General features: G+C 55.5%; 30 protein-coding genes and 12 pseudogenes (2 of these 42 only partly in view). 19 read left to right on the top strand and 23 right to left on the bottom strand.

The annotated features are described in order from the left end of the window. From C5C07_RS17470 to C5C07_RS22435, 6 genes and pseudogenes are all read right to left on the bottom strand, one after another. Window positions 1-604 carry the 5' portion of an SDR family NAD(P)-dependent oxidoreductase gene (locus C5C07_RS17470; RefSeq protein WP_115805696.1) on the bottom strand. It extends 182 nt beyond the left edge of the window, so 604 of the gene's 786 nt are visible here — the first part of the coding sequence; it begins with the start codon at window positions 602-604; the stop codon falls past the left edge of the window. 105 nt (window positions 605-709) lie between these two features. Beyond that, a complete protein-coding gene (locus C5C07_RS17465; protein WP_158546601.1) occupies window positions 710-1,867 on the bottom strand; it encodes an enolase C-terminal domain-like protein in 1,158 nt (385 codons plus the stop codon). Between the two features lie 117 nt (window positions 1,868-1,984). Then, a pseudogene (locus tag C5C07_RS17460) lies at window positions 1,985-2,801 on the bottom strand (IS5 family transposase). 112 nt (window positions 2,802-2,913) lie between these two features. After that, the gene (locus C5C07_RS17455) at window positions 2,914-4,191 is read right to left on the bottom strand and encodes a hypothetical protein (protein ID WP_147302041.1); all 1,278 of its coding nucleotides are present in this window, start codon (window positions 4,189-4,191) and stop codon (window positions 2,914-2,916) included. Window positions 4,192-4,683: 492 nt separating this feature from the next. Continuing rightward, window positions 4,684-5,139: a universal stress protein gene (locus C5C07_RS17450; protein WP_115805693.1), complete on the bottom strand. Its 456-nt coding sequence runs from the start codon at window positions 5,137-5,139 to the stop codon at window positions 4,684-4,686. Between the two features lie 171 nt (window positions 5,140-5,310). Continuing rightward, window positions 5,311-6,630: pseudogene (locus tag C5C07_RS22435) on the bottom strand (aldehyde dehydrogenase family protein). Between the two features lie 362 nt (window positions 6,631-6,992). Between C5C07_RS22435 and C5C07_RS21945 the strand changes: the two are divergent. Both C5C07_RS21945 and C5C07_RS21940 read left to right on the top strand, forming a co-directional pair. Continuing rightward, a pseudogene (locus tag C5C07_RS21945) lies at window positions 6,993-7,079 on the top strand (Gfo/Idh/MocA family oxidoreductase); the annotation flags it as partial. Window positions 7,080-7,318: 239 nt separating this feature from the next. Then, window positions 7,319-7,699, top strand: a complete 381-nt coding sequence (locus C5C07_RS21940) for a Gfo/Idh/MocA family oxidoreductase (protein ID WP_233510437.1) — start codon at window positions 7,319-7,321, stop codon at window positions 7,697-7,699. A gap of 151 nt (window positions 7,700-7,850) precedes the next feature. Here C5C07_RS21940 and C5C07_RS17435 read toward each other — a convergent pair whose 3' ends face one another. Then, window positions 7,851-8,177 carry a hypothetical protein gene (locus C5C07_RS17435; RefSeq protein WP_233510436.1) on the bottom strand — a complete coding sequence of 109 codons (327 nt, stop codon included), beginning with the start codon at window positions 8,175-8,177 and terminating at the stop codon, window positions 7,851-7,853. A 618-nt stretch (window positions 8,178-8,795) separates the two neighbouring features. Here C5C07_RS17435 and C5C07_RS17430 point away from each other — a divergent pair. Continuing rightward, window positions 8,796-9,308 (top strand): fumarylacetoacetate hydrolase family protein, encoded by a 513-nt coding sequence (locus C5C07_RS17430; protein ID WP_115805691.1) that lies wholly within the window; start codon window positions 8,796-8,798, stop codon window positions 9,306-9,308. A gap of 136 nt (window positions 9,309-9,444) precedes the next feature. Here C5C07_RS17430 and C5C07_RS17425 read toward each other — a convergent pair whose 3' ends face one another. The 3 genes from C5C07_RS17425 to C5C07_RS17415 all read right to left on the bottom strand — a co-directional run bounded on the left by C5C07_RS17425 (window position 9,445) and on the right by C5C07_RS17415 (window position 11,888). Further along, a complete protein-coding gene (locus C5C07_RS17425; RefSeq protein ID WP_199522757.1) occupies window positions 9,445-9,705 on the bottom strand; it encodes a fibronectin type III-like domain-contianing protein in 261 nt (86 codons plus the stop codon). A gap of 297 nt (window positions 9,706-10,002) precedes the next feature. Then, window positions 10,003-11,436 (bottom strand): hypothetical protein, encoded by a 1,434-nt coding sequence (locus C5C07_RS17420; RefSeq protein WP_115805690.1) that lies wholly within the window; start codon window positions 11,434-11,436, stop codon window positions 10,003-10,005. A gap of 257 nt (window positions 11,437-11,693) precedes the next feature. Then, the gene (locus tag C5C07_RS17415) at window positions 11,694-11,888 is read right to left on the bottom strand and encodes a fibronectin type III-like domain-contianing protein (protein ID WP_158546599.1); all 195 of its coding nucleotides are present in this window, start codon (window positions 11,886-11,888) and stop codon (window positions 11,694-11,696) included. 399 nt (window positions 11,889-12,287) lie between these two features. Here C5C07_RS17415 and C5C07_RS17410 point away from each other — a divergent pair, with 399 nt between their 5' ends. From C5C07_RS17410 to gfo6, 3 genes are all read left to right on the top strand, one after another. Next, complete coding sequence (locus C5C07_RS17410) at window positions 12,288-13,349, top strand: Gfo/Idh/MocA family protein (protein WP_115805688.1); 1,062 nt, start codon at window positions 12,288-12,290, stop codon at window positions 13,347-13,349. 114 nt (window positions 13,350-13,463) lie between these two features. After that, window positions 13,464-14,207 (top strand): sugar phosphate isomerase/epimerase, encoded by a 744-nt coding sequence (locus C5C07_RS17405; RefSeq protein WP_115805687.1) that lies wholly within the window; start codon window positions 13,464-13,466, stop codon window positions 14,205-14,207. A gap of 1,261 nt (window positions 14,208-15,468) precedes the next feature. After that, window positions 15,469-16,536, top strand: a complete 1,068-nt coding sequence (gfo6, locus tag C5C07_RS17400) for a D-xylose 1-dehydrogenase Gfo6 (RefSeq protein ID WP_115805686.1) — start codon at window positions 15,469-15,471, stop codon at window positions 16,534-16,536. Between the two features lie 887 nt (window positions 16,537-17,423). Here gfo6 and C5C07_RS17395 read toward each other — a convergent pair. Further along, on the bottom strand, window positions 17,424-19,070 hold the full coding sequence (locus tag C5C07_RS17395; protein ID WP_115805685.1) for a sulfatase-like hydrolase/transferase: 1,647 nt from the start codon (window positions 19,068-19,070) through the stop codon (window positions 17,424-17,426). Between the two features lie 143 nt (window positions 19,071-19,213). Continuing rightward, window positions 19,214-22,504 carry a family 78 glycoside hydrolase catalytic domain gene (locus C5C07_RS17390; RefSeq protein WP_115805684.1) on the bottom strand — a complete coding sequence of 1,097 codons (3,291 nt, stop codon included), beginning with the start codon at window positions 22,502-22,504 and terminating at the stop codon, window positions 19,214-19,216. A gap of 256 nt (window positions 22,505-22,760) precedes the next feature. Between C5C07_RS17390 and C5C07_RS17385 the strand changes: the two are divergent. Further along, window positions 22,761-23,178 (top strand): annotated as a pseudogene (locus C5C07_RS17385) (transposase); the annotation flags it as partial. A 350-nt stretch (window positions 23,179-23,528) separates the two neighbouring features. Then, on the top strand, window positions 23,529-24,677 hold the full coding sequence (locus C5C07_RS17380) for a BNR-4 repeat-containing protein (RefSeq protein ID WP_158546597.1): 1,149 nt from the start codon (window positions 23,529-23,531) through the stop codon (window positions 24,675-24,677). A gap of 241 nt (window positions 24,678-24,918) precedes the next feature. Here the strand turns inward: C5C07_RS17380 and C5C07_RS17375 are convergent, their stop codons facing one another. After that, a complete protein-coding gene (locus C5C07_RS17375) occupies window positions 24,919-26,307 on the bottom strand; it encodes a sulfatase (RefSeq protein WP_115805682.1) in 1,389 nt (462 codons plus the stop codon). 152 nt (window positions 26,308-26,459) lie between these two features. Then, window positions 26,460-28,853, bottom strand: coding sequence for a family 78 glycoside hydrolase catalytic domain (locus C5C07_RS17370; protein WP_115805681.1), 2,394 nt, complete (start codon window positions 28,851-28,853; stop codon window positions 26,460-26,462). 942 nt (window positions 28,854-29,795) lie between these two features. On the opposite strand from C5C07_RS17370, the gene C5C07_RS17365 reads away from it, so the two are divergent. Continuing rightward, complete coding sequence (locus tag C5C07_RS17365) at window positions 29,796-31,352, top strand: sulfatase (protein ID WP_115805680.1); 1,557 nt, start codon at window positions 29,796-29,798, stop codon at window positions 31,350-31,352. A gap of 164 nt (window positions 31,353-31,516) precedes the next feature. Further along, on the top strand, window positions 31,517-34,321 hold the full coding sequence (locus C5C07_RS17360) for an alpha-L-rhamnosidase (RefSeq protein WP_147302040.1): 2,805 nt from the start codon (window positions 31,517-31,519) through the stop codon (window positions 34,319-34,321). Between the two features lie 587 nt (window positions 34,322-34,908). Here C5C07_RS17360 and C5C07_RS17355 read toward each other — a convergent pair. The 6 genes and pseudogenes from C5C07_RS17355 to C5C07_RS17330 all read right to left on the bottom strand — a co-directional run bounded on the left by C5C07_RS17355 (window position 34,909) and on the right by C5C07_RS17330 (window position 39,400). Then, the gene (locus tag C5C07_RS17355; protein WP_115805678.1) at window positions 34,909-36,321 is read right to left on the bottom strand and encodes a sulfatase; all 1,413 of its coding nucleotides are present in this window, start codon (window positions 36,319-36,321) and stop codon (window positions 34,909-34,911) included. A gap of 546 nt (window positions 36,322-36,867) precedes the next feature. After that, window positions 36,868-37,123 (bottom strand): annotated as a pseudogene (locus C5C07_RS22175) (F420-dependent oxidoreductase); the annotation flags it as partial. 8 nt (window positions 37,124-37,131) lie between these two features. Continuing rightward, window positions 37,132-37,983: pseudogene (locus C5C07_RS17345) on the bottom strand (IS5 family transposase); the annotation flags it as partial. Between the two features lie 160 nt (window positions 37,984-38,143). Beyond that, window positions 38,144-38,368: pseudogene (locus C5C07_RS17340) on the bottom strand (LLM class flavin-dependent oxidoreductase); the annotation flags it as partial. Between the two features lie 24 nt (window positions 38,369-38,392). After that, a pseudogene (locus C5C07_RS17335) lies at window positions 38,393-38,728 on the bottom strand (IS5/IS1182 family transposase); the annotation flags it as partial. A gap of 18 nt (window positions 38,729-38,746) precedes the next feature. Continuing rightward, a complete protein-coding gene (locus C5C07_RS17330) occupies window positions 38,747-39,400 on the bottom strand; it encodes a YIP1 family protein (RefSeq protein WP_115805676.1) in 654 nt (217 codons plus the stop codon). An 862-nt stretch (window positions 39,401-40,262) separates the two neighbouring features. On the opposite strand from C5C07_RS17330, the gene C5C07_RS17325 reads away from it, so the two are divergent. Beyond that, on the top strand, window positions 40,263-41,090 hold the full coding sequence (locus C5C07_RS17325) for an IS5 family transposase (RefSeq protein WP_115805675.1): 828 nt from the start codon (window positions 40,263-40,265) through the stop codon (window positions 41,088-41,090). 100 nt (window positions 41,091-41,190) lie between these two features. Here C5C07_RS17325 and C5C07_RS17320 read toward each other — a convergent pair whose 3' ends face one another. Continuing rightward, window positions 41,191-42,501: a BNR repeat-containing protein gene (locus C5C07_RS17320; RefSeq protein WP_115805674.1), complete on the bottom strand. Its 1,311-nt coding sequence runs from the start codon at window positions 42,499-42,501 to the stop codon at window positions 41,191-41,193. A 283-nt stretch (window positions 42,502-42,784) separates the two neighbouring features. Here C5C07_RS17320 and C5C07_RS17315 point away from each other — a divergent pair, with 283 nt between their 5' ends. From C5C07_RS17315 to C5C07_RS17285, 7 genes and pseudogenes are all read left to right on the top strand, one after another. After that, window positions 42,785-43,558 (top strand): IS5 family transposase, encoded by a 774-nt coding sequence (locus C5C07_RS17315; RefSeq protein WP_115805673.1) that lies wholly within the window; start codon window positions 42,785-42,787, stop codon window positions 43,556-43,558. Window positions 43,559-44,519: 961 nt separating this feature from the next. Then, complete coding sequence (locus C5C07_RS17310; RefSeq protein WP_158546596.1) at window positions 44,520-46,088, top strand: ABC transporter substrate-binding protein; 1,569 nt, start codon at window positions 44,520-44,522, stop codon at window positions 46,086-46,088. Window positions 46,089-46,217: 129 nt separating this feature from the next. Continuing rightward, window positions 46,218-47,309 (top strand): ABC transporter permease, encoded by a 1,092-nt coding sequence (locus C5C07_RS17305; RefSeq protein ID WP_115805671.1) that lies wholly within the window; start codon window positions 46,218-46,220, stop codon window positions 47,307-47,309. Further along, complete coding sequence (locus C5C07_RS17300; RefSeq protein WP_115805670.1) at window positions 47,296-48,420, top strand: ABC transporter permease; 1,125 nt, start codon at window positions 47,296-47,298, stop codon at window positions 48,418-48,420. The genes C5C07_RS17305 and C5C07_RS17300 overlap by 14 nt, the downstream gene beginning before the upstream one ends. Before the next feature lie 334 nt (window positions 48,421-48,754). Then, window positions 48,755-49,481, top strand: a pseudogene (locus C5C07_RS17295) (transposase). A gap of 777 nt (window positions 49,482-50,258) precedes the next feature. After that, a pseudogene (locus C5C07_RS17290) lies at window positions 50,259-50,768 on the top strand (IS5/IS1182 family transposase); the annotation flags it as partial. A 166-nt stretch (window positions 50,769-50,934) separates the two neighbouring features. Beyond that, a complete protein-coding gene (locus tag C5C07_RS17285; protein WP_115805669.1) occupies window positions 50,935-53,403 on the top strand; it encodes an ABC transporter ATP-binding protein in 2,469 nt (822 codons plus the stop codon). Window positions 53,404-53,981: 578 nt separating this feature from the next. Here C5C07_RS17285 and C5C07_RS17280 read toward each other — a convergent pair. Further along, a pseudogene (locus C5C07_RS17280) lies at window positions 53,982-54,915 on the bottom strand (ISH3 family transposase). A gap of 536 nt (window positions 54,916-55,451) precedes the next feature. Here C5C07_RS17280 and C5C07_RS17275 point away from each other — a divergent pair. Then, window positions 55,452-56,774, top strand: a complete 1,323-nt coding sequence (locus C5C07_RS17275; protein ID WP_115805668.1) for an endo-1,4-beta-xylanase — start codon at window positions 55,452-55,454, stop codon at window positions 56,772-56,774. 404 nt (window positions 56,775-57,178) lie between these two features. On the opposite strand, the pseudogene C5C07_RS17270 reads toward C5C07_RS17275, so the two are convergent. Continuing rightward, window positions 57,179-57,671, bottom strand: a pseudogene (locus C5C07_RS17270) (IS4 family transposase) (its annotated part continues 19 nt past the right edge of the window); the annotation flags it as partial.

The raw sequence follows: 57,671 nt of genomic DNA, 5'->3' as shown, positions 1-57,671 counted from the left end.
ACTCATCAGCAAAGGCCGCCAGCATTGGGGTGTCGATAGCACCGGGATGGATCACGTTACAACGAATGTCGTGGTCTGCTAGTTCCATCGCCATCACTGTCGTCAGCGAACCGATAGCCCCCTTCGATGCGGCATACGCTGCCTGTCCCCGATTGGGACTCCCAGCACCAGCGAGGGAGCCGATGTTGACAATTGCTCCACCCTCGCCGTTATCAGTCATGTGAGAAGCGATAATCTGTGAACTAATAAATGTACCACCAACGTTGATATCCAAGTGCCGGGTCAATTCGTCTGTCGGCGTCTCGAGAAACGGTCGTTTGGTTTGGACGCCAGCACTATTAACTAATCCAGAAATTGGCCCACGCTTGTCGATAGCGTCTTCGACGGCTTCGGCGAGCGCTGACCGACTTGTGACGTCAACCTCGTAACCCCCCGCCTCAGACCCGGTGTCTTCTATGGCCTCAACCGTTTCATTGGACGGTTCAAGATCGAATACTGTAACGTTGGCACCCGCGATAGCGATGCGTACCGCGACACCGCGGCCGATACCGTTCGCACCACCTGTGACTACGCAGTGTTTCCCAGCTAGTCTGTTGTCATCCATAGACTTTGGTCACACTAAGGAATATTAAATCTTGGAGTTCTGCTTCACAATTACTCTGGCGGCTGTACGCCTTCTGTGTTGGTTGTGTCGATCTGTTATTGGCCTCTACACGGAGTAGGGCAGTAACCGGTCCCGGTCAAGATCAACTCCGAACCCAGGAGCATCATCAAGTTCAACGTATCCGTCAACTGGTTCCGGCTCACCGACGACAGGTGTATCGGGTGCAGTGAGTCTGTCACCTTCGAACACCCCTAGGAACTCCGCGTAGGGTGCGTTTGGATTCGCTATGGCGTAGTGGTAACTGTAGATTGAAGGCGCATGCGGAACGACCGGAACGCCATACGGTTTAGCCATCTCTGCAATCCGTTGCACCTCGGTTAGTCCCCCGGTCCAACGTAGATCTGGTTGCAGTATGTCTGCAGCCCCGTTGTGAAGCAATTGGTGGAATGCCTTATGACCAAACTCCATGTTTCCCGCGGCAAGCTGAATGGGTCCAACCCGTTCGCGAATGTCGGCGTACTGGTCTACACATTCGGGATGAAGTGCATCTTCGAACCACTTGATATCATACCCTCGAAGTCTGTCTGCGGCCCTGACCGTGAATTCCTTGTCCCAAGCCATGTAGCAGTCTAGCATTAGATCACGCTCGTCGCCGATGGCGTCTCGTGCGCTGGCAACCATCGACTCAGTACGGGCAAGCCCCTCGGCGTAGCCGTCTGCGGGTCCATAGGGGGCAGCCAGTTTCAGTCCAAAAAATTGTTCGTCTGAGACGCGATCCAAGATTGACTCGTGGGCAGTAAGGTAACAGGGAACCTCTGATTTGACTTTTCCACCGAGTAGGTTATAGACCGGTTGCCCTGTTAGATTGCCAGCGAGGTCCCACAGCGCGAGGTCAACGGCACTCAACGCGATCATTGATACGCCGCGTTGTCCGTAGGGAAGTTGTGAACGGTACATCTGCTCCCAGATTTTCCGTCTGTCGAAGGCATCCGAGCCTTCGATGAACTGACGGAAATGGCCATTGATTACTTCGCACGCAGGCGGCCCGCCAGCCGAGTTTACTGCGATGCCGGTTGTACCGTCATCCGCCGTGATTTCAATGGCGAAAGGATCGTTGCCGGGACCCATCCATGAGGAGCGTTGTTCCCCATAGGCTTCGAACTCTGACATCGGATTGGCAACGGTCGCTTCCGTTCGCCAGTCGTCTGATTTGCCACCGACCTGGTCATCAATGAGGTAAAGCCGAACATCTTGGATTTTCATGAGTGGCACATTGTTTGGGCCCATAGTTAATGGTTCGCTTGATGAGACGGCCACGTCGGCACCGTCTAGTTAAGGGATGAACGGCTCTGGTGAATCGCCATACAGCGGTTGACTTGTCTATGTTGCGGCACGCTTGATATTATGAACGACACATTTCAAGACGAGTTCACGAAATTCACGATACCAGGTACCACGTTCTCGCGCACGCACGGCGTCGCCGTGCGTGTGCTTAATCGACGAGAAGACGGTCTCACACATCGATCTCTGGCGATATCGAGGCTCATCGATCCGCGCGTTATGCGCGTGGTCGATGGGCCGGAAGATGCGATGTTTAATCAGCGGTCTCACACCTTCTTCGCGTAACTGCATCCAGTCGTAGCCTTTGTCGGCGGTGAGGCTGTGCAGGTCGCCTTCGTTGCGGGAGGCGACCTGCCAGCCGAGTTGTGTGTCTTGGTTTTCTCGGTCGTACAATGAACGTCGAGAACAGTTGGGTTTGCGTATCGACGAGAGCCGTCGCTTTGAGCGTCTGAACGCGATAATTCGTGCGGCGGCAGTAGTGCTTGCTAGCGTTTTCGCGGTCGAAAAACGTGGCATCAATGGCAGCGTGACCTGAGAGGTCGTGCAGTTGCGTCGACAGGCGCAGCACTCGCCAGACCTTCATCTGAAACCTGTCAAATTCCTTAACGAGCGTCGAGTGATCTGGGAGATCGCCCTCTTTGAGGCCGATCTCCCCACAAATATGCGGCATTTCGCTCAGCAGATCGAGGGCGTTGCGGTACGACTCATCGAGGTAAATCCGCAGATAGTGCAGCGAAACGAGAGCGTAGTCGGCGAAGCCGCCACCCTCTTCGGGGGCGGCGACTTCACCTCGGTCACCAACAACATTTTTAGCCAACGTGACCGCTTTTGTCGTGAAGCGGAAGATCTTCGACATAGGCATCGACAGTCTTTCGCTTCAACTCCTTCGAATTAACGACCGAATCCACCGCAGTCTGGTGATTCACCAGAGCCGAAGAATCGGACCACTAGGTGGTAGGACCCCCGATTCAAATCGAGGAGTCGCCGACAAGATCACCGAAGTCAGCGACGAATACCTTTCGGTGCCCGTCGGGACAAGCATTGAAGACAACAAACCTGTAGTCTGGTCCCCAAGCAGGGTGGGGGTCAACGCGCATCCGTTTGTCGCCTTCGCCCGTGTACACCGGTGTCGTCGGGATACGGAGGGCGTTGCGTTCGGTTCCCGCTTCGACGTCGACGAACCGGATTGGCACGGTTCCATCGTCGTACGCCATATCTTCCCAAGGATAGGCATCAGTAATGAGCGACCGGCCGTCCGGGTGGAGCGATGGGTGCCCAGAGCCGACGATGTCGTCAGCAAGTACGCGGAGGTCGCTACCGTCGGGGTTGAATGAGACAAACCGGATTGGTTCGCCCTCGGCAGGGGAGAGGTTCATCGTGACACGCGTTCCGTCTGGCGACCAGCGATGATGGTGGCCACCTCGTTGCCAGGGTTCAGATGGCATCGCAAGTTGGATATCCGACCCGTCCGCTCGCACCGAGATCAGATTTGACACCCAGCGGGTCCAGTCACCAGTTTCTGGCCAGTAACGTAGATGAAACAGGAGGTGATCCGCGCCGGGACACCACATCGTGTGCCAACCGTAGTAGTCGCCTGGCCCGTGATTCGAACAGTCGATATCGAGTTCGTCGACGATTTTCGCAATGGAGACGACCAGCTCTGTCTCACCTGTCTCTGTATCAGTAACAAAGAGGCCGTCGTCGTCTGGCGTCCCGTCATTTCGAGGGATTACCTCATCCGGGACGATTGAGCCGTATCCTGCCTGTGTCGTCCTTGTTTTCAATAAATCGGGGCTTGCTAGGCGGTCGCCGTTAGACGAAACATCGTAAACCGTTCCGCAGAGTTCCCGTCGAGTCCCCGTCGTGAGGTCTAGTTGTACACCGTATGGTTCCCACTTGGCCGTGTCGAGATCGTTGAAATATAGTTCGGCGTCGTCTTTCCCCCAGTGGACGTGCGCACCCATCTGAGTGTCCCATCCGGAAGTCGTCGCAACCGCTTCGCGCTCACCAGTCATCAGGTCTACAACTGCAATTCTGGCGGCTTCACCTGGTTTAGGGAGGCGGTCTTCGACCGGGAGTTTAGTAACTGCGAGATATCGACCGGACGGACTAATCGGCGACGTCTCGAAAAAGCGATGAATGAATCCAGTTTCCTCAGGGGTGACACACCACGCCGGAACTTCGGACCCGAAAGCGTCGTATCTGGGGAAGTTTGCATCTAACGTCGAGCGAGTAATCAACGACATTAACTGCGAATCGACAGAGCACAACAAAACTCTTTTTCTACACTGGCCGAAACGGGCCTCCAATAAACTCGCCTGAGAAACGACGTCCGCTCGACGAGTCTCAAGAAGGCTCGTAATCGATCACTATGACGCATAGGCATCACGGGATGTGCCTGATTCACTTTTCAGGGACCCATAAAATCGACGACTATGCGAAAAAGATTCAAATCCAAGATATGTTGAAAAATAACAAACTAATCAATGGTCTGGCTCGTGGTAAAGTATCAACTCGGCGCTCAGCACTAGAACTTGTGGGAGAGTACGCCACGGGTGCCTCCTCGACTACATCACCCGCACAACACCACTCATCCTCGCCCTAGAATCGGACAACCGTGGTTGAGAAACCAAGCTGTCTGGCAATAGTCCACCGGCAGTCCGACTGTGGTGGCAGCATCAACGTCAAATCCGTACCAGTAGCTTTGGAAAGGGGTGGCAAATAGGTTGAACCGGTGGCTAACCCATCTTCGTCGTCACATAGCCCCAGAAGTTGAGGATGAGCTGCTGAGTCGCATCACCGAAGACGGCCTTTCCCGTGGGTGACCGCGGGCTGCCGAGGGTGAAGACGTGATTACAGTGGTACTCTTCGGCGACGTCGATAATGTGCTCGGCCGAGCGCTCCTCAACTATGTCGGAGACGACGGACCACTCGACGTCGATGTCAGCCAGCGCGTTGTTCGCGAGTTCACGTGCGAACTGGAACGCGACACCAAGCGCTTGGTCGTCGCTGTACTGTCGGTTCTCCACACGCCCAATCTCGTTGAGCGTCTCGGCGGTCTCTTCGTACTGGTCGGTGGTCAACGGCGAATAGAGCACGAGTTTACTGTCTGTGCCTTTCGCGTACATGGCTGCCTCACGGAGCAGGTCGGCACAGCCGTCTCTATCCTCTAATACGACGAGTGCGTCGTCCATGTTCTTGTGTACGGCAGCCCATGTTATAACTACTAGGTTGATTCACACAAGCCGACGTTGCGAAAGGAATCTAGTGTAGAAACCGTGGTGGGGTGACCCCAGGTGCGGTCGGCGAGGGACTGTCACCGACGAGGTGGTACGTCGTTCGTGCTTCGCACACTAAACAGTAGCTCAGTAGTTGTCGTAGACGGTCTCCTCGATCGTGTAGAAGTCGAGGCCGGTGCCCCCTGTTCGCGCCACGTCTCCGAAGAGGAGCGCTTGAAGCCGCCGAACGGGACGTGCAGTTCGAGGCCAGTCGTCTTCTCGTTGACTTTCACCACACCGGCTTCCGCCTCGTCGACGGAGCGGTTGGCCTCGGTGTAATCGTCAGTGACGACGCTGGCCGAGAGACCATAGGGGACGTCGTTGGCGACGGCGAGACCCCCCTCGAAGTCGCTCACGTTCAGCACAGCAACGACCGGCCCGAAGACCACCTCCTGCGCGATGCGCATGTCGCTTTCGACGTCGGTGAAGACGGTCGGTTCGATGAAGTAGCCCTCTTCGACCGCTTCACCCTCGGGCTGGCCACCGCTCGCGACGAGTGTCGCGCCCTCGTCTAGGGAGATTTCGATGTAGTCGAGCGTCCCCTGGGGTTCGCTCTCGCTGGCCCGCGGACCCATCTCGTGGTCGTTACCGGGGCCAACGTCAATGGACGCCGCGCAGTCGACGAGCTCCGCGACGAAGTCATCGTAGATGCCCTCGTGGACGATGGCGCGGAAGCAGCCCGTACATGACTGGCCTGTCATCCCAAAGCCACCGGGGGCGACGATATCGGCCACCTCGTGGGGTCAGCCGAGTTGGTGACGAGCGTTGGGTTCTTCCCGCCGATCTCGGTCTGAACGCGCTTGCCCACGTCTGTGGCATGCTCGTAGACCATCTCGCCGACGTGGCTGCTACCGGTGAAGGAGACGGCGTCAGTACCCTCGTTCTTGATGAGCTCGGAGCCGACTTCGCTGCCGGGGCCGGTCACTGCGTTGAACACGCCGTCAGGAAGACCCGCCTCGTCCAACGCCTCGGCGACATCGAGGACGACACCGGAGGACTGCGACGCCGACTGGCTCTTGGCGGATGTAGGGGTTCTTTTGTCGGCTACTGGGAGACTTCATTGTCCCACCGAGGTCGGCGGCCTTTACGGCGAAGCAGTGGAAGATGTCGATGGCGTGCTGGACTTCACCGGCCGCCTCGGGACGGGCTTTCCCCTCTTCGGCGACCAGTAGGTCGGTCAGCTCGTCTTTCCGCTCTTGGAGGAGGGTACCTGTCTCCCGGAGGATTCGGCCTCGTTCCGGTCGGGGAGTCGTCGCCCAGTCATCGTGCGAAGCGACAGCGGCGTCAACCGCGTCGGCCGCGTCAGCGGCGGTTCTCGACGTCGATGGTGTCGCCGGTCTCCGAGGAAATCCACTCTCCGTTTACGTAGTTGGTTCTCGCTTTACTACCTACCGCTGCGACGCCGATCAAATCTGCGGGCCTCAACGACGAACGTGGTTGTCGGTTTCCGCCCTGTCCACTACACTTTTGCCGGTCACCGAGGACTCTCGATATATGTCATTTGATCACCTACTACAGAGTGTTCGCGCCTGTGGCTGAGAAACACTGGACTTCGGAACGGTCAGGCTCGCCATCGTCGGCCTCGGCTGGTGGTCCCTCCAACAGGTAATTCCAGTCATTCAGGCCTCGGAGTTCTGTGAAGCGACAGTCACCGTCTCGGGCCACGAGAAGGCCGGTAAGACTGTGACGGCTACACCGGCAATCACACCGGGGTCGCCTACGACGAGGTCGTTGAGGCCGAGGCACCCGGCGAGTACGACGCCGTCTACATCTGCACACCCAACGCACTACATCTCCCCTACGCGGCCGCAGCCGCCGAACACGGTAACGCCGTCCTGTGTGAGAAACCCGTTGAGGCGACACTCGAACGTGCCGAGGAATTCGTCGACACGACCGAAGACGTACCGCTGATAGTCATCTATCGGATGCACACCGACCCGCAGGTTCGACTGATGCGGGACCTCATCACCGAGGGTACGATCGGTGATCCGGTGACCGTCCACGGCCACATGAACCAGGAGATGATCGACGTCGTCTCCGCGACACCGACCAGTAGCAGCTGAACCCCGATCTCACGGGCTACAGCGCGACCGTGATGGACCTCAGCATCTACCTGCTCAACACCATGCGGTTTGTCTTCGGGGCTGACCCGGTGAGCGTGACCGTCCAGATGCACTCCGAAGACGAGGCATTCCGGAAGCTCCCTGACCAGCATGCCACCTTCACCATTCAGTTCGACGACGGCACCTACGCCGCCTGTACCGCCAGCCAAGACTCGTATCTCTCGGGCCATCTCCGACTGGTCGGCACCGAGAGTGAGATCCACCTCGAACCGACGTCCCTCGGCGAATCGTCACAGACATTGATTTACCGGACGCTCGACGGGCGTGAGGTCGAACTTGACGATAGCCGTCGCCATGTATCCGCCGATGAGATGACAGAGGAGTTCGACTATTTTGCGGACTACGTGCTGTGAGAAGAGACGCTGACGCCCGACAGCGACCACGCGCTCGTCGATATGTGGGCACTCGCCGCCATCTAGGAGACCGTCGAGACGGGGATCGAAGTGACACTCGACTCGCTGTGATCGGTCGGAGAAACGACGACAGTTCCACGCTGTCGACGCTCTAGGAACTGCCTTGTCGTTCGAGAATGTCGACCAGTTGGTTGGCGAAATTATACGTCCGGGTCGGCAGGCCGTACCTGTCCGTCGACATGTCGTAGTCGATAAGTTCCGCGACCGTCTCTCCGGTGTGTGGCAGGGTCATCATCGCCTCACGTACGTCAATCTCGAGCACGTTGTCGTCCGTCTGGAGCCACGGCTGGGTCCGCTGTTTGTCGTCGTATTCGATGACGTACGTCTCGCCGCCGACGGCGTCGACGATATCGTCGACGGTCCCGACCTCAAGTCGGTCGCCGTCGTCTTCGCTGATGAGAAAGAGTGTATCGTCCACGCGATTTGGGGTGTACCGTGTCATAATGTAAACTATACCAGCGTGGGTAGTAATAGCTTGTCGATGTCTCGGTGGGTAAAGCTATTGCCCAGCAAGCGGACAGCGCAGGCGGGTGTTTGGAGCACGGTCTCAGTGCTGTGGGTGATTCTCGCGTTTGGCGACCGCACCGTCGAGCGGTTCGCTGTTCCGCAACACCGGCGGCTCGTTCGCACGCCGAGCCGGTGCTGTCACACAACGACGACGGGCGTTCAAGCGCGAGAGTGAGGTCTTCCGGAACCCCGGGGCCTCGGAGCGTTACCTGACTAAACATGACGGTCGCGGGCTCGTAACGCCCGACTACTACCGCTACGTTGTCATCGTTGACGGCGCCGGCTTCATCGTCTACGGGGCAGAGATCTTCGGCATCGACGCTTGGCGAGCCAACGACGATTCAGTATACCGTGCGGTCGGACTTCCTTTCATAGGAGAATTGCGCCACCCTCCTCGGCCTCGGGAACCGCGAACAGGTCAATCTGACCGTCACCTGGCCCGGCAGGACTGGCCGTACCTACGAGGACGTCACGGCCAACCAACAGGTGCGAATTACCAAAGACGGTGTGGAGAGCGTCGTTGCCTACGATGAGTAGGCCAGTCTGCTCGTCTTCTGAACGCCGTTTCGCCGTCCGCGGTGACTCTAGCTGGGACGTGCCCGAGCCCGAATTAGGCATCGTTCTCCACCGTGGCGAAGTCGTTGGCTACACTATCGGCAACGACGTGTCCAGTCGCGACATCGAGGGCAAGAACCCGCGGTATCTCCCGCAATCGAAGGTATACGACCGCTGCTGTTCGACTGGTCCCTGCGTCTCTACCCCGAATTCGTCGAAGACCCGAACGACCTCACAATGTCACTCACCATCGAGCGTGACGGGAAAGTCGTCTAACGGGGTCTCGACTTCCACGAGCGAGATGGCGACTTCCTGTGAGAAACTGGTCGATTATCTCTGCCAACACAACAACCTCCCCGAAACGCTCGTGTTGCTCACGGGCACGGCGCTTGTCCCGCCTGAGACCTTCACGCTCAAGGAGGGTGACCGCGTCGCCATCGACATCGACAACATCGGCCAACTCGTCAACGACACGGTTGTCGTCTGAGCGCCGCGACAGCATCGGCGAACGCCGACACGAACCGACGGCACCAAGCCAACCGTACATTGCACCCCATCGTCGTCAAACACAGAAAGACTCGAAAATACGAAACCAGAACCAGCAAAGAACCGGTCACGAGACCCTATCCATGTAGTGACGGCTGTTTCGCTGAAGTAGGTCCGACCGTTCGACGGCACTTCTTTCGTCTCGTGATCGTGAGCGGTGCCGTTGAGGTGATATCGGCCGCCAAGTGGCCGATGCGGAACTCGTAGGGCTCTTCTTCGACCCCGTGGTCCACGTCACGGCCGTGATAGACGAGTTGGTCGGCAGCGACTGCGAAGCTGACCTGTGTCGTCTCGTCCGCCTCAAGGTGGACGCGCTCGAAGCTGACGAGTTCCTGCACCGGGCGTGCCTGGTCAGGGACCGTATCCCGGTATTGCGCCTTTAAGACGATTATTGAGCGACAGTTAGGGCGGATCTTGAATGCGCTGGACGACCTAGGACTGGCCGACGTTCCCGTAACCGGCGTGCGATGAGGGGTGCTCGTCTATCAGTTGGTCCTGTTCGTTCGGATCCGCGTCAAGGTTGAACCACTGTTCTCAACCCCATTCGCGATGCAGATGCATTTCAACTCTTTCTCTCGGACCATCAGGGTAAATTCTCGCCCCTCGACTCTCCGTGTTAACTGAACAAGGTTCGTTCACAGGCCGAGTTTGTCAACACTCCATTCCTCTATTGGCGTGAAGTCACCGAGGTTTGGTTGGATGGGCGTGCCATAGGGAGCATCAAGAACACTCTTGAGCACGAGGTATCCATCGTTGATATCCAGCGAGGGGAACCTCTGTTCGTGACGGTGGTAGAGACCATCGTGACTCGCGATTACCTTGTTCTGCAGGGTTTTGGGCAGCATGTCGAGCCCCCGGAAATAGTGATGACCGTTGCGCTCGACATGGTTGAGTCCGAGGGTGGCCACGAGCGCAAGGTCCTGCTGAAGGGAGACTGGGCCAATAGTGGTCAAGTCCTCAGCGGTAAGTAAGTATCGCCGATCGTCCTGTTCGTTCAAATGGTCGACGAGACAGGCATTGACTATCGCCTCAAAAACGCCCTTACAACTCTTGACGCTCGCACCGCCGTATCCAAGTTCGACTGCTTCGCCGAATGCGCCCATCTTGCCGTCGGATTCGTCGATAATGATGGGTGGGCCCTCCCACGAGTCAAGCATCTCACCTGCCTCTGCCGAGAGCGCAATCTTCCGGTCGAGAGGCTGCTCGATGCAGATCAGATTCTCAACGAACCTGTCGAGGGTTGGTGACGAGTCGAGTTCACGCCAGAGTTCTTCAAGCGATCCGATCGACTCGTACTGTTCATTTGCATCGAGAGTGGCGCCATAGTCGTCGAGTGCGTCGTCAAGGACCTCAGCGATGGCTGCCAGACGCTTGCGGTCCTCGATAACGTCACCGCAGAGCTTACACTTAAAATAACGGACGCCGTCTTCACGGACGTAGTCGGCAAGCGTCTCAGGAAGCCCGTCGTCGATCGAATCGTCGACTTCGTCGGCAGTGAGCGGGTCGTCGTGGCCCACAGTATGCCGGACTGCCACCGACTGGTTCGGCGTTTCTGGGAGCGAGTCTAAAGGGTCCATTCCTTCGGCCGCCTCATACACTGCACCGGGTTTAATGCCGAAAGTCCCATCACGAACTGCCTCACTAAAGGTCGTATTCTCGTATCTGCAGACAGCGTCAATCACAGCGCGCTCGATGAAACTCACACCAAAAGTAGCGACGAGCGATGGGACGACTTGACGTTCAGCCCAGTCCATCTGGGAATCGTGGACACGACGCCAAAATTCGAAAGGCGTCTCGGCTGACACCTCTTGAGAAAGATTACACGCCTGCTGTATAGCGGAGAACAACCTTTCAATATCATCCGCTACCGTAATTTCCGGATCTTTCTCAAACCACTTCGGGACAGCGTGGTCTGCCGACATGCCAACCACCGTTTCTCCGTCCACTTCGACACACAACTTGACGAGAACGTGCGGGAGCGCCTCAATCGTCACCGAACCAAACGAGAAGGGCATGCGGGTCTGGAGATGAGTGACTGCAACCCTCGCTGATTTAACAGAGATTGTCATGCATGGTGAATCGTCGGGAGACCGGGACTTAAATATTGACTTTTTGAGGTGTGAACCGATTCTAACAAGAGGGCTCTGTTGAATCCACAGAACATGTAGGGACCGTCTTTCGGGTGTTCTCCACGGTTGAGTTGGTCAGGCGGTATCGACCGCTTTGGGAGACCTGTCCGATGCTGGAAACCGTCAGTGCCGCAGTCCCCACAATGTCGACCGCAGACCGGTCGATGCAGAGCTGATACGGTCTCCCGTTTCGACCGTTAAATTGCGTCTCTATCGTGGTACGCCAGCTGTGGCCTCGACGGATCGAACGTGATGCGTTCTGATTCGTCGCCATCGATATCGTTGCGCTGGAAGCCTTTCAACCCCTGAACGGGCCGCGCGACGTTCGGCAACTCGGGGCTCGTATAGAACTGGACGACCTCGGTTTCGGGACTATCGGTGGCGTTCGTCACCTTGACCGTCGAATTGCACATCTTAGATTGGGTGGGTTTCACTGACGAGTACAAAGATAGATAGCGTTTCGGTCTCAGAGATGCGCCAAACGAGGCCCTTCTGGACGCCCGCCCCGAGACCGGTGACGTCGCGTCACTACCCTGATTTTCACGGTCGGCTTATTGGCGAGGTTGCCCCCAGCCGGAAGAGTCGACGGTCGACCGCACGTCGACGAACACGGCGGAGGAAGAGTCCGTGACGAACCGCCGCCAAGTCATCCGAGCATTATCGATAGAATAATTAACATAAAGAAGAACCCGTTTTGTCACGGGAACTCACTCGAGGTCCCAGGCTGTGACCCCAGAAAAAAGACTCGAGCGACACAATTTTCAAATGGGGAAAGCCAGACATACATACGTATGAGCCAATATACAGCCGCAGTGATAGGCACGGGTCCGGAACCAGACAATATCGTTTGGGGCGAGAGTGCAGCGATGGCGTACCGCCACGGGAATGGCTATCGAGAACTCGACCGGAGCGACTTGGTCGCCTGCTGTGACATCGTCCGAGAGAACGCCGAGGCGTTCGCTGACGAGTTCGAAATTCCCGACGAGAACGTATTCGAGGACCACGAGGAGATACTGCGAGCGGTCGAACCAGATGTCGTCAGTATCTGCACGCCGGTCCCGACCCATGCGGACCTCGTCGTGTCGACGCTGGAGACCGGTATCCCGCAGGCAGTTCACTGCGAGAAGCCCATGGCCGACACGTGGGCCGACAGCCAGCGCATGGCGGATGTCGCGGATGAAACGGGCATCCAGCTGACGTTTAACCACCAGCGACGACTCGCGCCGGAGTGGCAACGTGCGGGTGACCTGCTCGACGACGGCGAGATCGGCGACCTGACGCGGATCGGCGTCGGCGGAAAGAACCTGTACGACTTCGGCTCCCACCTCATCGATCTGGCGAACGGGTTCAACGGAGAACGGGGTGCCGACTGGGTCCTCGCGCAGCTCCATTACGACGACGAGAACGTCCGCTACGGTGTGCACAACGAGAATCAGGCAGTCGCGCTCTGGGGCTACGACAACGGCGTCCACGCGTTCGCCGGGACCGGGAGCGACACGGGCAGCGACGCGATGGGATGTCAACTCCGGCTGGTCGGCACGAACGGTGTGATTGAGGTGCACCCGGATGACGTGGGGCCACTTCGGTACCGAAGTGACGTGACGAGCGGCTGGGTCGAGGAAGAACCGATGGAGGCGGCCAACGACATCACTCTTGCGCTCGAGCATGTAATGGACTCGCTGACAACGGAGGAGGAGTCGGTACTCTCCGCCGAGCGGGCGCTGCGCGCAACCGAGATCATCTTTGGGGCGTGGGAGTCGGCCCGGCAATCCGAGCGGATTGACTTTCCGCTCGAGAACGGTGGAAACGCTCTCTCCGAGATGGTCAAAAATGGCGACCTCTCCCCAGAGTGACCCGGAACTGATGGCGAGGCCACATAGTTACGTACCCAGTAAAGCTACCGGGAGATCTACTGGAGACCCTTTGGGACCGAAACGCTATTTAGTCGCTCGGAAGAGGCACCGCATATGGCCCAGACAGCTATCAACCTCTACAGTGTGCGCGAGCTCGACGAACCGATGCTCGATATCCTCGACCGAATCGACGACGCCGGGTATGACGGCGTCCAGATCTCTGGCGGGTTCCGGGACGCGATGCCCGAGGAGGCAACCGAGCGGATCCGGGACAAGGGCCTCTCCGTCGCGCCAGCGCATATCAGCATCGAACAGCTCGAAGACGACCTCGAAGCGACGTTGGCCGACTACCGAGAGACGCTCGGAGCGCCTGGTGCGGTCGTTCCGTACCTCGGCGAAGAGCACTTCGAATCGACGGCGGCTGTCGACGAGACTGCCGCGCGACTCACCGAACTCGCCGATGCCATGGGCGAACACGGCTGGGACCTCCACTACCACAACCACGCCCACGAGTTCGTTGATCTGGGCGACGAGGACGCCTTCGAGCGATTCATACGCAAGAGTGGCGACGATGTCCTGATCGAACTTGACGTTGGCTGGGCACTCGTCGGTGGCGCAGACCCCACTGAACTGATCGAGGAGCACGCCGACCGGACCGACGTCCTGCACATGAAAGACATGGTGATCGACGAGGACCGGGGATTCCGCGAGATAGGCGAGGGCGACGTCGACATGGCCACCTGTTTCGAGGCTGGTCGCGACGCAGGGGTCGAGTGGTTCGTCTACGAGCACGACAATCCCGAGAACCCAGCGGCCTCGATTGAGGCCGGTGGGTCCTTCTTGAACGACCTGATATGAGCCGGCGATAGACGCGAGAACTCAGCTTTCAGAAGCCGCGTTCTGTCGGCGTCGCTCTCGGCCTTGGTCGCCCGATTCGTAGCCGCATCGAGGTCACAGTCAGCATTAGGAGACGAAGTATCGCGTCAGATCACCGACTCATGATATTGCTTCATTCTACCGGGGGCACTCCTCGGGCAACCTAGGTTCGTTATCCGTCTTATTCCGGCACTACCGTAAAACTTGATACAACATTTAGACAGGGGAATATAATATTACAACAATACAGTTGTAATATTCATCAAAATAGGTGGCCAGCGATGCCGGTATTACCATAAACAGCTAGAAGTAGGTCGGAGACATAGTTACGGTCTCATAGTGTAATAGACATTGAATAGGGTGAAGAATGGTTCCGGTATTACCGTAAATATTGTGGACAGTTGAAGACGTAGCTTACAGCATTACGCCAATGCGTAGGTTGCCTGCTGATAGGGTCGAATATCACACAGATATCTGCATAGGAATTGACGGACGACTTGCACCAACATACGGCCTAAGGCAAGGTCACTGGGGTAGTTGAGGGCCCGACCTAGTCAGCGTCAAACTGACGAGGCTCGACGTTTATCACAAAGAACCACTCCACGGCCTCAAGAACGTCTTGCTTACCTCGCATATCGGAGGCTCGCAATTCCGCCAGTCGCTCGCGACGGCCGTAGTCGACGATGTCGAACGTTTCGCAGCGAGCGACCCGCTCGAACACCGGATTACGCGGGAACAGTGAGAAACAATGACGCGGTGATGAGGCCACTACCCTCAACGATGCGGTAGCGCCTAGTTACGTTTCGAGAGTTACGAAACATTGATTTTCGAATTTATTATCAGTTGCACTATATTTGTTCAGACGTCCGCCGACTCGTCTCCATCCCCGGGGTATCCCACTCGAGAAGGTAATTTCACGGGGAACTGCCGGCGCTGGTAGAGCACCAATGTCGTTCCAGCGCGTCCCGTCGACTGCTACTTCAGGACGCGAGTCCCCGTCGTCGAATCCGACTTCGGTCCACCCGTCCGGCGTCTGTCTTGCGGTTTGCCAGGTATATACAGTGCACGAATGAAACATCAAACCATACTCTCACTAGTTTAAACAGCGGTTTGTCGCTCTCGGAGAAACTCACAACAAGATATCAACAATCTACTTCCCAGGAACGTTGTACATGAATGTAGAGATGGGTCGGTGCGCTCCGCTACTGCCCACCTTTTTATTGGAGACGCCAATTGTCGTGGTATGGACGTCGAACTATCCAACGAGTTTATCGAGCGTGACTGGGAGAAAGCCGTCAAGGGCGGTCCGGTCCGCTTCGCGGTTATCGGCCTGGGCTGGTTCGGACCTGACGTCGCTATCCCAGCTATCGAGGAGTCGAAGCATTGCGAGACGACCGCAGTCGTCAGCGGCGACCGGGAGAAAGCCGAACGGGTCGCCGATGAAAGCGGCGTTGACCACGCCTTGACATACGGCGACTACGCCGACGGCGAAGCTGTCGACGCCTACGACGCTGTCTACGTTGTGACGCCGAACGCTCTCCACCTCCCCCACGTCGAGACGGCAGCAGAGTTCGGCAAGGACGTCCTCTGTGAGAAACCGCTGGAAGCGACCGTCGAGCGAGCCGAGCGGTGTGTCCGGGTCTGTGAGGAAGCCGGCGTCGAACTGATGACTGCCTATCGGATGCATACGGCTCGGTCGGTCCGGTACGTCCGTAACCTGGTACAGGACGGAGTTATCGGCGATCCGGTACACACGCGGGGTGCGTTCTCCTACAACTTGGTTTCGGCCGGCGAGGAGATGGATCAGTGGCGTCTGAATCCAGACTTGGCGGGCGGAGGCCCGCTGATGGACCTGGGCGTCTACCCGCTCAACACGTCGCGATTCATCCTCAACGCGGACCCGACTGCGGTCCAGGCCACGACAGTCGAGGGGCCCCCTGAATTCAATGGCCTCGAAGAGTACTGCGCATTCACGATAGAGTTCCCCGATGGTCCGGTCGCCCACTGCGACACTGGCTACCGGGTCGCCGGCGACAACTACTTCGAGGTCAGCGGCACCCACGGGCGCATCCGGATCGACCAGCCGTTCGCAGTCGACGGTGACCGACGGATTACCGTCCGTGCCGGCGACGAGGAAACTGTAGTTGATGTCAAGGAGCCGTCGGAGATGGTCGAGGAGTTTGACTACTTCGCGACCGGCGTGCTGACCGACATGGAGATTGGTCCTGACGGTGAACACGGATTCATCGACGTGCGGGCGATGATGTCGATTTACGAGTCCGGCGACACAGGTCGGCGCGTCGAACTCTGAATCTGGACCCGACTCACAGCGACTGGGCAGTCTTCGACCAAATTCTCCAGTTCGGGGTCGAGCAGTCACATACTTCTATGGATATTGCCCCACTTATTGCGTGGTCGGCCGTTTGGGGTGGTTGCGGGAGTCGAACAGCAAAGAATCGCCACTCAGTTTCATTGACGAGTTATTCCCCGCCGACGAACCGATCTCCTTCGATTGTCCACTCTTCGGAGTCGAAGAGTGGCAGCTACTGCCCCAGACCGTCCAAGAGCCGCGGCCACCGCTGTGGGTCGGTTGTTGGGAAACAAACAGATTTCCCGCTCGATTGATTTCTCTGACACGTGGCTACCTAGTGTCGTCGCCGGTCTCGTCATCGTTGAGGTTCGAAAAGATATCCCACGAAATACGGCGACGAGAGTTACCAAGACCGAGAGGCGATTACCTGCTCATGCGCCAGACCGTCATCGCCGAAATCGGAAAAGAAGTCACGGAGCGAATACGACACCTCCACGACACCTACCTCGACGAATTCGGCGGGGGTTCTCTCACCATCTGGTGACCTCCGATGGCGTCGGAGGGTTCGGGGAGCACGCCGACGATTGGTCCATATACGGTACGCCTGAGAAAGTAACTGACCGGATCGACACTATCTGAGAGCAGCACTCACTCGACCAACTCACGCTTCGGTTGCGCCATTCCGGAATACCTACTGAGAGACTCAAACAACGTAAGCGTCTCCGCTCCCACGATGTTGAAGAATGAGTCTACCGAATGGCTTTTTTGCAGGGTTGCTGGACTCATACTATCTTAGTGATCTTCCTGTTCTCTGGTGTGCTAACTATTCTATGACAGTCTCGATATCGGCTAATGTATCTCAACGAGACAGTACCTAAACTACTGAGTCACTCCACTTGGAAGACGGCCTGGCGCTCGTTGCTCTCGGCGTAGCCATACCGGACAGCCTTGGTCCGGAGCAGAACGGTCTCGCCCGGCTCTAGGTGTATCGGGCCGCTGTATAGCTTCCAGCGTGGGTCTTCGCTGTCGCCAGTCGTGTAGGCGATCGAGGCCCCCTGGGTGGGACAGAACAGTTTGATGGCCATTGGCCCCTCGAAGGTGCCGCCATCATTAGTAGGCTCGAGTCCGCGGTTGCCCGGCGCGTTCGGGACAAACGTCGGCGTTGCGGTCTTTGGCTGATCACCATCTGGCCAGATGCGTTCTCGCATTTCCCACTCACCCTCCCGTGCGGCCGCGCGGTCGCCGATCCGCTCGCGCCAGTCGTCGAGCGCACCTCGCAGTCGCTCGAGGACGCCCCGGTACTCGAGGTCGTCGGCAAGGTTCTCGGTCTCGTGAGGGTCCTCTTGGAGGTCGTAGAGTTCTTCGGCGGGGCGGGTATCGGCGAACCACTGGTGCTGAATGTCGGTCAGTTCGCCGGCCGCGTCTCGCTCTAGAAGTTCTTCCATAGCCGGGTGGCGATTCCGGTAGGGGATCCACTGGACGTAGGGTCGTTCGGGGTAGTAGTTGCGGACGTAGCGGTAGCGCTCGTCGCGGACCGAACGCATCATGTCGTACTCCTCGTCGTAGCGGTCTCGCGTCGCGAAAACGTACTCGCGACACTCGTCATCGGCATCGGGGCCGAGAAACGGGCGGCCCTGGACATACTGGGGGACGTCGACGCCGGCGATCGAGAGGGTCGTCGGACCGAGATCCACCAAACTTACCAGGTCGTCCGTGGCATCGCCCCCCTCGATCTGGCCGGGCCAACGGACGATTAGCGGGACGTGAGTCCCTGAGTCGTAGGGCCAGCGCTTCTTGCGGGGGAGTCCTTCGCCGTGGTCCGACCAGAGCACGACAGCAGTGTTCTCGGCGAGGCCGTCGGCTTCCAACCGGTCGATGAGGTCGCCGACCCACGCGTCCGAGGTGGCGATGTTGTCGTACTGGCGGGCTATCGCCCGACGGGTTCGGTCGGTGTCCGGGAGATAGGGCGGTACGTCCACCGTGTTGGGGTCGGTGTCAACCGGGTCAGCCACACCACCCCCGTGCATATCTCTCATCTCAGGGTCCCACATACCGCTCTCATGGGTGACATTGTTGGTGAACATCGCAAAAAAGGGCTGGTCGTCACCACGGTCATCATCCCACCAACCCGCGCCCTCACCGTGGCGGTCCCACATGGTGAACGGTTCGCCGAACTGGTAGTCCGTCTTCGAGTCGAGCGTGCAATAATAGCCTGCGTCGCGCAGATACTCCGAGACTGCCGTGACGTAGTGGGGCGGAACGGCCTCGTATGAGTCGGGCAACCCCTCGTAGTCGTGCGTTCGCGTGCGCATGTGGTGAGCACCTATAGTGGGTGGATAGAGTCCGGTCATCACAGAGGCGCGAGACGGCGCACACACGCCCGCGGTACAGAACGCATTGTCGTAGCGGCGGCCGTCGGCCGCCATGTCGTCGATGTTTGGTGTCCGCGCGGTATTGTCGCCGTAGCACCCGAACCGGGGCGTCGTGTCCTCCATCGAGATCCACACGATGTTAGGATAATTAGTCTCGTCCATGAGGCTCTATATCCAGCCGCTTTTAAATCTTTTATGAGTGTCTGATTGTTAATAACACGGGACAAGACAGGATTCCAGTCCAGTACGGTCCTCTCATGGAATTGGCGTTGGATTACTACGCCAAAGATTGTGGTAAGGTACCGTCAGTTCTGCAGGACGAACTCGTAGACTCCGGAACCGACCGTCAGCGTCACGTCTCCGTCTTCGAGCGTCGCCTCCTCGACACCGGTAGGTAGCGCTCCGTCCTGGCCATCGTCCCAGAAGACCACTCCGTCTTCAGCGATAGTTACCCCGTCGCCTCCCGGTAGACGCACGGTCGCCGTCGTATTCCACGGGATCTCTATCTCGAAGGTGAGGCCGTCGTCCGTGCGCTCCCATCGCGACGCGAGACGCCCGTTCACGGTATCGATATGACCCTCCACCCAGTCGAGGTCGTCAACAATGGCCGGTGCAACCTCGACACTTCCGTGACCGTGCATCGAGTCATCGAATCGAAGCCCGACTAGGGCGTAATAGAACCATTCGGAGACGAAGTTGAACGGCGAGTGATTAAACGAGTTCATCCCGTCGCCGATTCGGTCGTCGCTGTCCCAGCGCTCCCATATGGTGGTTGCGTTCTGTCGGACCATGTACACCCACCCCGGTCGCTCGGGCTGGCTCACGATCTCGTAGGCAACCTCCTCGAACCCGTGGTCGACCAGCGTGTGGATGAGCGGACGAGTTCCCAAGAACCCTGTCTGGAGCTTCCCGCCATCTCCGCGGACTTTCTCGACGAGGTTGTCGACGACTGCGTCCACGTGTTCGTCGGGGACGAGTCCGAAGTACAGCGGGACCGCGTACGACGATTGCGTTCCCGGGCCGTATTGGGCGGCGTCTGCGTCGAAGAACTCGTTGTTGAACGCGGATTTGACGGTCTCAGCGCGTGAGGCGTACCGACGTGCGTCGTCCTCGTGGCCGAGCACGTTCGCTATCTGGGCGAACAGGTCTGTCGTGTGATACTGGAAGGCGGTGTTGAAGAGGTCCCTGGGCAGACCACGGCGTGATAACTCGGGGTCTTTGTTCTCGAAAGCGAGCCAGTCCCCGTAGGTGCCGTACTCGTCGGGAACGATCCCACCGTCGGATTCATCCTGCCAGAAGTCGACGTATTTCCGCATTCCCTCGTAATGGCGTTCGAGGACCCCGACGTCGCCGTAGTGGCGATAGAGGTGCCACGGGACGGTCACCTGCGTGACTCCCCAGGTCGGGTCTTCGGGGACTCCACCGTAGCCGTAGGGGATCGTATCTGCGATGTATCCGTGTTCGGATTGGATGTCCGCGTGGTCGTCCATCCACTTCTCGTAGAACAGAGACGCGTCGAAATTGTAGCACAGCGCCCGCGCGGCGATGTGGTTGTCTCCGGTCCAGCCGAACCGTTCGTCACGCTGGGGGCAGTCTGTCAACACTGAGTGGAGGTTCCCACGCAGTCCCCACTGGGCGTTCTGTTGCACCTGCGAGAGTTCTTCGTTCGAGCAGGCGAACTCACCGATCGGTTCGACGTCCGTGTGGACGACCTTGGCCCGGACGTCCTCGGGGTCGAGGTCACCGGAGTACCCGAGAACCTGCGCGTAGCGGAATCCGTGGTAGGTAAAGCGCGGCTCGTAGGTTTCGGTACCATCACCCTTCGCGACGTACGTATCCGTCGCGTCCGCGCTCCGGAGATCTTCCAGTGCGAGACTTCCGTCGTCGAGCAGTACCTCCGCGTGTCGGAGTACGATCTCGTCGCCGGCGTCGGCATCGTCGACGGTCAGTTCCAACCAGCCGACGAGATTCTGACCGAAGTCAAGGATCGGGCCCTCCTCGCGGTCGAGGACCTCCACAGGCGTTATCGTCTCGGTGACGCGGATAGGCGGCGTTCGCTGTGGAACCAGATCTCCCCCCGGTGACGTGACGATACTCGCGCCCGCCCAGTCGGCGTCGTCGAACCCCGGCTGTGCCCAGCCGTCTCGCTCCTCGTGCGCGTCGTACCGCTCGCCATCGTAGAGGTCGTTCTTCACGAGCGGACTCGACGCCGCGTTCCACGTGCTGTCGGTCGAGACCGTCCGCGTGGTTCCGTCCACGTACTCGATCTCGAGCTGGAGTATCACCCGCGGGGAGCCAAATCCGGTCCAGTCCCCGGCGTTGCGACCGAACCAGCCCTGTCCCAGCCACAGGCCCAGCGCGTTCTCACCGCTATCGAGCTGGTCGGAGACGTCGTAGCTGCTGTAGAGGACGCGCTCGTCGTACTGGGTCCAGCCGGGGTTCAGCACCTCCTCGCCGATACACTCGCCGTTGACGTACAGTTCACCGTAGCCGAGTCCGCAAACGTGCGCGCGAGCGCGCTCGATATCGCCGTCAAGGTCTACTTCGGTCCGGAGAAGCGGCGACTGCGGTGCCATCTGAGACCTGTAGTGGCCGTCGACGAGCTTCTCCCGACCCCACGCTCCGTCTTCGACGCTCGAAGAGGCCGTGACTGACCCGGACACGGCCAGATCCCCGTCGTCAGCGTCCCTGACAGAGAGCGCGGCCAGTGCGAACGTCTGCCAAGATCGTCGTTCCTCACGGACGTAGTCGGTGTTCAATCGAGCGCCGCCATGCGGTGGGTCGGCGGGGTCGAATTCGTACAAGTCTGTCGCCGTGACCCGCACGTACCGTGCTTCCAGCGAATCGATGGAAGAACTGACCGGATCGGCCCCCGGATTGTCCTGGTCTTCATCCGTTCGGTCCACCACCGTCCGGGCGTTCTCGAAGTCGGGGTCGTCGGAGACGGCGATACGGTATCGGACGGGAAATCCGAACCCAGCGGCGCGGTCACGGACACCTTCCGATTCCGAGTAGACAGACGAGACCGGCATACCGTCGGGCGTCTGGGGTCCGTCGAACGGATCGGCCGGATGAAGTTCAACCTGTTCGATCTCCTGCTTCGCACCGAGGTCGACCTGGACCCATTCTTCGGCGTCCACGTCCGTACTGTGCCAGTGACTGCGGTACCCGTTCGAGTCGCCGCCGTCTGGCTGGTAGCCGATCCACGACCCCTCCCAGTCCCGCTGGTCAACGAGCGCCGTCGAGAACGTGGCCGGTTGTGCCCACTCACTAGGTTCGTCGGATTCGTTCCAGCTCCGCACTGTCCAGTAGTAATCAGTCCCCGAGTCTAACGGAACGCCGTCGTAGGGGACGTTCGTCGAATCGGTGGCTTCGACCTTCCCGGAGTCCCACATCCCGGCGCTGTCCTGTTCGAGGTCCGATTTCGAACGGGCGACCAGTACCTGATAGGCTGTCTGGGCGTCGCCCCGCTGTCTGCCTTCGATCCGCCACGAGAAGCGTGGTTCGTCCGGAGCCACGTTGTTCGGCTCCACCTCGTATTCAACTCTAAGATCGATAGCAGTCACGCTGTTTGGTTCATCTGTGGCTTTCGACATAGTTCATTCCCAGTACACTCGTAGTTATTCTTTTCTGTGTCAATTTGTTACGCTTTGCACACTCCGTACGATGATGTGTGGCTGAATTATGACACCGCTCTTAGGTTCGCTGGGTCAGCTCTATCTGGTCCAAATCTAGTTCCTCTTTTGGCCGAATTTCTCTGCGCCGACATTCATCTACGAAGTGCGGGTTCACTAACGAAGACGACCAGCCACGGATGGGCAGGACATTTTGAATACCTGTTGTGCGGGTACTTTACTTCGAGAGGAGTTTCTTCCGCCAGATTTAGCAACGGTTTATCGGTGTTGATGGGAGGTAGAAACGCTGTTTCATGAGTTGAAGACGCAGTACAAACTGTACGAGTCCGACACGAGCAACCTGGATGTCGTGAAATTCCTGCTGTATGCAGCGTTGTTGTCACTGTTGGTGAGTCGTGATCTGTTGGATCTGGTTACCGAGCAGGCTGATGATGAGATCGTGTTTCCGCCGGAACGCTGGGCGGCGATTTTTCGGTCGCACGCCAAGCTCATCCTCCACGAACTCGGTGTACCTCGGCTACTCACCACCGCCGTTGCTGGAGCGACTGATCGAGGATGCACAGAAGACCCACCAGCAACGACTGATCTTACAAGAGAAGCTCGCTACCGCCACGCAACCGAGATGTGGATGTTAGTTAAGGATGAGTGCGGGAGTATCATAAGGAAAAATGTTTAATAATCAGGAGGTTCGTCGGGTTAATGGTTCATGCAACCAGACAATTCAACGAACGGAGAATCGTATTCTAGATCGACACGACGTACGGCTTTAAAAATAACCGGAGGCGCTATCGTGGGAGGGTCTGTTATAGGAGCCGCCTCAGCTACCTCATCAGCGCAAAAGCAAAGCAACTCTGGACGGAAGTATATCACCAATACAGCAGGTAGTCCAGCCCTGGGTAGCCATCGACAGCATGCTGTTCACTATAATGGCACAACCTACTTCGGATATCACGGAGGTTGCCAAGATAATCTGGATCCATTTGTCATGAGTTACGATCATGATACTGGTACTGCTAACGGTCCGGTCAAGGTCGGTGACAATCCTCTTGCACCATTCGACGATAATCACGGCTCACCAGCGATGACCGTCGATGACGCCGGCTATATCCACGTCGTGTATGGTGGACACGGCCAGCATCAGGGCAAGCAGATACACGCCGTCTCGCAAAACCCGGAAGATATCTCTTCATGGAAGACATTAGATAATATAGATCATTTAACTACGTATCCACAATTCATTAAGAAAAACGATGGAACGCTCTACCTGTTCTATCGAGACGGAATTCACCAGAATGACTGGGAATACGTCACGTCCACGGACAACGGCCGAACGTTCAGCGACCCGACTGTGATCGCGTCTGCTGGCAAAAAACGAACCGGAGGCTACGGGGAAGACTCCGTATACCTCGATTCGTGGTACCTCAGATTCAGGAAAGGCCGAAACGACTCCATTCACATGACGGGGATGTATCATGCTCATGGACCGTGGAAAACCGAAAGTAACCTTCCATACATTCACCCCTACAATCGGTTCAATCGCTATTATATGCAGATGACTTCGGAGGGAACATGGAAAAACGCCGCACGCGAGACTATCGATTTACCGTTCGATAAGCCAGAAGCCGACGATAAAATGCTCGTCTATGATTCTGGTATGGATTACGCCTTGCCACCCGCGAAGATGGCATATCATGATGTAGGAAACAGTAACGCTTCCCGGGGTGTCTTTCAGGTACCTCATCTCGTCTTTACCACCAAGCAAGGGTACTCGGGATTCACGTTCGCCCGGTGGGACGGCGATTCGTGGGAGATTCACGAGGAAGATGTCCCGTATGGTCCGATGTTCATGAGATCACCTCGAGACATTCGGATCTACAACTCTGGCAGGTACGGGGGCGATTCGGAACCTGGTATTGGTGTATATCAATCCACAGATCGTGGACAGACGTGGCGGAGAGTCGAAGACATGCCGAAAAGTCATCTGAAAAGACAGGAAGTCATACAGAACTATCACGATGATGCGAAGGTGTATGCATATACACCAACTTCGGACAAGAGTAGTGTCCCAGTATACATGTATGGTGATTCAGGATGCGTGACGTCAGATAATAACCCATCATGCCCTCCTAATTAACCGGACGAGAACACCATCTCGGTCAGTGATTTTGAAGATGAATACGCATGACGGTCCGGGTACTCGGATGGTGTACTCCCTGGCAGTCTTATCGTCTCGTTGCGGACGATCACGAAACCTCCTCGTGTTGAATTTCATCGTTATCTTGGACTCCCCTTCCGAGAACTCACGGCGCAGTAGCCCGTTTCGGGAGAGTTAATTTGCGAACAGGGACCACTACTGTCAGATAGCGTTAGACTCGCTATTCGACCAATTGTGGGCTCTCTGGGTGCCTCGATCGTTCGCGCTGGTTCCACGCCTCGACTAACTCAAGCTCAGCGAGGAGTTCATTCTCGGGGAGATCTGGGTCTCCTGTCTGTTCGACCCATCGGTCTACTTCTGCGTCTAGGCAGTCGACGAGGTCTGTTCCCTCCTCGGTACCGACGAGGTTTTCCTGTTGGTAAGGGTCGGTCTCGTTATCATACAGTAACCACGGCGAGCCGTCTGCTCGCCGCGCGTAGGTGTACCTCTCTGTGCGGACACCCCGCCACACTGGGAGATCATTGATAGCAGATATGTCGACTGTTTTGGGCAGGCCGATGAACGCCGAAGACGGCCCGACCTGAGTGCCCCCCAGGAGTGCGGATGCGAGGTCCGTCCCCTGTGAGTCCGGTAACTCGCCGACGCCGGCGAGTGAACAGAGGGTCGGGGCGACGTCGACTGTGCTTACGATCTGTCCCGGGGTCGACCCCGCCGGTACCTCCTTCGGGTATCGACAGATGAAGGGGACGTGAATCGACTCCTCGTAGGGCTGGCTTTTCCCGTAGCGGCCTTGCGACCCAATCATGTCCCCGTGGTCGCTCGTATATAATACGACGGTGTCGTCGGCTTCGTCCGCCTCGTCCAGCCAGTCGAGCAGGCGACCGACTTGTTCGTCGACGGCCGTCACGTGCGCGTAATAGTTTGCCAGATCCTGGGCCAGGTCACCGCTACTCTGTGGTGCCTCGGTCGCGTCGGTCTCGGTATTGGGGCGGAGGTCGATCTCAGCGGGATCGTATCGGTCGCGATAGCGCTGTGGTACGTCCTCGTACGGGTCGTGAGGGGGATGCGGTGACACGACAAGACAGAACGGGTCTTCGTCGGTTCGCTGCTCGTCAAGGAACTCGAGAGCCATGTCGGTCAACGCTACCGGTTCGTAGTCGTCGAAGTGTTCTTTCTCCGGGTCGTCTCGGTAGTAGTGTCCGCTGAAATAGTTCAGATGGCAATTGTAGACCGCCCAGTAATCGAAACCGTGACGACGTGGACCCGGCGGGGTGAACTTATCACGTGGGACGCCGTCGAGGTGCCACTTCCCGACGTAGGCTGTGTTGTATCCGCTGTCCCGGAAAGCCTCCCCGATCGTCCGGACGTCAGAACGCATGGGGAGATCGTTCGCGATGGCGCCGTGACCGTGAGGATACTGGCCAGTGAGGAAGCTCCCACGGTTGGGCGTACAGACTGGGACATTCGCATAGGCGTTAGGACAGTAGGCACCTTCCTCTGCGAGCCGTTCGAGTGTCGGCGTATGAATGTGGGTATTGCCTGCCGGAGCAGTTGCCATCCCACGATGTTGATCTGGTAAGACCACCAGGACATTCGGCTGGTCTGCCATACAAGACCTTATTCGAAAGTTTGGTTATACTTTGTGGTCACTCTGTGCATCCGGTTGGTACTCCGGTTTGAATACGATTGGGGCTACGGGGCAGCAAGTCGTTCGGTATGGACAGCGTGCTTAGTGTGGGTCCGAACAGTCCGGCCACCATATTATCGAATTGGTTGATCCGAGTGTCCCGTCACTATGACATCCGGTGGTGCGTCGATCTGTACTTCCCCGTCAGCTCTCGAAACGTGGATCGGACCCTCAGGCGTCGGAATCGCGACCTCGTATTCGAACTCGGTCTCCATGGGATCGAGAGCGACGGTGCCACAGCCGGGTTCGACGATCTCGAATCCGGTGAGATTGCGGATGAGGAACTCCGCGGGGTGTGCCGACCACGCGTGGGAGTGCGAGCGGGGGATGCCAAGGAACTCGCCGTTCCGTCGGCTTCCGTTTTCGGTCCACTCCTCGAGTGTCGAAGTGTACCCACGCTCAACCATTCGCTCGCCCCATCGCTCGCAGAGGATATCGAGTGCGAGGTCGAACCGCCCCGCCTCGTCGAGCGCTTGGAGGACCACGCTCGTGAAGAAAGGCTGGGCCTCAACGTAGTCCACAGACTCCGATTCGTAGAGCGTGTCGATAATCGTGGCCTCGATATCTTCGTCGACGAGTCCGAAATTGATCGCCGCCACGTTGCAGTGTTCGCTCACGTGATCAACCTGCTGACCGTCAACATTAGCATCCACGAAACAACCACGGTCCGCGTCGTACAGTCGCTCCTCGAATCGCTCGAAGATCCCCGACCTGAGCTCAATCGCAAGCTCGACCGTGTGAGCGTCGTTTTTAAGCCGTGCCATCTCACGGACGGCTTCCAATGCGCCGTAGAAGAGAGCGTTCAGCGGCCCGAACTCGCCACGACGGTCCAGATCTGCCCAATCCATGATGGCCCAGAACGGGACGTCTGTGAGCAGTCCTGCGTCGTCTACGTACCGGACGAACACCTGAACGACGCGTTGGACCTGCGGGTAGAAGTTGTGTATCCAGTGGTCCTCCCCGGTGTAGCGATAGTGTTCCCACAGCGCGATGATCCACCACAGCGAGTAGTCGGGGAGCGCTGCATCCCAGTCGTGGCTCGCTGTGTCAGTAACGTTTGCGAGGAGTCCTGTGACTTGCTGGTTCGCACCGGACTGGCGGAGGAACTTCGCTGGGAGTGCGGTGTCACCGAAACACGAGTAGATGCCACCGATGGTGACTGCGGAGGCATCGCCGAGCCACTGTCGCTGTTCACGCCACGGCGTGTCCATGATACACTCATTCGAGCACAGCCGGAGCGTCTCTCTCGATATCTCGAAGACATCGTTTAGTGTTTCGTCGTTGGATTCGAACCCTCCAAGTTCCTCAAACGGATACCGCGTCACCTCGGCGGTAACGCTGACATCCGTGGGCTCAAAGCAGTCCGAGAATCGGAGCTTGACGTAGCGAAATCCCTTCCAACTGAACGTACGGAACCGTTCTCCACCATCATCACCACACATGACGTACTGGTCTGCAAACGACCCATCGATGGCGTTGTTGAACTCACCGTCAACGAGTCTCTCGGCGTAGCCAATGTCGACCGTTCCGCCGGACGGACCGTTGAGTTCGAGTTCGATCCGCGCCGTAACGACGCGCCCGAAGTCAAGGACAATACAGGGATCATAAATACTGTTGAAGGTGTGGTCATCCAGATGATTAGTGCTGTTTTCCACCGTCGCCGTTCTCCCCTCACATAGTGCCTTGGCGTTGCTGACTGACGTGTGCGTAACCGAACCCCCTGATTGGGAAAGCGTGATAGAGCGGTCCTCCGGTCGCTGTCTGTTCGTCAGATGGACGCACTCGGACACGTCCTCTATCTGCTCGGGCGTACGCCGATTCGTCTCCATCTCCGGGATATCTCGTTCGACGAGATAAGTCCACGGGGGAACTGCCGGTGCTGGCAGGGTATCGTTATCGTCCCAGTGCGTTCCGCCGACTGCTACGGCAGAACGCCAGTCCCCGTCGTCGAATCCGACCTCGGTCCACCCGTCGGGCGCCTGTCTTGCGTCGTAGTGTTCCTGATGCGTGGTCACCAGATTGAACGACGTCTCGAACGTATCCTGCTCCCACGCATCGGCCTCGGTGATCCGCCAACTCTCATCCGTGACCAGACACTTGTCGCCGCCCTTGACCAGTTCCGCGAGGAATCCTCCCTGCGTATCCTCCATCGTCCCGGTGTAGTTGATCACCGCTGCGACACAGTTCCGCCCGGAGTCCAGAAACTCGTCGAGATTGTAGGCGTCATAGTATTTGTAGAATGGCTGAGACTGTACTGGTCCCTCGCCAACGTGTTCACCGTTCACGTACAGTTTGTACCGAGTGTCAGCAGTGACATAGAAGGTAGTGTCAGACGGATCGGTCAGTTCGATTTCGGTACGGATGTAGTAGTATGCGTTGTTTGGTTGTGGGTCATCGCCTGCCCAGATCCAGTATGCACTCCAGTTTCGGTTCGGCGGGATGTCTGCGGCTACTGTCTCGAATGCCATCGTTAAGGGGAGAATCTACGTAGAGTGATTTAAAGTGAAGTGATCAGGTGATCCTTAGGCAACTGATGGAGATCTTCGAATCTACTCGGACCGATAGCGTCACCGAGCTGCCTCTGAAAACACGTGAGAGGTCATTCCACGTCATAATCGAATGATTGCCCGAATTGAGATACCCTGAGAGTTAGTGATTATGTCCGTCATGTGCTGGACATCGATGCGGTCACCGAATAGCTCAGTTAGTGCATTGGTGGTGGACCTACACACAAGTTCCCACTCAACAGCGAGTCATAGTAGAGCACCGTCACCACTCAGGCCCATGAACCGGTCGAAGCCGTTTTTACGCAGAGGTCGACAAAATTGTGGGAATGGTTTTGAAATTGAAGATTCCGATCGAGGCTGGCGAAGCCGTCCGTAAGAGCCTCAAGTCAGGTAGCAGTATCGTCGACTACGATTCGATTCGGCTTCTCTGAACGTTGGTCCGGCATCCTAGCCGCTAATCGATATATCAACAAAAAATTCTGAAACGAATGGACTACCTCATGTAGTTGAAAAGTACTTTTTCCCCTCGAAGTAAAGACCGGCGGCATGGAAATGGGCAACGAACCTCTGGCGGGCGCCGCCGTCAACTCTCGCTGCCAATATTCAATCCTCGTAGTCTCTTAACCCCGCTTGAGAAGATCACTAAGTGGTATAGAAAACTAGCTCTTGGACCCGCTCGCTCCTAAATCAAATACCTCTGGTCTGGTTGAGGCACCAAGATAACGTCATCAGAACTTTCACTAGTCTTTGCCGATAGACCCCGTGTTTCTGCTCCCGAACGCACATTCATGGTCGAATGAGAACATGTGGGTGTACAGACAATCTTTAGCCATAAGGTCTAGCTAGTCTACTGTGTTGGGAATTGACCACAACTAATATTCAGTACGGTCATGTCTATGCTGTATGACCAATCAGCGGCCTAACGTCTTGTTTGTGATGACCGACCAGCAACGTGCCGATACACTCGGTGCACTGGGAAACGATTTGATCCATACCCCGAATTTCGATCGGCTCGTGGAGACCGGGGTTTCGTTCACAAATGCCTACTCGCAAACACCGGTATGCGTTCCCGCCCGGTATAACATCCGAACGGGGTGTGAGCCCCCGACGACCGACTACTATACGAACAGCGGTCCGGGCCCTAACACCGGAACTGTTGAGGAACGAGCGGGAACTTACCTTCCCCGTGCGATGCGAGATAGGGGCTACCGTACTTTCGGGGTCGGCAAGTTTCACACTAAACCTCCCTACGAGGATCTTGGGTACGAGACGCACCTCCAAAGCGAAGAGTTGTACAATACCGTGGAGAACCGCAAGGAACGAGACGCATACGGGTCCTTCCTCGCCGACGAATTCCCCGAGTACGATTTTCTTGAACAGCCCCACGGCGAGCGGACTGAAATGTATTACATGCCACAGATGAGCCCGTTACCGGCGGAGGTAACCGTCGAGAACTGGGCTGCCGACCGGGCGATCGACCTGATCGAGCGGGATAGTGAACGCCCGTTCTTCGGGTTCCTCTCGTTCATCGGTCCCCATCCGCCGCTGGCGCCGCCTGTACCGTTCAACCGAATGTACGACCCCGACGAGATGCCATCACCCATCCGTGGTGACATTGATGTCGACCACATGGACGAGCAGATTCCGTGGATGAACCACCTTATCTGGGCTTCCAATGGGGACGAACCGGTCGACGGTCTGCGAGTACGGACGCTTCGGGCGCGCTACTACGGGGAGATCTCATACATTGACCAGTGTCTTGGGCGCGTTCTCAATGCTCTTGAGGAGAGAGGCGAGCGTGAGAATACAGTTGTCTGCTTTTTTTCTGATCACGGCGAACACCTCGGCGACCATCATGCCTGGCAGAAGGAGTCGTTCTTCGAGCAGTCAGCGAATATTCCTTTTGTCGTTTCGTGGCCGGGCGAACTCCCGGCGGGAGAACGCAACGACAACCTCGTTTGCCTAACCGACCTCTTCGGTATCGCCACTCGGGTGGCGGGTGACATAGAGACCCGAGACGGGATTGACGTACTCGGTCTCCTGAACGGCGAAACTGAACCGCGGGAACGACTGCTGGGATACTACGGCGAACCTAAGACACGCCAGTTCAAAATCATGGTACGTGAAGGCGACTGGAAGTATATCTGGCTGGCGAACGGTGACCGCCAGCAACTCTTCCATCTAGCCGAAGATCCCGACGAACTCGTGAACCGTGCAACTGATGACGCAGATGTTGCGGCCCGCCTTCGCTCCGCCGCAGTTCGTGATCTCCAGGATCACGGGCTTGACCAAGTGTTGTGCGATAGTGATCTCGATGGTTTTTCGTTCGAGACCCGAGACTGCGATCGTGTCCATCAATTTGCGAGCTGGAAAGATGTGGATGGATTCCCAGAAGACCCTGTTGACGTCTTAGACAGCTGGGAACTCCGGTCTCTGGACAAGTTCGCCGACGAGCGCTGACGCGCATGCTCTGCGTCGGCCCTATGTACGATAATACATTTTGAGTGGTCCGCACATTGGTGAATCGCCATACAACGGTTGATTCGTCTATGCTGTGGCACGCTTGATATTATGAATGATACATTTCACGACGAGTTCACGAAATTCTCGGAATTGTGTCTGCCGTGTCTCTTAGGACCGGGCGGCTCAACGAAACAATAGTAAATAATATAATTCCAGCCTCTTTTCTTCCAGTAATCAGAATAATGAAATGGTCAGTCACACCGGAAAACCTCCTCACGGAGTATGAGCGTGAGCCAAGGAATATCGACCCAGCGACAACTCCACGATTCTCATGGCGGATTAGGTCAACGGGACGGGCAACAACTCAATCCGCATACCGAATTCTCGTCGCTTCGTCCTCGTCAATATTGAGTGGCAATACTGGTGACGTCTGGGATACGGGCAAGGTTTCCTCAAGCCGAACAACAGCCGTAGAATACAACGGGCCGCCGTTGAAACCGGAAACGACCTATCTCTGGAAAGTCAGGATATGGGATGAAAGGGGAGCGTCAAGCAAGTGGAGCGACGACCAGTTGTTTAAGACTGCGCTTGCGAACAGTAATAGCGCATGGGAGGGACGATGGGTGACGTACGACCCTACTCCCAGTAATCAAGAAAGCAGTCACAGTCCGTTCCTCCGAACTGAATTCACGCTCGATAGCAAGCCGATCGAATCTGCCTGTGCCCACGTATCAACGCTGGGATGGGGTGAATTGTACCTTAATGGGACAAAGGTTGGCACCGAAGTACTCAATCCCGGGTTTACTGACTACAAGGAGCAGAGACTCTATTCGTCGCATGACGTAACGGACCAGCTTCTCAGCGGTCGGACAAACTCGGTCGGGCTCTGGCTTGGTCGCGGTTTTTATAGTAAATCGATCCACGACTGGACGAGTCTGGGACCGCCATGCGGAATCCTCCAGTTGAACGTGAAGTACGAGGACAACAGTACCGAAACAGTCGTGACAGACGCGTCTTGGACCGCAGATGGGAGCCCAATCACGGAAAATGACATTTACGACGGAGAAACGTATGACGCACGAGCGGAACAGCCCGGTTGGGCGAGCCCCGACTTCGATGACGGCAGCTGGGAAACGGTGACCGAACTCCAAGAACCAAGCAGTAGTTTCGAATGGTACCCACAGCGTCTCCCGGCGATCGAAGTGACGAACTCGATTTATCCGGTCGATATCTACCAGGATGGGGGGAACTGGATAGTCGATTTCGGACAGACGCTAGCGGGATGGGTGGAGTTGACGATTGACGGTGCGAGCGAAGGACAAGAAATCACCGTGGAGCACGCCGAGGTTCTCGTCGATGACGACGGCGGAATTTCTCATGACTCCGGGTATCTCAATATGGAGGATCTCAGGGACGCTGACGCGACGGACACCTACATCGCGAAGGGTTACGGTACCGAGATCTACGAGCCACGCTTCACCTACCACGGGTTCCGGCACGTGCGCCTGTCTAACTACCCCGGCGAACTATCGACGAACGACATCGCTGCGAAGGTCGTCAGAACCGAACGCGAGGCCGACGGACGCTTCTCCACATCGAACGATGATCTGAACGACGTTCACCACATGGTCTCTTGGGGGCTCAGAACGAACACACACAGTATTCCGACAGATTGTCCAAATAGAGACGAGCGGCACGGCTGGACAGAGGTCTTCCGTGGAGCACCGGCGGAGTACTACGAGTACGAAACCGAAAAGACACACCGCTTCTACGAAAAGTGGCTTCGTGACCACCGTTACGACATGCGCTCGAAGGGGATGGTGGCCGTGACGACGCCAGACCAGGTCGACGAGCAGGACCCGAACTGGTCGAAGTCCTCAGTACAGTGTGTCTGGCACATGTACGAGCACACGGGCGACGAACGGGTATTGGCAGATAACTACGAGATGATGACACAATACGTAGATTACTGGCAGTCACGAGCGGACGAGGGAATTAGGAACTACATTGTCCCAGCCGAGTACAATACCTTCGGTGATTGGCTCGCACCAACGGAGGAAGAGATTAGAAACGACCCAGCGCTGCTGAACACCGTCGCACACTACCAGACGACAAAGACTGTCGCGAAGGCGGCCACAGTCCTCGGTAAGCCCGACGCAGCTCGAACCTACGACACGCGCGCACGTCGTATCAAGGCTGCCTTTAACCATCACTTCTACGACAAGACAACTAACACCTACGGCAGCGGTGACATGGGTACATTTGCTATGGCGCTGCACGGTGGACTCGTCCCAAGCAGAGCCGAACAGGCAGTCGCGGACGAACTCGCATCAACCATCAAAAATGAGTACGGCGGTAAAATCGGTACCGGCACGATCAGCACACAGGGACTCCTTATGTCATCACTGATGGAGTACGGATACGAGGATCTGGTGTACCACCTCGTCACCCAGCCCGAGAACCCTGGGTGGGTGTACATGAGCCGTAACGGGGCAACTACCCTATGGGAGCGCTGGGATAGCGATACCCGAATCGGCTCCGGTATGAACTCGTTCAACCACCGCCTCTGGATGGAGGTGAGCGAATGGTTTTACGCGAAGTTGGTCGGTATCCAACCGGCGACTCCCGGCTTTGAGCGGGTACTGATTAAACCTCAGGTCCCGACAGGGCTTGAGAGGGCGAGTGCGGAGACCGAGACAGTCCGCGGGAAGGTTGCAGCGGCTTGGGAGCAGTCCTCTGACGAGTTCTCAATCGACATCACAGTGCCCGGAAATACCACCGGTGAGGTCTGGATTTTAGCCAACCAACAATCAGCGGTCTGTGAGGGTAATATCTGTCCGGCAGAGGATGCCACCGGTGTCTCATATCTGCGTCGCGAGGATGACTACGCTGTCTACGAGGTTTCCTCTGGGTCCTACGCATTCACCTCGAACATCGAACCTGCAGACGAACAGCTGGACTCGTGACTGGGCACACGTTCGAAACAGAGACAGATGGGTGACGTTCTAATAGCAGGTTCCACAGCCAGGTTAGGAGAGACTGGAGCCAAGTAATCAAAGATCGGCCAAGAAATAGAAGCTGAAACATCTACAAGACCGGTCGACTGGAATAACCAGTAGGTATTCTGTAACGACAGGCGGGGTCGTTCAAGTTCACCGACTATCCACCTTGCATGGGCAACGGCGGCAACCTCTGCTAGCATCTCGAGAACAACTCCAACAGGGATATGACGACTGAATCATTGAGGAGCAGACGTCCAAGTAACACAGGCCTTTCCGAACAACTCAAACCGGCCCGAGTACATCGAGGATATCGGCACCTAAGCGAACGGCACCGAGGTCGGCTTTGACAACCAAATCTCCGAGAGTGAATACTACAATGTTACCGTCGGAATTTGGGATACTGCAACCCTCGAATTCGATATGTACAATGCGTCCTACGAGGTGGAACTGTCGATATGTCTGAGAACCGAGTTTGCTTCCGTCGAGGCGAACGTCGCCGAGGCTGGACAGATTCCCGAGATCACAGTTTCTCCACAGACCCTACACAGGAGCTACGTTCGCGTCACTTCGTTGTCCTCCCAGACGTCAACTCCGGGCCGTGAAACAGGGCCATCAAGCAGCGGGTCGTTGCTCTCGTGCATCCTGTCGTAGACGTATTGTCTGAGCCGTTGGATATCGTCGGCGTAAGCCGGATCTGGTTCCACACCTGTCCCCGGCGAATCGAACATCCCATCCGATCCGGGCGGAGAAAGCGGAACGCGACTGGCCGCGAGGTTGTCTTGTTCGTGTGGATCCTCGGACAGGTCGTACAGTTCCTCGCGCGGGCGTTCGGTGGTATAATACTCCTCACGGAACTCACGCCCCGCAGGACTGCCGAAGATGTCGGCTGGGAGGTGGATTCGCTGTTGTTTCCAGAAATTACGGATGTACTTGAAATCCTTTGTACGAACTACCCTCATTGGCACGTAGCGCTCGTGCCACGTCATCTCAGCTCGGACGTACTTACGGGGCGTGTATCTTTCCTCGCCGAGTAGATTCCGAAAGCTCCGCCCGTCAAGGTCGTCCGGAATCGGTAGGTCAAGCAAGTCGAGCACTGTCGGTAGCACGTCGACGTGACTGGTCAGACTGCTATACCGCTCGCCGCCATCCAGAACCCCCGGAAGGCGGGCCACGAACGCAACCTCAAGTCCGGGGTCGTAACCCGTTCCTTTGGCCCGCGGTACCGCGAGGCCGTGATCGGCGGTGAAGATTACGAGTGTGTTATTGGCTAGGCCGGTCGCTTCCAACTGGTCGAGGATCTGTCCGACTGCCTCGTCGAGCGAATGGGTAATGAGCGCGTTCAGGTTCGCGATCCCTTCCCTGACCCCGGGTCGGTCCGGAAGGTATGGAAACGGATCGACATCGTCGGGGACGTACGAGTCGAACAGGTCGTCGTTGAGGGACGGATAGGCGAACGTGGACGGAACGTCCTCACCCGGCCTGAGGTGGGGCTCTTCGAATCCGATTGATGCGAAAAACGGGGTGTGTTCGGCCATTTCCGGCAGGTCCGTCTCAATTATCTCAACGAGTTCGTCAGCAAGCGTCTGGTCGCGTACTTGGTCATACCTACGAGACGCATCCTGACAGAAGTGTTGGACGCCGAAGTGATGCGTTGAGTACCCGGCTGACGACAGGTGCTCGGCTATCGTCACCTCACCTTCGTTGAGGTCCCATCCCCAGGTCGTCTGCCCCATCAGCCCGTTAACGTGCGGGTGCCGACCGGTATGGAGGCTCCCCCGACTTGGACAGCACTGTGGCGCCGTACAGAAGTGGTTCTCTAGGAGGACACCGTCCTCGGCGAGACTGTCGACGTTTGGTGTTCGCACGCCCCTGTCGTAACAGCCGAGGTGTCGGCCGAGGTCGTGGCAACTCAACAAGAGGACGTTCGGTCGGTCGACGACACTCTGGTTTCGGAGAGACTGCATACAACACTCTCAAGCAAACATCGTATAAAATAGGAGGGGGCAGCCTGATTCGATGACGGGCATGCGTGGTTTCGAACTCAAGAAGAGATCAACACGAGGGTTCGTAGTCCTACAGTTCCTACTGTGCAGATGAATCGACTTTAGAGAACTGAGGCGCTCACTGTACCAAGCAATTAGGAACATGATTTCCTTGAAACCATCGCCACGAGAAAGCTACTGCTCTCCCTTGGTCCAACTGCACTCCGGAAGAGACACCGAAAAACACTCGACTGCGACCAGTAAAGCCAGGTTCCCACCCGCGCTTGGACAGGGAAGGACCAAATGTGGCTACCTGCCCTCTGTTCGGGATTTGACGAAATGCTGTGGGAGACGGTAAGGCACGTGCGTACTCGATCGAGTAACCTGGTTACTGTACGGTAAAATCGACGCTCCCGAGTATTGGGACATTCGGGTATGTCTCGACAATCGGCTCTAAAAGCTACTGAACGAGGCCGACGACCTTGCTTGGACGCAACCGATTCAGGAATACGTACGTCCCGAAAGCCCGATCGCTTCCGCGGAATTCTTGGGTATCCCCATCATGAAGTACTCCCGAGCGTCTTCTCTTTCTCGATGGGCGCCTAATTCTGGTACTCCTCCTCGAACTGGATCGGTCTCATTAGGTCGAGTAGTCGGTCGAACTTCTCCCCGTCACGGATGCAGATGATGTGTCCGTCCCAAGGTACTCAGTCTCGTCTGGATTGCGTCCGACCGTCTCACAGTGGTCTTCGATGATAGAGATCTTGGGCGTTGACGCCTGAACTCACGGTTAGACCCCTCGATCGCGCGTTCGATGTTCCGAACTGTCGGTTTCATGTCAATTTCTCGGAACTGACCAAATCGTATTCTCGCCCACAGCGTCTCACCGTACCGCTGCCGCAATTCGAAAAACACGGATTCAGCGTTTGAGCGTTGGTTGTACGCACGATCATAAATTAGTAAATTCCTCGCCCATCCTCCCATTCCGGGGCCGCATTGCGGAATCAGCGGTGTGATATTTTCAGAACGTAATTTCGTCCGAAGTGCTTCCCAGTCGTATCCTTTATCCGCCGCCACAGCCGTCAGATTCTCAAGATTCCGCACCAGCACTTGCCAGCCGACCTGTGTATCGTGCAGTTGTTTCATCGAACAGTGTATGTCCAGAATCGAACTCGTTTCGCAATCGATGAGCAGCGTCGTCTTCACCGCCTCAAACGTGTAGTCCGTCCGTTTCGCGTAGTGCTGGCTCGCTTGGACGCGATCCATCCCGGTTGCGTCGATCGCTTGAACATCACCGAGATCGTACATTTCAACCGACGCGTCGAGCATCGCCCGCCACCGCTTCATCGGAATCCCTTGCTTCCGCGCACAGATCGTAGAGAAGTGAGGAAGCGTCTCAACCGTCAAATCGAGTGATTTTAAAACTCTCGGCATTTCTCGCAGAACATTCATCAGCTTCCGGTAGTCGTGGTTGAGATACTCTTTGAACCCTTGAACGGCGAGAATTACCCAATCGGCATACCCCTCTTTTTCGGGTCGGTATGCCGGAGTTGGCTCGCCAGCGCTGGCTTTTCTGGCGAGCGATACAATCGTCTCTGCGAAGTGAGCTGTCTTAGTTTGCACACCCAATCTGTCCCGCTTCAGATTCTAGTAAATAGTACTTCTCCGAAGCTACTAGCTTGACGACACTAGTGGAACAACCCTCAGACAGACTGAGTTTAACCGTCTAAACAAGGCCGAGATCTTGTATTCAAGATCTCAACGTCGCCGTTGAAGCCTGCACCGTCACCGACCCCTCGTCGTCCCATATGCGCTTCATCAGTCGGATGACCTCGTCGAAGTGAATGAGCCATTCAAGACCGTCCCGGTACTCATAACCGTATGCGTCGCACTCGGATTCGCGCCAGCCAGCGCCGAGACCGAGTTCGAAACGCCCCTCAGAAATAAAACCGAGCGTCGCGATCATCTGCTCGACCAGTACCAGGTTGCAGTCATCGTTTTAGAGGACGAGCGACCTGAGGTTGGTTTCACTAAGGGTGTCATAGAACTCTTGTCACACCGTGATGATCGTATTTCCTGGATTGTCTCCACGTTCGTAGTTGGTGATAGCGACGACGAGGCGAAGGCACAGGGCAAGAAACACCTGCGCTCATGCGTGGACGCGGCCTCGGGCGAACGCACGCCCGAGGCCGCAGTCCTTCACTAATTCGTTGGTTCGTTCGACTCCAGTACGGCGGTTGCACGTCTCATCCGACGTGGACTGCTTCAGCTGAACGTCCTCGCTGTGTTGTTCGATGCGGTCTTCGACCCTGTAATCGATGTCTTTCGGGCCGTCGGTGTTTCACGCATTGTACGGAGCGACTGGCACGACCCCTGCGGCCAGCAGGTGGATCAAACTTAATCCATTTCAGAATATTAAATAGGTATATACTGATAGAAAGATGAGCACTGGGAGGCCAACTGCGAGTAACGAACCTTGGCGTGTTAGGGTGCTTGCTTCATACACGGCGTTATACCAGAGGTAAGTAGACAAGAGTACGAACAGAACTCCCACGATGAATGCAGTCTGGAAGATGACTGACGAAGTTGCCGAGCCCACATAGAGATAAATGTCTTCCATCTGGATTGCAATTGTCCCGATAAAGAGTGGGTCACAGACTAATGCAGAGTCACAAGGGTTTGTACTCCGAATCGCCAAGTATCGACCGAGAGACCAGCTTACGCCAGCACCGATCATCGGCAGAAATCCCCAGCCGGTCATGCGGAGTAACAGTCCATAACTGAGCCGGGCATTCACAGCTTTCCCGATTGCCCAAAAAGTGAATGTGAACGTTGGCCAGAGAACAAGAGGCAATGCTATGTACATCATTGATAATACGACGATAAGGCTCTCGTAGTGGTTGACTTCCATTCCAAAGGTAGTAATATAGACTCCGATCATATCCCCAGCAAACGCAAGTGCGGTCACAAGAATGATAATAGACTGTGCAGTCAGGGTTGGATATTTTATTCTCTCTTCAAAGAATCTATTAGGGTCCATGAACAAGTTGGCCATGCGCATAATTGACAAGTTCAGACAGAGTGGTTATAACTGTTACGGAGGGCGAATAACAAGACGCAATTCACGCCTCGATCTTCTCGCGGCTTAGATTGGCTCTCTGTTCACAGCTAGTAGGTTCGATCGCGAATCCAAGACATAGTAAGGGGTAGACGGTGATTACCCGGTATCCGTCATGCGCCGCTGTGGCGCAGTATCGGGTACAGCACTAGCGGAGATTACGTCTCTCTCGGACATACACAGATACCCAACCCCTCGTTTCGAGAGTCGATGTTAAACGCGCAAAGTCAGACACTCTCCATCGCGGGAGAGGAAGCTTCTTCAGAGGATGACGAAATGACTTGATGTCCATACAAAAACCCTCGTTGAGGAAGCGGTTATTAACGGCGGCATTCTAGGCTTCTGTTCAGACGGGGTCTCCCGAGGATTGCAATACCGCACCCCCAGTCGCCCCGTTTTTGGTGAGGAACCTTACTCGATGCATACCAATTGGCCCGGACACGCGCGGAACAGACTCACGTGCGCCCGTACGTACGAAAGGTGGATGTAGACAGATAGGTCCACAGTTGGCCCCGGTAAAAATACGCATGGACGTCATGATTCTCAAAAACCATCGACGACCGGGGTTGAACCCCTCCGGCCGCACTCACATTTCCCTTTTGATCAGGTCACGTGACTGGGTCGGGTAGAGGTCAAACAAACTAAGAGACCACAGACGATGGACAGCGAGAAGCCGATGCAGGCAGGAACGAAGCTGTACTAAGCGAATTAAGCGGTTGGCGTAGGGGGCTCTGGTGAATCACTAGACAGCGTCGGATTCGTCCGTCAGAACTAGGGAGTTGAAGCGGGAAATCAGCGGTGATTCATGTCGAAGATCTCCCGCTTCACGACAAAGGCGGTGACGTTAGCTAAAAATGCTGTTGGTGGGCGAGGCGAAGTCGCCGCCCCCGAAGGGGGTGGCGGCTTCGCCGACTACGCACTCGTATCCCTCCACTGTCTGCGGGTTTACCTCGATGCATCGTACCGTGACGCATTGGATTGGCTGAGCGAAATGCCACTAATTCTCGGGGAGATCGGCCTCGAAGAGGGCGATCTCCCTGATCACTCGACGCTAGTGAAGGCATTTGATAGGTTTCAGATGAAGATCTGGCGAGTGCTACTCCGACTCTCCTCGGAGCTGCACGACCTCTCGGGACATGCCGCCATCGACGCCACGTTTTTCGACCGCCAAAACGCCAGCAAACACTACTGTCGTCGGACGAATTACCGCGTTCAAACGCTGAAAGCGACTGCTCTCGTGGATACGCAATCTCAAGCGATCCTCGACGTACACTGTACGACCGAGAAGACTCACGACACACAGCTCGGCTGGCAGGTCGCCTGCCGCAACGCAGGCGACCTGCACAGCCTCGCCGCTGACAAAGGCTACGACTGGATGGAGTTACGCGAAAAACTGCGAGAAGAGGACGTGAGACCGCTGATCAAGCATCGGATCTTCCAGCCCATCGACCACGCGCACAACGCGCGGGTCGATGGGCCTCGATATCGCCAGAGATCGATGTGTGAGACTGTCTTCTCGTCGATCAAGCGCTCGCACGGCGACGCCGTGCGGGCGCGAGCGTGGTTCCGAGAATTTCGTGAACTCGTCGTGAAATGTATCGTTCACAACATCAAGCGAGCGCTAGACCAGTGAAATCACGCGTTGTATGGCGATTCACCAGTGCCGCGTAGGGTTTCTTGGATTCCAGTACGCCTTGTACGGGCCCAGTCGCTTACAGTTTAGATCGTTTCTCTTACGGCGACATCGATAACTCGTATAGTTCGAGGGTGCTCGATGGCGGCGCTTCCCAATCCGAATCAGCCCAGTGTGAGTTCCGTGCATCAACGGCCCATCGGAGCGCGTATTGTGTCTCTTCTGGAGAATGACCGCTGTCTTCAACCCACATCAGAGACCGGGTATTAGACTCGGAATCAGTCGAGCCAGCGTCCGCTGGATACTGACACCACGGGGACCGCCACTCAATCGGTTCGAACGTCTCTTCGTCGAGTACCCACATGCCTGAACCGTACTTCGGATGGCTGTACGTCTGGGTCAACTGGCCATCCGGTCCGGGCTCGACACCGCTGATTCTGATGCCTTTCCCGTCGAGGCCCCCACAACCTCCAAACGTGTATCGGTAGTCCCAGTCGCTCGTCTCATAGACTTCCCAACCCACCGGCCTGACGACACTATCGGGCTCGGCCCTGGCATTATATACCTGTGTGTTCCCGTCCCCGTCGAATTTGAAGTAGCTGACCACAGGGCGCTGCTCCGTATCGAAGCCGAGGTAGATCTGTGAGTTGATCATCCCTCCATGGGACGGAACCGGGTCGATAAGCTCTCCAGCGTGGAATCCGATCGGCGTTGAGATCGTGTCTCCACGGCTGTTCTCCCAGTGCTCCAGATCTTTGCTCCGGGCGTAGTAAAGGTCGTGATTCGTCTGTGCGGCGGGAGTATCGCGCCAACACCACGCCATGTGGTAATATCCATCTGGACCGACAACTGGCCCCTGCATGTACGCACTGGATTGGACCCCCCCAGCAATCAACGGGCTATCAAGCAACCGTTTCCATGTGGCTTGCTTGGGATCATAGACGTTGTAGATCCAATCACCTTCGCTGCAAGTCTTATAACGGTATTCGAAGACCAATTCACCGTCTGGGCCGGTAAAGAATCGCGGATACGTTGTTAAATCCTCCTCGGACCCTACCATTGAGTCGACCTGCTCAAACGTCGTCACATCGAGTGGTTCGGTCGTCCGGTAGTAGTTGAGTGCATCGACGTGGAGATCACCGACAAGGTGGAGGTAGCCGTCATCGTCGACTGTCAGCTCAAGGGAATTATGTCCGTCCCAGATGTCGTTTCGTTCCTCAGTGACTGTCGTGAGCGTCCAGTCAGTTTCACCGAGGTGTCGCTGACCCGCCACAATTGACTGATCTGCAGCGTAGAATGCGACGAACTGATGGTCCTGGTGTGTGTACAGGTCGAATTCCGCCGCTTGACCAGCCCATGCTTGGCCGATATCGTGGTTAGACTCTACCTCAAATTTTGAATTTGTCAGCACATACCATGGTTCGCACCTATCCTACTTAAATCACATCTCATGGGCAATCGTTGTTGATGAGACCATGCGGATTTTAGGTACATTGCTAACTCTTGGTCCTCGGTTTTGAGTATCTCGATTGCCATCGGGACAACCTTGACGCCAATTATGGAAGACGATAAGACAACACAAGGAACCCCAGCAAAGCCTCGGCGAGAGCCATAGAGTAATGTGCTCTGTAGGATCGCTAGACTGCGACGTGGCGACTCCGTTATCTCGGTAGAAAGCGAAGCGACAGATTGGTTTGAGTTCGGAAATCCGCCGCTTCACACGTGTTACGGTCGCTACTGCTAAAACAGTTGCCGACTGGGCGATGCTCACGCTTCATGCACTGAGAATTGAGCTTGGGAAGTCCTACCGCCAGACAATCGACTTGTTGAGCGAAATGCCGGGCGTTTTCGAAGAGATTGACCTCACGCGGTTGCCTCACGACACGGTGCTCCGCGATTGGTTTGAGAAGATTTCGACGAAGACCTGGCGTGCGTTTCTCCGCGTTTCGGCGGAGAAACGCACTGGCCACGCTGCTATCGACTCGACCGGCTTCGACCGCGACCAGCCCTCGCGGTACTACGCCCAGCGGGCGCACTACCGCGTCCGGTCGCTGAAAGTTACCGCTCTCGTGGACGTCGAAACGCTGTTCGTCACCGACGTCCACTGCACGACGACAAAGAAACACGACGCGAAGATTGGCCCGCAGGTCGCCCGCCGGAACGCGGACGACCTGCTCTCGTTGGCCGCTGACCGAGCGTACGACGGCAAACCGTTCCGCGACGAACTCCGCAGCTACGGAGTTCGTCCGCTCATCAAGCATCGTATCCACAATACGCTTGATTTCGCACACAACGCACGGATGAGCTCGATGGGCTACAACCGCCGCTGGATGGTCGAAACCGTCTTCTCAAGCCTCAAGCGCACGCTCGGCGCAGCCGTGCGTGCGCGAAGCTGGCATCTCGAACTCCGTGAAATGGTGCTCAAATGCACCGTCTACAACCTCCGCCGGAGCGTGAGATATCCGTGAAATCCAGCTCCGTATACCGATCCTACAGAGCAGAGTAATGAAAGGTCGAGCGATTCATGTGGCCGAGTCCGAAGATTGTGTAGTGGCTACAGTAGCGGACTCCAACTTGATGACATAGCGAACGGCGTTGACGTTACGGTTAGTATAGGGACAGAGTATCGCGTCAGGCCACCATCCCATAGATCCCATTATCTGACCAGAACGTACTCTCCGGGAGCTCCGGTTCGTCGTCAATATATGTCCGGTATTATCGTGGAGATCATATCTGGCGGAAAAACATCAGCATGTTATTACAATACTATTCTTGTAATACCCATTCGGTTTGGAGACCAACAACTCCGGCATTGCCGGAAATGTGTCTGACCTAAATTGAAGGAACCATTGGTCGCCTGCCGACGGTGTGGAATACCACAAAGATAGATGTGTACATGTTGTAAGATGACGCGTACGATCGTGCGGCACGTTCTGTAGCTTCAACACGGGTTTCAGAAATTCAGTTTGACACTCATAGATAAATAGGATATTCGTGGATCTTCGGTTTCCACACCAACATTCAAAAAATATATAAAGGGCCATTTGATAACTACATACCATGCCAAACAGGCACAATAAAGAGACGTCAGCGACGCGACGTCGTCTACTTGCAACGTTAGGGGCAATGGGCACAGCAGGAATCGCTGGGTGTGGAAGCGGAAGCAACGAGATCACGCCGACTTCAGAGCCCACTACTGAAAGCGGGTCCTCTAGCCCGACTAGTGACGCCAGCGATCATTTCCCTGTAGCTCCCGAAGGTGAACCCGTCGAACCTATCTTCGATATCATGAGCGTCCAACTTCCTGGGGAGGTTAACCTGCTCCCCGATCCCATGGGCCCCCAAGGTAGTGATAAATACACTCGAGTTACGTCCGCGCCCCCGTGGGCGAATCGGCAACGCCCGAACGCGGAGACGTACTGGCACCTCGTGACAGAGGACAGGCTGGATGATGACAACAAGACTCGGATTACGAAGTACAACGACGAGTTCACGTGGCACGACGGTAAGACAGTTACTGCCGAAGATATGTTCCTGCTTGAGGAAATAAATTATAAACTGGAAAAACTAGACCCTGATACGGAGCCTCAACAGATTCCCGAGATGGTCGATAAACAAACCATCAAACGGGTTCAAACGAAGGAAACCCGTGAGGACTACTTTTTCTCGTCTGGAGCGAGAGGTAGTGCTTTCCCGAAGTATGATCGAGATCTGATTCGTCCGTGGCACGAGAAAATAATGGATGCAACGACGGATTCTGAACTACAATCCATCATTGACGAGGCCACCAATCCGGAGAATAAAGTCTCGGTTTCGGATCGCATCGGGCACAGCATGTGGCAAGTTGACACGGTGAACGAACAGTCTGTAATTTACACCAAGTACGAAGACCACCCCTACGCCGACCAGCAGAACATTGAGAAGTTGCGAATCAACTTCGTCTCGGGTGATTCCCAGAAGCGCCTTGCAATAAAGAACGACCAAATCGATGGGTTCAAACGGCCCCCAAAAGGGACTACCTATCCAGATGGGGTCAAAAAATTTGCACGTCCGAGCATCTCAGGCAATAAATGGCGCCTGAACTGGACCGATAAACACCTCGGCAAGCGGGTGGTCCGCCGGGCACTAGCTTACCTCGTCGACTACACGAATATCATCGCCAATCGTGGTAGTGGATATCCGCCGGCACTCCAGAACGGAATGACCGCGCCCGGTCGAAACGCCTGGGTATCGGACAGCCACGTCGAAAGTCTGAATAACTACGGCGAAACCGGCCAGCTCGAGAAGGCGGCGGAACTTCTTAAATCAGCGGGCTACTCGAAGAACAGCGACGGGATCTGGGCCGACGAGGATGGCGACACTATCTCGTGGCGGATTGTCGACGTATATATCTGGGACACTCTCGGCCCATCTTTCCGGAGCCAGCTCAAACAATTTGGGTTTGAAATTGAGTACGATAACGTGCAGAACATTGGCGACTTCGTGAATATGAGCTTCGAGGGCCCGGACTACGGGCAGGGCTGGGATTTCATCATCTGGCACCAGAACGGAGGTGGAGCAGCTGCCAATCACCCCCACGGGTACTATCGGAGCGCATGGCACAGCTACATGATTCACGAAGGGTTAGATGATGAAGGTGAGCCCACGGAATTCGGATTTGCAGGCCACCCCAACGAGTACGAAGTTCCGACAGAGGTCGGCGACATGGAAGCCAGCGGTGAGACCAAAACGCTCAATCTCTGGGAGAATTATAAAGCCCTTCTGTCACCAAAGACGAGCGACGAAGAACTGCGCAGTATAACCGAGAAACTCTCTTGGTGGTGGAACTACGAAATTCCCGCGCTTCAGTCAGTCGAGTATCAAAAGCGCTGGAGCGGTGACTCAAAGAACTTCAACCCTGTAGATTATTCTCACGACGGTACCGAGAACGGGCATCATGTTCTTAACAGTCTCAGCGTGAGCTTCGATAGGGGATGGTACCACAGCAACGTCAAGTAACAGTCTCTCTGACCCTTCTATAGTAATTGGGTTATCATCAGTTCTAAGCCACTAAAGACCACGGCGAATCGAATACAGAGCCACTATCAGGATAATAATCACATCACCCCACGTACTCAACAATCAATAATGAATTACTACATCAAACGGTTTGGTCAAGCTGGCATCACGCTCATACTAGTGATCACGATTTCGTTCGTGATGTATCGCATGATGCCCGGAGGTCCAGTACAGTCATTGATGCAAGAGCGACTCACACAGTGTTTGGAGGCCCAAGGCAGCCTAGCACAGTGCGATATCGATGCGATCAGGCAGAGTGTCAAACTACAGGTCAACATTGACCCAAACAAACCACTACCGGTTGCATACGTTGACTACATGGCAAGGATAGTGCTCCACCAAGATTTCGGTGTGTCCACCAAGTATCAAGAAGGGGTCTTCAGTATTCTATTTAAGGCCATGCCATGGTCGATTTTTATCAGTCTATATGGGCTGGCACTAGGCTGGACGTTCAACGTCTTTTGGGGCGCTATGCTCGCGTACAAGGAAGGCGAACTGTTTGACAAGGCGGGGACTATCTTTGCGATGATTGGCAACTCAATCCCATATTACGTAGCTGCCATCATTGCCCTGTCAGTCCTCGCATACCAGTACGGTCTCTTCCCTCAAGGAGGACGGTATCAGGAATCTCTGAAGTTATTCTATCTTGGCTGGGACTTTGGTCCCCTGCAGATCGGGTGGCTGGTCAATGAGCCAGAGGTTAAACCAGGTACCAACATACCATTCATGCTAAGTGCGGGATGGTCTGCAGCGCTCCCCATCCTCACGGGCTTCCTATTAGGGATCAACGGACTCGGGATGCGTGGGAATGCTGTCCGTATCATGGAATCAGACTACATCCGGGTCGCACGGCTCCGGGGACTTAGCCAGAGCCGAATCGCGAGCCGATATCTCGGTCGTAACGCTATCCTCCCATTGTATACGGGATTCATGATCGGTATTGCAGGTATCTTCGGTTCGAGCATCATCACCGAACGCATTTTCAGCTACCCCGCTGTTGGATGGTACACATTTTCAGCATTAGTGACACGTGACTATCCACTACTCATGGGTGCGTTCATTTTCTACACGTCGGTCACACTTGTAGGGATACTTGTCGCAGAGTTTACTTACGGACTTATCGACCCGCGCGCAGGAGGTGGAGACAGTGAAGCTTACTGATTTCGAGATACAGCTCACAGAATCAAATCCCGATAAGATGTCACATCGGTCCGGTGTTGAGGAAATTTTCGGCATCAAATCAGGTGTCGAAGATGGCTCAAGAAGTCAGGAGCTCACGCGCAAAGAGCGCTACTACCGTCTGATCGACGCGTATGCTCTGGTTCCACTACGGATCATGTGGAATGACTGGCGAGCACGTCTGGGATTCTCGATCATGGCTATCTTCGTTTTCATGGCGACGGTGTGGTCACCGATGTACCCCAAGGTATATCGAAATGCCGCTCCGATTCTCGTTCGCCCGTTCAATCCGGAGTACACACAGTATATCTTCAGATTCTCGCTTGGTGGGTTCACATTCAATGGAATCGAAGTTTGGAGGTATCCTCTCGGGACCGATGGAGTCGGTAGACCGCTCCTCGCTCGTATCGTCAACGCTGCGCCAGACATGGCACAACTCGTGTTTGCCGGGGCCGTCGTATCCATCGCACTCGCCGTGATCATCGGTACTGCAGCAGGGTATTTCGGCGGGACTGTCGACGACGTACTCATGGGACTGACGGATATTGTCCTCACCATCCCGGGGCTACCCCTCATCATTCTGCTTACTGCGATAATCGAGCCAAATAACATGTTCGTTCTAGGAATGCTCCTTGCGATCGACAATTGGCCCGGGCTAGCACGTTCGTTGCGGTCCCAGGTCTTGACGATTCGCCAGGAGTCATATGTCGAAGCGGCGCGTGCGATGGGGATGTCGAAAGGCGACATCCTAGGCAAAGATATTGTCCCTCAGTTGATGCCGTTCATCATGATCAACGCAGCAGGTGCCGGGAAAGGCGTCATCACAGAGGCTGTCGGTCTCTACTTCCTCGGCTTCTTGCCAGGGGATGCACCCAACTGGGGGAAGATGATGGACAATGCTTGGAAAGGAGGTGCAATCCAGGACCCAACGCTGTTCTACTGGATGCTTGCACCCATGATTGTTCTCGCCGGTCTTTCGTTCGGGCTCGTAATGCTCGCACAGGGGATGGACCAGCTATTCAATCCTCGCCTTCGTGCCCGACACGCAAAGACTGTCGGTGGTGACGAGGATCTCGACGGACCAGCCGAATAGTGAATACCTTCGATAGGCTCTGTTGAAATCCTCAGCGTGGACATTGAGAAGAGCTACACTTCCCACTAACTTTCGTCGATCTGGTTAGAAACTAGCCTTTCATCAAATCGCAAGACGCGAAAAGGGATCAACAGAGTCCTTCGAGAGTATTTCGTTTATTTCTACTTCACGGCCATAACGAACGCTTTGGTCTCCCATTCGATCGGGAGATTGTTGTACCGTGTTGAATGGTGATCTAATCAATCAATGATATGGAGTATTCTGTTCTATAGGATCGCTAGACTGCGGCGTGGCGACTCCGTCATCTCGATAGAAAGCGAAGCGATAGATTGGTTTGAGTTCGGAAATCCACTGCTTCACACAGATTACGGTCGCTATTGCTAAAACAGTTGTCGAGGTCCCAGGCGAACCCGCCGACCCCGTCGGAGGATGCGGGTTCGCCGAATGGGTGATGCTCACGCTTCATGCACTGAGAATTGAGCTTGGAAAACCCTACTGCCAGACGGTTGACTTACTCAGCGAAATGCCGGGCGTTTTCGAAGAGGTTGGCCTCACGTGGTTGCCTCACGACACGGTGCTCCGCGATTGGTTTGAGAAGATTTCGACGAAGATCTGGCGTGCGTTTCTCCGCGTTTCGGCGGAGAAACGTACTAGCCACGCCGCTATCGACTCAACTGGTTTCGACCGCGACCAGCCCTCGCGGTACTACGCCCAGCGGGCGCACTACCGTGTCCGGTCGCTGAAAGTCACCGCTCTCGTCGACGTCGAAACGCTGTATGTCACCGACGTCCACTACACAACGACAAAGAAGCACGACGCGAAGATTGGCCCGCAGGTCGCCCGCTCATCAAGCATCGTATCTATCCTCGCTTGATTTTGCGCACAACGCACGGCTGAGTTCGCTGCACTACAACCGCCGCTAGATGGTTGAAACCGTCTTCTCAAGCCTCAATCGCACGCTCGTCGCAGCCGTGCGTGCGCGAATCTGGCACTTGGAGCTCCGTGAGATAGTGCTCAAGTGCACTGTCTACAACCTTCGCTGGAGCGTGAGATATCCGTGAGATCAACCGCCGTGTGTCGGAACTACAGAGCCGAGTATTCTTATATGTCTCACTTATCTCAGCAAAACCTAGCATCTCAAAAACAAGATGTCCAGAAACCCGCCAATGCGGACTTTCCGGGTTGTTGCGGCGCGTGGCACCCGTTCTGTCATGTACATAAATCAGCTCCTTTCACACTCGGACCAGTCAGTACCCTATTCTCCTCCAATGCTAAGATCTTTAATAGGACTAATATCTAAGAGATGGTGCCGAGGGATCAACCAAATGTCACTAGATCCAAATAAGTCCACTTTTGCTACCGAGTTGTATTTGCTATCGAAATTAACCAAAACTACCCCATTTAACGCTCGAAAGAGTTAATTAGAACTCGCCTCTGCACTCTGTATGGGGTTCTTATCTCACGTCTGTAACGAAGTACAAAAACTGCGGATCGTCTTCGGCGCAACTTCTTCTGCAGCAATTCTAATGCTCATCTGGTATCCGTTCGTTGATCAAGGTACTGCGACACATGCAATCGTGGTAATGAACTTGGGGCTTTCGACCGTTCTCACCGTAGTAAACGGATCAGCGATTTGGGCTTGCAGACAGTGGCGAAAAAAGCGGACTGAAGAAGCAGTACCTACTGATGATCAATGAATAGAGAGATTTGGTGCATCACCAGGCTGCGTCGTTTTCGATCGTCAGAACTTGGATGATGAAGCGGAAAGTCATCGATTATTCATGTGAAAAAGCTACCCCTACACGAAGAGTGTGGTCAAATTGGGTATAATGGTTGTCGCCAACTATGCTCTCCTGTCCCGATACTGTCTGCGGATTTACCTCGATGAGTCGTACCTCAACGCTCTCCATCTACTGAGCGAAATGCCGCATGTTTGTGGGAGGACCGGCCTCAAGAGGGATATCTCCTAACTACCCACCCCTGTTTAAGCCGTTTGAGGGTTTCAGATTAAGGTCTGACGTGTGCTGCTCTGCTCTCGTCGGGGCTGCACAACCTCTCGGGGCACGTCACCATTGATGCCGCATTTTTCGGCCGCGAAAACGCTAGCAAGCATTACTGCCACTGTACGAATCACCTCGTTCAGACACTCAAATCGACGGATCTTGTCGATACTCAAAAGCAAACTGCTCTATATGGTCATTGCACGACCGAGAAAACCCACGAAATACCTCGACTGGCAGGTCACCCGCCGCAACGCAGGCGACCGTGCGTGCCGAACGTGGGACCGAGAATTTCATGAACTCGTCGTCAAATATGTCGTTCACAACATCAAGCGTGCCACAGTATAGCCAAATCAGCCGTTATATGGCGATTCTCTAGAGCCAAAATAAGTGAAACAGCCCATTTTGCAGAATCACAAAAATATATATGGTTTGGAATTGGTTGATAACTTAGTATGAAATCAAAAGAAAGAACGTGTAGCTTTACATGTGATTTCGAGGTCAGTGATTGGTCATGATGGATCAGGAGACTGCATCTAAAGGTACGCAGAGTAGAGAGACAATCATCGAAGTAGAAAACCTGTCTGTAGAATATGACACGCCCAAAGGCGTTAATCGTGTAGTTGACGATGTTGATCTAACACTTGAGAGGGATGAAATTATTAGTGTCGTCGGGGAATCTGGATCCGGTAAATCGATGCTTGCCTCGGCGTTGCTAGACGCCGTGCCAGAGCCTGGTAAGACAAAAGGTAATATCACCTACTATCCTCCCGATGGGGGAGAACCGATCAACGTCCTTGAACAATCGCAAAATGATCTCAAGCGTTTCCGATGGGAGGAGATTTCAATGGTCTTCCAAGGGGCGATGTCTTCGTTTAACCCGACAATGAGCATTCGAGGACACTTCGAGGAGACTATCCAGGCACACGACATGGAAATCTCCCAACAGATGGAACGAGCACACCAGATCCTCGAAGACCTTCACCTCGACGCGGAGCGCGTTCTAGACTCGTATCCACACGAACTCTCAGGCGGAATGAGCCAGCGTGCACTCATCGCGCTGAGCCTTCTCCTTGATCCAGAGGTACTCGTGATGGATGAGCCTACAGCGGCGCTAGACCTGTTGATGCAGCGGTCGATCATCCAACTTCTCGCGGAGCTTCAGGAAACATACGACCTGACCATTCTGTTTATTACTCATGACCTGCCACTAATCGCCGGACTTGCGGATCGACTCGCGGTAATGTACGCCTTCGAACTGTTAGAGCTAGGGCCAGCCGATGAGCTCATTACTGATGCTGCACACCCATACACGCGAGCTCTACTTCGATCTGTCCCAAACCTCAACACACCGATCGACGAGATGACCCCTATTTCCGGGATGAGCCCGGACCCGATGAAAGTTCCAGAAGGATGTTCATACCATCCCCGCTGTCCCCTTGCTGAAGATAAATGTCGCACAGACGACCCAGAACTGTTCTCAGAGACAGAGGATCATCTGGTCGGATGTTTCTACACTAATGATTCGCGAGAACAGATCTCCTATACTGTTAGTGTCGATGAGAACAGACGTGACAAGGTTGCCGAACCAGCCTCGGTCGACCGATACGATGACGCCGACCCGATTGTCTCCCTCGAAAACGTAGAGGTCCACTTCGAAGAGAAAGGCCTTATCGACACGTTACTCCGCAGGGACGCAGAAACCGTATTCGCTGTCAATGGCGTTGATCTCGATATCTACGAAAATGACGTGGTAGCACTCGTCGGCGAGTCGGGCTGTGGGAAGACAACCTTGGGGAAAACCACCATCGGACTCCAACGACCCAGTAACGGGAGTGTCAATTACAATGACCAAGATATTTGGGTCGCAAAAGATGGAACTGGAAAGATAGATATCGCACACGAAGAGATTCGACGAGCTCTCCAAATCGTCCATCAGGACCCCGGGGAATCACTTAATCCCAACAACACAATCCTCTCCAATCTCGCACGTCCGCTAAAAAAATATCGCCCTGATATGGGGCCAGCGAAACGCGAGACCATCATCCACCGCCTACTCGAATCCATGGGGATCCAGCCAGCCGAGGATTATGCCTCAAGATTCCCGCACCAGCTCTCAGGTGGAGAGCAACAACGCGTTGCCCTCGGACGGGTGATTCTCATGCAACCAGATCTCGTCCTTGCTGATGAAGCCGTCTCAGCACTCGACGTCTCGCTCCGGGTAGAAATGATGGACCTCATACTTGAACTCCAGGAACAATTCAATACGTCATATCTGTTCATCTCACACAACTTCGCGAACGCACGGTACCTAACGAAGAAGGCAGATGGTCGCATCGGCATTATGTACCTCGGAAATATCGTTGAGATCGGCCCTGTTGACTCCGTCCTCAAGAACCCGAAGCACCCCTACACGAAGGCACTCACACAAGGGACATCAACACTAGACCCAGAAGAAGCCAAAAAAACGTTAGAGGGTGACGAAGAACTTCCCATACGCACGATTGACATCCCTGACGCGAAGAACCCACCTAGTGGGTGTAACTTTTACACGCGTTGCCCGGAAGTAATCCCTCCCGAGGACCTCGACATTGACCAGGACACCTACACCAAAATCATGGACGTCCGTCTCGCCATTGAGGACCGGACACTCGAGACTGAGCCAGTATGGGAAGGTCTTGGAATTGACTCCGACGAATCGAATCGCCGTAATGCGGCAACGGCTGAGTTCGTCGAGGAGTTACGAAATCGAACCATAGACATTGATCTTCCAAATCATCACCAAGAACGGATAGACACAGCGTTCGAACATCTCGCTAACGAAGATTGGGAGATGGCGGCCGAAAGTCTCAGAGAGCAGTACGAAAGCGTCTGTGAACGGGACGAACCGACACTGGATAACGAAGCACACCCAGCTGCATGTCACCTCTACGATGTCCCTGAGGTTAGCGAGCAACCCACTATCAAGGAGACTAGCAGATGACTCTCCCTGAGATTTACTGGGTCACGCAAGCAACTAGTCACATAGGTAAGAGCGGCGAATCTGAACAAGGAGTCTGATTCGAAAATGGTAAACATTCATCAACGTCGTGAAGGATCAACTGCAAGGTTAATTTTCCAAGCAATCAAGAGCTCATTCCTACTCACACTTACCTCTGCTGGGATTCTGTTGACTCTATTTTCCGCAACGGTCATCTCGTGGATCGCTTCTGGGACGTTAGCAGGCCTCCTTGCTCTTACTGGTATCAACTGGACTGCCATCGGTATTTTCGGTTTTCTCATTTATAATTTCCTTAGTGATCGATATTAACTTGTAGCGGTTTGTGTGAATTTTCTTGCTGTCTTGCTACTCAATATTGAGCTGGTTTCTACTAGTATCAGTACCTCACAAAGCATCCTCGGCTATCTATTTCTGAAGCATGAGTTCTGTGGCGGAGCGGTTGTACTGATGGTCTCGACGAGAGAATCAGGGACGAATCGACCGGGAGCTGTCGCTGTCGGCGCCAGCCGCCGCGGACGCGACAGCGTCGCCACTCCCGCTGGAGGCTGTCTGGGTGGTGATTACCGGGGAAACCGGTTGTCCGGTGGTCGGTCGTGGAGGTGGCCCTCGCTGTGCGTCGGGGAGTCCACACTACCCGTCGGCTCATGTTGATGAACTCCTTGAACGACCAGTCCCAGAGGCGACGCCCCTCACGGCGGGGCGTCGCCACGTATTCTCAGTGCAGATACCGCCAGACGTTCTGTATCAGCAATCTCACCGCGACGTATAACAGCCGTACGACCGGAGTCTGTGTCGGGGTTATCGCAATACTTTGTTCGGGGAGCCGATAGCTCGACTCGATATCGAAGCGTTTCGCGTATGATATCGAGCGTCACGTAGTGAGCCGATGAACGGCGCGTCAGCGGCGTAGCTGTGACGCGCCACCCCATGCTCGTCGCACCGTCCGTTCTGGCAGGCACAGTCGATGTGGACGGAAAATTCGACGGACCAGCTGTGACCGTCGAGTTTCGCCGGCAGACTGTGCTGAATCACGCGACCCCAGCCTTCCGAGATCTCTTGCTTGATTGATTGTCCCCAGCGGACGATCAGCATGACGTAGGCGTGGAACGCGGTGGTTCCACGCTTCGCTTTGGAGTGATAGAGACCGTCGGTGTCGTCTTCGTCTCCATAGTAGGGCCACAGGAGAAGCAGTTCGACGATATTTCGCCGAAGAAGCGTGTTAGCGGCTCGTTCGAGCCAGAACGGCTCGAATTTCGCCCGGAGATGATAGAGAACTGTGTTCGCTGATGGCGATTCTTCACTGGAGTTGCATAGCGTTGAGATCGAGTTCCTGTCGGTGGTTGCGTCGAGGAGGACCTCGTAGATGTCTTCTGCATCGATTTCAGCGTTGCTGGCGAGGTTCAGGGAAACTTTCTCGTCAAGTCGATTGGCGAGGAAGTTAAAGAGCTGGTCTTCGTGTATTATACTGTCTGCTTGCTGATGGTGCTTGGACATATCTTCAGCAAGCAGACGCTCTAACTAACCAGGTTTGTGAGGTACTGAACCTAGTTCGGTGATTGCTTTTGAGGAGAGGATTGTTGGTTAGCCCGTAACAGTATCTGAAAGTCGTAGCGCATGAGAATGGCACGAATGCGCAATCCCGGCAGAGCTCAAGTGCTTCAAACGTGGAACTGCCTAGCAGATTTTTTCGGCGTTAATGCGACGAACATCCTCATTCTTGAGTTGCCTCAGCCAAGATGAGCTGAATACCACCAAATCGTGGCTTCAAACCTTCGCTCACTGGCACAATACCACGAACTAAACACGACGTCGCAGACCTGGGCTGGAGGCATGACCAGTTGTTGATGAAATTATACAACGTTGGTCCACCACGATAGCGGATAAGATTGTACAATACCAAACCACTAATATGATGTAGTATATATTATCTTATTAGATCCTACAAACAAAACCGAAGAAGTGCTATCCTCACCACTTTCAATCTTTGGTTTCATAGGGCTATCAGGATCAGATTCCTCTGGTGATAAACCATGGCAGAGAAGGACAACACAGACGCACTCCACCACAAGTTCAGAGCAGGAGACGACACCGAATACGAGTATCCAGGGCGGTCCCCAGACGCAGACTGGCGAGAAGCCGCAACGGAACGCATCGACAAATACCGGAAGGGTGATCTTGAAGTCCACGTCACCGACGATGAGGGCGTGCCCATCGAAGGCGTCCCTGTCCATGTCGAAATGACCAAGCATGCCTTCGGCTTTGGCGTTGAAGTCGACTCCGACGCCCTGATCGGGCAAAACGAAGAGATGACCGAGGCAGATACCCAGCAATTTCAGAAATCCTTTCACAAACTGTTCAACAAGGGAACAATTAACGACGGGTTCCCCCCTTGGAAGTGGGATTGGGGCGATGGTACGAATCCAGAGACTCAGATCGGCTTCGATGGCGTCCAGTGGCTCGTCAACCGAGATGTCCCAGTTCACGGTCACACCATCCTCTGGATGTGGCCGGGTCGTGCAGCTCCTGAAGAAATCCTCAAGACTGACGACGACACTGAGCTTCGGGAGAGAATGACCGAACATGCTTTTGAAGTCGCGAGCGAACTCGCATGGGGAATCGACGAGTGGGACGTTATCAATCATCCCGTTAAGATGGACGGTGTCTGGCATGAGCGGTTTGATTCGGACCCATCGGCCTGGGTCGAGTGGCTCAATGCCGCCCGGGAGGGCGACCCCGAAGCGAAGCTATTTATCAACGAGGCTGCCTTCCGAAATGACGAAGAGACGGAGAGATACCGTGAGCGCTACTACGACATGATTGAGTATCTCCTCGAAGAAGACGCCGAAGTCGACGGTGTCGGTTTTATGGGTCATTTCAGCCCGGAGACACTGGTCCCCCCAGAAGAGGCACTCGATCGACTCGACAGGTTCGCCGAGTTCGGCCTCGAGATTCAGTTTACTGAGTACGACTTCTCGGACGACTGGAGCGATGACGAGTTCCCTATTGAGAAGGCCGAACAGTTGCAGGCGGACTACACACGGGACTTCTATATTTACACATTTAGTCACCCTGCGGTAACTTCGGTCATCACGTGGGGAATCTGGGAGCCGACACACTGGCGTGACCGCGCCGCCTTTTTCAGAGAGGACTGGAGTACCCGCCCGGTCCACGACGTGTACAAGGAACTCGTATTCGATAGGTGGTGGACTGAGGAATCCGGAGAGACCGATTCGGTGGGCTCGTACGAACTCCGGGGATTCAAAGGTGAATATATCGTACAAGCAATTGTCGACGACAAAACACGGACGGCAACTGTTACCGTTGATGCCGGAACGAACGTTGTCGAACTTTGACTCAGGGTTGCAGTCGTGACAACTGGAAGTTGGAGTATCGACATTTTCCATTGAAGATTTTATTGCCCGTCGAAACGTGTGAGACAAGCGCATCCATATCAACTACGACACCGAGGCCCGACTCGTTAGAGACGTTTATTTTTACGTTTCCGTCCTCAAAGCTCTGATGGTGAACAGATTGCTCCACTACCCCTCACTACAGGCGAGGATTTTGAGACCCGAGTGGTTCAGGACCGCGATCAGCGTCGACAGATCAACCGTAATGGGCGATTTTTTCAGAAAATATACGTGAATGTAGAGATATGCGTTCAACCCCGATGCTGCCTCGGCGCGCAGGATAAGTTTCACTACCTTCTCCACAGACTATGGGATGTAGGCTCACGACTCTGTCGTATATATCGACTTCACAACAGCGGCGGTGGCGAGTAGCCGAGATACCCACCGAGTTCATGGAAGGTCAGTTGGGTGTGCGACCGGAAGGTCGCCGCCCAGCGCTCCGGCGGGAAGACGATCTCATCATCCGCCTGCTCGGTGACCAGATCCAACAGATCACGGCTCACCAGCAGTGACAACAACCGCGTACAGCAGAATTTTCACGACATCCGGGTTGCTCGTGCCGAACACATCTAGTTCGACTGCGTCTTCAGCTCACGGAACAGCAACTCAACCTCCCAGTAACACCTACAGCGTCGATAGATCCGCCGGCAAGAACTCCTCTCGCGGGACATTCTGTACAGATGGTTGTCGTCGGTGTCCGCAACGAGGACGCCGACGACGCGGAACCGCTTCGTATCCGCGATCGCGTCACCTCGTACTGCCCGCGCTTGAACTCCGATTCCACCTCCACGTCGGTGTACGTCCGCGAGAGGTCATCGACCACATCGTGTATCTGCTTGC

Source organism: Haloferax sp. Atlit-4N, assembly GCF_003383025.1.
Taxonomy (GTDB): Archaea; Halobacteriota; Halobacteria; order Halobacteriales; family Haloferacaceae; genus Haloferax; species Haloferax gibbonsii.
The sequence above is the reverse complement of the archived record's forward strand: the minus strand, read 5'-3'. Positions and strand labels throughout refer to the sequence as shown.

Excerpts from the sequence above, each read along its gene's own strand:
- C5C07_RS17465 (WP_158546601.1), bottom strand. The coding sequence starts at position 1,867 with ATGAAAATCCAAGATGTTCGGCTTTACCTCATTGATGACCAGGTCGGT.
- C5C07_RS17455 (WP_147302041.1), bottom strand. The coding sequence starts at position 4,191 with ATGTCGTTGATTACTCGCTCGACGTTAGATGCAAACTTCCCCAGATAC.
- C5C07_RS17450 (WP_115805693.1), bottom strand. The coding sequence starts at position 5,139 with ATGGACGACGCACTCGTCGTATTAGAGGATAGAGACGGCTGTGCCGAC.
- C5C07_RS21940 (WP_233510437.1), top strand. The coding sequence starts at position 7,319 with ATGGACCTCAGCATCTACCTGCTCAACACCATGCGGTTTGTCTTCGGG.
- C5C07_RS17430 (WP_115805691.1), top strand. The coding sequence starts at position 8,796 with ATGAGTAGGCCAGTCTGCTCGTCTTCTGAACGCCGTTTCGCCGTCCGC.
- C5C07_RS17420 (WP_115805690.1), bottom strand. The coding sequence starts at position 11,436 with ATGACAATCTCTGTTAAATCAGCGAGGGTTGCAGTCACTCATCTCCAG.
- C5C07_RS17410 (WP_115805688.1), top strand. The coding sequence starts at position 12,288 with ATGAGCCAATATACAGCCGCAGTGATAGGCACGGGTCCGGAACCAGAC.
- C5C07_RS17405 (WP_115805687.1), top strand. The coding sequence starts at position 13,464 with ATGGCCCAGACAGCTATCAACCTCTACAGTGTGCGCGAGCTCGACGAA.
- gfo6 (WP_115805686.1), top strand. The coding sequence starts at position 15,469 with ATGGACGTCGAACTATCCAACGAGTTTATCGAGCGTGACTGGGAGAAA.
- C5C07_RS17395 (WP_115805685.1), bottom strand. The coding sequence starts at position 19,070 with ATGGACGAGACTAATTATCCTAACATCGTGTGGATCTCGATGGAGGAC.
- C5C07_RS17390 (WP_115805684.1), bottom strand. The coding sequence starts at position 22,504 with ATGTCGAAAGCCACAGATGAACCAAACAGCGTGACTGCTATCGATCTT.
- C5C07_RS17380 (WP_158546597.1), top strand. The coding sequence starts at position 23,529 with ATGAGTTACGATCATGATACTGGTACTGCTAACGGTCCGGTCAAGGTC.
- C5C07_RS17375 (WP_115805682.1), bottom strand. The coding sequence starts at position 26,307 with ATGGCAGACCAGCCGAATGTCCTGGTGGTCTTACCAGATCAACATCGT.
- C5C07_RS17370 (WP_115805681.1), bottom strand. The coding sequence starts at position 28,853 with ATGGCATTCGAGACAGTAGCCGCAGACATCCCGCCGAACCGAAACTGG.
- C5C07_RS17365 (WP_115805680.1), top strand. The coding sequence starts at position 29,796 with ATGACCAATCAGCGGCCTAACGTCTTGTTTGTGATGACCGACCAGCAA.
- C5C07_RS17355 (WP_115805678.1), bottom strand. The coding sequence starts at position 36,321 with ATGCAGTCTCTCCGAAACCAGAGTGTCGTCGACCGACCGAACGTCCTC.
- C5C07_RS17330 (WP_115805676.1), bottom strand. The coding sequence starts at position 39,400 with ATGCGCATGGCCAACTTGTTCATGGACCCTAATAGATTCTTTGAAGAG.
- C5C07_RS17325 (WP_115805675.1), top strand. The coding sequence starts at position 40,263 with ATGTCGAAGATCTCCCGCTTCACGACAAAGGCGGTGACGTTAGCTAAA.
- C5C07_RS17305 (WP_115805671.1), top strand. The coding sequence starts at position 46,218 with ATGAATTACTACATCAAACGGTTTGGTCAAGCTGGCATCACGCTCATA.
- C5C07_RS17285 (WP_115805669.1), top strand. The coding sequence starts at position 50,935 with ATGATGGATCAGGAGACTGCATCTAAAGGTACGCAGAGTAGAGAGACA.
- C5C07_RS17275 (WP_115805668.1), top strand. The coding sequence starts at position 55,452 with ATGGCAGAGAAGGACAACACAGACGCACTCCACCACAAGTTCAGAGCA.